The 57063-nt window shown below is 55.2% G+C and carries 53 protein-coding genes, 1 tRNA gene, 2 pseudogenes and 1 riboswitch (1 of these 57 only partly in view); of the genes and pseudogenes, 20 read left to right on the top strand and 36 right to left on the bottom strand.

The genetic code is table 11. The features are described 5' to 3' along the window. Together parC and ACCW71_RS14275 are read right to left on the bottom strand one after the other, a co-directional pair. Positions 1 to 2174: the 5' portion of a DNA topoisomerase IV subunit A gene (parC, locus tag ACCW71_RS14280; protein ID WP_436372384.1), read on the bottom strand. 100 nt of this gene lie to the left of the window's left edge; 2174 of the gene's 2274 nt are visible here — the first part of the coding sequence; it begins with the start codon at positions 2172 to 2174; its stop codon lies off the left edge, out of view. Between the two features lie 192 nt (positions 2175 to 2366). Then, on the bottom strand, positions 2367 to 3131 hold the full coding sequence (locus ACCW71_RS14275) for a transporter substrate-binding domain-containing protein (RefSeq protein ID WP_436372383.1): 765 nt from the start codon (positions 3129 to 3131) through the stop codon (positions 2367 to 2369). A gap of 154 nt (positions 3132 to 3285) precedes the next feature. Here ACCW71_RS14275 and ACCW71_RS14270 point away from each other — a divergent pair, with 154 nt between their 5' ends. Then, positions 3286 to 3867, top strand: a complete 582-nt coding sequence (locus tag ACCW71_RS14270; protein WP_436372381.1) for an NAD(P)H-dependent oxidoreductase — start codon at positions 3286 to 3288, stop codon at positions 3865 to 3867. Between the two features lie 46 nt (positions 3868 to 3913). After that, the gene (locus ACCW71_RS14265; protein WP_436372379.1) at positions 3914 to 4222 is read left to right on the top strand and encodes a putative quinol monooxygenase; all 309 of its coding nucleotides are present in this window, start codon (positions 3914 to 3916) and stop codon (positions 4220 to 4222) included. Positions 4223 to 4414: 192 nt separating this feature from the next. Here the strand turns inward: ACCW71_RS14265 and ACCW71_RS14260 are convergent, their stop codons facing one another. The 6 genes from ACCW71_RS14260 to nudF form a co-directional block, all read right to left on the bottom strand. After that, the gene (locus tag ACCW71_RS14260) at positions 4415 to 5314 is read right to left on the bottom strand and encodes a LysR substrate-binding domain-containing protein (protein WP_436372377.1); all 900 of its coding nucleotides are present in this window, start codon (positions 5312 to 5314) and stop codon (positions 4415 to 4417) included. Between the two features lie 95 nt (positions 5315 to 5409). Then, positions 5410 to 7305, bottom strand: a complete 1896-nt coding sequence (gene parE / locus ACCW71_RS14255) for a DNA topoisomerase IV subunit B (protein ID WP_436372376.1) — start codon at positions 7303 to 7305, stop codon at positions 5410 to 5412. Between the two features lie 49 nt (positions 7306 to 7354). Further along, the gene (gene yqiA / locus ACCW71_RS14250) at positions 7355 to 7936 is read right to left on the bottom strand and encodes an esterase YqiA (protein WP_436372374.1); all 582 of its coding nucleotides are present in this window, start codon (positions 7934 to 7936) and stop codon (positions 7355 to 7357) included. 3 nt (positions 7937 to 7939) lie between these two features. Further along, positions 7940 to 8764 carry a 3',5'-cyclic-AMP phosphodiesterase gene (gene cpdA / locus ACCW71_RS14245; RefSeq protein ID WP_436372372.1) on the bottom strand — a complete coding sequence of 275 codons (825 nt, stop codon included), beginning with the start codon at positions 8762 to 8764 and terminating at the stop codon, positions 7940 to 7942. Between the two features lie 42 nt (positions 8765 to 8806). Next, positions 8807 to 9232 carry a DUF1249 family protein gene (locus ACCW71_RS14240; RefSeq protein ID WP_436372370.1) on the bottom strand — a complete coding sequence of 142 codons (426 nt, stop codon included), beginning with the start codon at positions 9230 to 9232 and terminating at the stop codon, positions 8807 to 8809. Further along, entirely contained in the window at positions 9229 to 9864 is a 636-nt protein-coding gene (gene nudF / locus ACCW71_RS14235; protein ID WP_436372516.1) for an ADP-ribose diphosphatase, read from the bottom strand. The genes ACCW71_RS14240 and nudF overlap by 4 nt, the downstream gene beginning before the upstream one ends. 213 nt (positions 9865 to 10077) lie before the next feature. Here nudF and tolC point away from each other — a divergent pair, with 213 nt between their 5' ends. From tolC to ACCW71_RS14220, 3 genes are all read left to right on the top strand, one after another. Then, positions 10078 to 11544 carry an outer membrane channel protein TolC gene (gene tolC / locus ACCW71_RS14230; RefSeq protein WP_436372368.1) on the top strand — a complete coding sequence of 489 codons (1467 nt, stop codon included), beginning with the start codon at positions 10078 to 10080 and terminating at the stop codon, positions 11542 to 11544. Between the two features lie 143 nt (positions 11545 to 11687). After that, positions 11688 to 12359 (top strand): DUF1190 family protein, encoded by a 672-nt coding sequence (locus ACCW71_RS14225; RefSeq protein WP_436372366.1) that lies wholly within the window; start codon positions 11688 to 11690, stop codon positions 12357 to 12359. A 7-nt stretch (positions 12360 to 12366) separates the two neighbouring features. Continuing rightward, the gene (locus ACCW71_RS14220) at positions 12367 to 13527 is read left to right on the top strand and encodes a glutathionylspermidine synthase family protein (protein WP_436372364.1); all 1161 of its coding nucleotides are present in this window, start codon (positions 12367 to 12369) and stop codon (positions 13525 to 13527) included. 47 nt (positions 13528 to 13574) lie between these two features. Here ACCW71_RS14220 and ygiD read toward each other — a convergent pair whose 3' ends face one another. Together ygiD and ribB are read right to left on the bottom strand one after the other, a co-directional pair. After that, entirely contained in the window at positions 13575 to 14360 is a 786-nt protein-coding gene (ygiD, locus tag ACCW71_RS14215; protein WP_436372363.1) for a 4,5-DOPA dioxygenase extradiol, read from the bottom strand. Between the two features lie 232 nt (positions 14361 to 14592). After that, positions 14593 to 15249: a 3,4-dihydroxy-2-butanone-4-phosphate synthase gene (gene ribB / locus ACCW71_RS14210; protein WP_436372361.1), complete on the bottom strand. Its 657-nt coding sequence runs from the start codon at positions 15247 to 15249 to the stop codon at positions 14593 to 14595. A gap of 110 nt (positions 15250 to 15359) precedes the next feature. Continuing rightward, a riboswitch (FMN riboswitch) is annotated at positions 15360 to 15517 on the bottom strand. 168 nt (positions 15518 to 15685) lie between these two features. Here ribB and ubiK point away from each other — a divergent pair. Continuing rightward, positions 15686 to 16105 carry a ubiquinone biosynthesis accessory factor UbiK gene (gene ubiK / locus ACCW71_RS14205; RefSeq protein ID WP_436372359.1) on the top strand — a complete coding sequence of 140 codons (420 nt, stop codon included), beginning with the start codon at positions 15686 to 15688 and terminating at the stop codon, positions 16103 to 16105. A gap of 39 nt (positions 16106 to 16144) precedes the next feature. On the opposite strand, the gene hldE is transcribed toward ubiK, so the two are convergent. From hldE to ACCW71_RS14190, 3 genes are all read right to left on the bottom strand, one after another. After that, positions 16145 to 17572, bottom strand: a complete 1428-nt coding sequence (gene hldE, locus ACCW71_RS14200; protein WP_436372358.1) for a bifunctional D-glycero-beta-D-manno-heptose-7-phosphate kinase/D-glycero-beta-D-manno-heptose 1-phosphate adenylyltransferase HldE — start codon at positions 17570 to 17572, stop codon at positions 16145 to 16147. Between the two features lie 70 nt (positions 17573 to 17642). Beyond that, the gene (glnE, locus tag ACCW71_RS14195) at positions 17643 to 20495 is read right to left on the bottom strand and encodes a bifunctional [glutamate--ammonia ligase]-adenylyl-L-tyrosine phosphorylase/[glutamate--ammonia-ligase] adenylyltransferase (RefSeq protein WP_436372356.1); all 2853 of its coding nucleotides are present in this window, start codon (positions 20493 to 20495) and stop codon (positions 17643 to 17645) included. 33 nt (positions 20496 to 20528) lie between these two features. Next, positions 20529 to 21839: an inorganic triphosphatase gene (locus ACCW71_RS14190; RefSeq protein ID WP_436372354.1), complete on the bottom strand. Its 1311-nt coding sequence runs from the start codon at positions 21837 to 21839 to the stop codon at positions 20529 to 20531. A gap of 271 nt (positions 21840 to 22110) precedes the next feature. Here ACCW71_RS14190 and ACCW71_RS14185 point away from each other — a divergent pair, with 271 nt between their 5' ends. Further along, positions 22111 to 22731: a TIGR04211 family SH3 domain-containing protein gene (locus ACCW71_RS14185; RefSeq protein WP_436372353.1), complete on the top strand. Its 621-nt coding sequence runs from the start codon at positions 22111 to 22113 to the stop codon at positions 22729 to 22731. 147 nt (positions 22732 to 22878) lie between these two features. Next, complete coding sequence (locus ACCW71_RS14180) at positions 22879 to 24111, top strand: multifunctional CCA addition/repair protein (RefSeq protein ID WP_436372352.1); 1233 nt, start codon at positions 22879 to 22881, stop codon at positions 24109 to 24111. A gap of 15 nt (positions 24112 to 24126) precedes the next feature. Here the strand turns inward: ACCW71_RS14180 and bacA are convergent, their stop codons facing one another. Together bacA and folB are read right to left on the bottom strand one after the other, a co-directional pair. Beyond that, positions 24127 to 24945, bottom strand: coding sequence for an undecaprenyl-diphosphate phosphatase (gene bacA, locus ACCW71_RS14175; protein ID WP_436372350.1), 819 nt, complete (start codon positions 24943 to 24945; stop codon positions 24127 to 24129). A 191-nt stretch (positions 24946 to 25136) separates the two neighbouring features. Next, positions 25137 to 25496 carry a bifunctional dihydroneopterin aldolase/7,8-dihydroneopterin epimerase gene (folB, locus tag ACCW71_RS14170; protein ID WP_436372348.1) on the bottom strand — a complete coding sequence of 120 codons (360 nt, stop codon included), beginning with the start codon at positions 25494 to 25496 and terminating at the stop codon, positions 25137 to 25139. A gap of 108 nt (positions 25497 to 25604) precedes the next feature. On the opposite strand from folB, the gene plsY reads away from it, so the two are divergent. After that, positions 25605 to 26210: a glycerol-3-phosphate 1-O-acyltransferase PlsY gene (gene plsY / locus ACCW71_RS14165; protein WP_436372346.1), complete on the top strand. Its 606-nt coding sequence runs from the start codon at positions 25605 to 25607 to the stop codon at positions 26208 to 26210. A gap of 29 nt (positions 26211 to 26239) precedes the next feature. On the opposite strand, the gene tsaD is transcribed toward plsY, so the two are convergent. Then, a complete protein-coding gene (gene tsaD / locus ACCW71_RS14160) occupies positions 26240 to 27253 on the bottom strand; it encodes a tRNA (adenosine(37)-N6)-threonylcarbamoyltransferase complex transferase subunit TsaD (RefSeq protein ID WP_436372344.1) in 1014 nt (337 codons plus the stop codon). Positions 27254 to 27531: 278 nt separating this feature from the next. On the opposite strand from tsaD, the gene rpsU reads away from it, so the two are divergent. From rpsU to rpoD, 3 genes are all read left to right on the top strand, one after another. Beyond that, positions 27532 to 27747 carry a 30S ribosomal protein S21 gene (gene rpsU / locus ACCW71_RS14155; RefSeq protein WP_001144069.1) on the top strand — a complete coding sequence of 72 codons (216 nt, stop codon included), beginning with the start codon at positions 27532 to 27534 and terminating at the stop codon, positions 27745 to 27747. Between the two features lie 118 nt (positions 27748 to 27865). Further along, a complete protein-coding gene (dnaG, locus tag ACCW71_RS14150) occupies positions 27866 to 29611 on the top strand; it encodes a DNA primase (protein ID WP_436372343.1) in 1746 nt (581 codons plus the stop codon). A 402-nt stretch (positions 29612 to 30013) separates the two neighbouring features. After that, positions 30014 to 31858 carry an RNA polymerase sigma factor RpoD gene (gene rpoD / locus ACCW71_RS14145; RefSeq protein ID WP_436372341.1) on the top strand — a complete coding sequence of 615 codons (1845 nt, stop codon included), beginning with the start codon at positions 30014 to 30016 and terminating at the stop codon, positions 31856 to 31858. A gap of 52 nt (positions 31859 to 31910) precedes the next feature. Here rpoD and mug read toward each other — a convergent pair whose 3' ends face one another. Then, complete coding sequence (gene mug, locus ACCW71_RS14140) at positions 31911 to 32441, bottom strand: G/U mismatch-specific DNA glycosylase (RefSeq protein ID WP_436372339.1); 531 nt, start codon at positions 32439 to 32441, stop codon at positions 31911 to 31913. Further along, positions 32438 to 33022 carry a TetR/AcrR family transcriptional regulator gene (locus ACCW71_RS14135; RefSeq protein WP_436372337.1) on the bottom strand — a complete coding sequence of 195 codons (585 nt, stop codon included), beginning with the start codon at positions 33020 to 33022 and terminating at the stop codon, positions 32438 to 32440. Before ACCW71_RS14135 ends, mug begins: the two co-directional genes overlap by 4 nt. A gap of 138 nt (positions 33023 to 33160) precedes the next feature. On the opposite strand from ACCW71_RS14135, the gene ACCW71_RS14130 reads away from it, so the two are divergent. Together ACCW71_RS14130 and ACCW71_RS14125 are read left to right on the top strand one after the other, a co-directional pair. Then, positions 33161 to 33952 (top strand): SDR family NAD(P)-dependent oxidoreductase, encoded by a 792-nt coding sequence (locus ACCW71_RS14130; protein WP_436372336.1) that lies wholly within the window; start codon positions 33161 to 33163, stop codon positions 33950 to 33952. Positions 33953 to 34154: 202 nt separating this feature from the next. Continuing rightward, positions 34155 to 34230, top strand: a tRNA-Ile gene (locus ACCW71_RS14125). Between the two features lie 120 nt (positions 34231 to 34350). On the opposite strand, the pseudogene ACCW71_RS14120 reads toward ACCW71_RS14125, so the two are convergent. Continuing rightward, positions 34351 to 34515, bottom strand: a pseudogene (locus tag ACCW71_RS14120) (GTPase family protein); the annotation flags it as partial. 573 nt (positions 34516 to 35088) lie between these two features. Here ACCW71_RS14120 and ACCW71_RS14115 point away from each other — a divergent pair. The 4 genes from ACCW71_RS14115 (at position 35089) to ACCW71_RS14100 (ending at position 39268) form a co-directional block, all read left to right on the top strand. Continuing rightward, positions 35089 to 36318, top strand: coding sequence for a sensor histidine kinase (locus tag ACCW71_RS14115; RefSeq protein WP_436372335.1), 1230 nt, complete (start codon positions 35089 to 35091; stop codon positions 36316 to 36318). Positions 36319 to 36335: 17 nt separating this feature from the next. After that, the gene (locus ACCW71_RS14110) at positions 36336 to 37400 is read left to right on the top strand and encodes an AraC family transcriptional regulator (protein WP_436372334.1); all 1065 of its coding nucleotides are present in this window, start codon (positions 36336 to 36338) and stop codon (positions 37398 to 37400) included. 119 nt (positions 37401 to 37519) lie between these two features. After that, on the top strand, positions 37520 to 38671 hold the full coding sequence (gene metK / locus ACCW71_RS14105; RefSeq protein ID WP_436372332.1) for a methionine adenosyltransferase: 1152 nt from the start codon (positions 37520 to 37522) through the stop codon (positions 38669 to 38671). A 45-nt stretch (positions 38672 to 38716) separates the two neighbouring features. Next, positions 38717 to 39268 carry a BMC domain-containing protein gene (locus ACCW71_RS14100; protein WP_436372331.1) on the top strand — a complete coding sequence of 184 codons (552 nt, stop codon included), beginning with the start codon at positions 38717 to 38719 and terminating at the stop codon, positions 39266 to 39268. A 112-nt stretch (positions 39269 to 39380) separates the two neighbouring features. Here the strand turns inward: ACCW71_RS14100 and ACCW71_RS14095 are convergent, their stop codons facing one another. The 15 genes from ACCW71_RS14095 to ACCW71_RS14025 form a co-directional block, all read right to left on the bottom strand. Next, positions 39381 to 40286, bottom strand: coding sequence for a permease (locus ACCW71_RS14095; RefSeq protein WP_436372330.1), 906 nt, complete (start codon positions 40284 to 40286; stop codon positions 39381 to 39383). A 133-nt stretch (positions 40287 to 40419) separates the two neighbouring features. Next, positions 40420 to 41337, bottom strand: a complete 918-nt coding sequence (locus ACCW71_RS14090; protein WP_436372328.1) for a glycyl-radical enzyme activating protein — start codon at positions 41335 to 41337, stop codon at positions 40420 to 40422. 102 nt (positions 41338 to 41439) lie between these two features. Further along, on the bottom strand, positions 41440 to 43992 hold the full coding sequence (gene grpM, locus ACCW71_RS14085) for a glycyl radical diol dehydratase GrpM (RefSeq protein ID WP_436372327.1): 2553 nt from the start codon (positions 43990 to 43992) through the stop codon (positions 41440 to 41442). Positions 43993 to 44040: 48 nt separating this feature from the next. After that, positions 44041 to 44616 carry a DJ-1/PfpI family protein gene (locus ACCW71_RS14080; RefSeq protein WP_436372325.1) on the bottom strand — a complete coding sequence of 192 codons (576 nt, stop codon included), beginning with the start codon at positions 44614 to 44616 and terminating at the stop codon, positions 44041 to 44043. A 10-nt stretch (positions 44617 to 44626) separates the two neighbouring features. Beyond that, positions 44627 to 44926, bottom strand: a complete 300-nt coding sequence (grpK, locus tag ACCW71_RS14075) for a propanediol utilization system shell hexameric protein GrpK (RefSeq protein WP_436372323.1) — start codon at positions 44924 to 44926, stop codon at positions 44627 to 44629. Between the two features lie 23 nt (positions 44927 to 44949). Next, positions 44950 to 46470: an aldehyde dehydrogenase family protein gene (locus ACCW71_RS14070; protein ID WP_436372321.1), complete on the bottom strand. Its 1521-nt coding sequence runs from the start codon at positions 46468 to 46470 to the stop codon at positions 44950 to 44952. A 60-nt stretch (positions 46471 to 46530) separates the two neighbouring features. Then, positions 46531 to 47316, bottom strand: coding sequence for a propanediol utilization microcompartment protein GrpI (gene grpI / locus ACCW71_RS14065; RefSeq protein ID WP_436372319.1), 786 nt, complete (start codon positions 47314 to 47316; stop codon positions 46531 to 46533). A gap of 21 nt (positions 47317 to 47337) precedes the next feature. After that, on the bottom strand, positions 47338 to 47619 hold the full coding sequence (gene grpH, locus ACCW71_RS14060; protein ID WP_436372318.1) for a propanediol utilization system shell hexameric protein GrpH: 282 nt from the start codon (positions 47617 to 47619) through the stop codon (positions 47338 to 47340). A 286-nt stretch (positions 47620 to 47905) separates the two neighbouring features. Beyond that, a complete protein-coding gene (gene tdcD, locus ACCW71_RS14055) occupies positions 47906 to 49102 on the bottom strand; it encodes a propionate kinase (protein WP_436372316.1) in 1197 nt (398 codons plus the stop codon). A 31-nt stretch (positions 49103 to 49133) separates the two neighbouring features. After that, positions 49134 to 49631, bottom strand: coding sequence for a GlcG/HbpS family heme-binding protein (locus ACCW71_RS14050; RefSeq protein WP_436372314.1), 498 nt, complete (start codon positions 49629 to 49631; stop codon positions 49134 to 49136). Between the two features lie 24 nt (positions 49632 to 49655). Beyond that, entirely contained in the window at positions 49656 to 49928 is a 273-nt protein-coding gene (locus ACCW71_RS14045) for a EutN/CcmL family microcompartment protein (RefSeq protein ID WP_436372312.1), read from the bottom strand. Between the two features lie 11 nt (positions 49929 to 49939). After that, positions 49940 to 50656 carry a flavoprotein gene (locus tag ACCW71_RS14040; RefSeq protein ID WP_436372311.1) on the bottom strand — a complete coding sequence of 239 codons (717 nt, stop codon included), beginning with the start codon at positions 50654 to 50656 and terminating at the stop codon, positions 49940 to 49942. A 4-nt stretch (positions 50657 to 50660) separates the two neighbouring features. After that, positions 50661 to 51485 carry an ethanolamine utilization protein EutJ gene (eutJ, locus tag ACCW71_RS14035; protein ID WP_436372309.1) on the bottom strand — a complete coding sequence of 275 codons (825 nt, stop codon included), beginning with the start codon at positions 51483 to 51485 and terminating at the stop codon, positions 50661 to 50663. Continuing rightward, positions 51478 to 52158 carry a phosphate propanoyltransferase gene (locus tag ACCW71_RS14030; protein ID WP_436372307.1) on the bottom strand — a complete coding sequence of 227 codons (681 nt, stop codon included), beginning with the start codon at positions 52156 to 52158 and terminating at the stop codon, positions 51478 to 51480. The genes eutJ and ACCW71_RS14030 overlap by 8 nt, the downstream gene beginning before the upstream one ends. A gap of 139 nt (positions 52159 to 52297) precedes the next feature. Further along, entirely contained in the window at positions 52298 to 53416 is a 1119-nt protein-coding gene (locus ACCW71_RS14025) for a 1-propanol dehydrogenase PduQ (protein WP_436372305.1), read from the bottom strand. A 906-nt stretch (positions 53417 to 54322) separates the two neighbouring features. On the opposite strand from ACCW71_RS14025, the gene ACCW71_RS14020 reads away from it, so the two are divergent. Continuing rightward, on the top strand, positions 54323 to 54469 hold the full coding sequence (locus ACCW71_RS14020) for a hypothetical protein (protein WP_436372513.1): 147 nt from the start codon (positions 54323 to 54325) through the stop codon (positions 54467 to 54469). Between the two features lie 357 nt (positions 54470 to 54826). Here the strand turns inward: ACCW71_RS14020 and ACCW71_RS14015 are convergent. After that, positions 54827 to 55143, bottom strand: a pseudogene (locus ACCW71_RS14015) (IS3 family transposase); the annotation flags it as partial. A 264-nt stretch (positions 55144 to 55407) separates the two neighbouring features. On the opposite strand from ACCW71_RS14015, the gene ACCW71_RS14010 reads away from it, so the two are divergent. Further along, a complete protein-coding gene (locus ACCW71_RS14010; protein ID WP_436372304.1) occupies positions 55408 to 55980 on the top strand; it encodes a serine acetyltransferase in 573 nt (190 codons plus the stop codon). A gap of 257 nt (positions 55981 to 56237) precedes the next feature. Here ACCW71_RS14010 and ACCW71_RS14005 read toward each other — a convergent pair whose 3' ends face one another. Further along, on the bottom strand, positions 56238 to 56684 hold the full coding sequence (locus ACCW71_RS14005) for a DUF6392 family protein (RefSeq protein WP_436372302.1): 447 nt from the start codon (positions 56682 to 56684) through the stop codon (positions 56238 to 56240). Positions 56685 to 57063: the final 379 nt, after the last annotated feature.

The following is a 57063-nucleotide window of genomic DNA, read 5'->3' as shown; positions in this document are numbered from 1 at the left end:
CGATCGGCGCGGAATTTCTGCAACTCTTCGCTGCGTAACACCATTTTACGCTTGCCGACGTGCAGGGTGATGGCGCTGCCCGGTGGCAGGATCAGCAGCCAGGCCAGTTTATCCTGACCGGCGGCCGCTTCCGCTGACGGAATCGAGATGATCTTGTTGCCCTTGCCTTTCGACATCTGCGGCAGTTCGCCGACCGGGAACATCAGCATCCGTCCCGCCTGGGTGATCGCCAGCAGCATGTCATCTTCATGATGGACCGCCATCGGCGTCATCACGCGGGCGTTTTCCGGCAGCGTCAGCAGCGCTTTACCGGCGCGGTTGCGCGACACCAGATCGTTAAAGGTGCAGATAAAACCGTAACCGGCGTCGGAGGCCATCAGCAGACGCTGATCCTCCGGCTCCATCAGTACCTGCTCCACCACCGCACCCGGCGGCGGCGTCAGCTTACCGGTCAGCGGCTCGCCCTGACCGCGCGCCGAAGGCAGCGAGGTCGGGTCGAGCGTATAGCTGCGGCCGGTGGAGTCGATAAAGGCGACCGGCTGATTGCTCTTGCCGCGCGCCGCAGCCAGATAGCTGTCGCCCGCTTTGTAGCTCAGTCCGGCCGGATCAATATCGTGCCCCTTGGCGCTGCGCACCCAGCCCATCTGCGACAGAACGATGGTGACCGGCTCGGAAGGCACCAGCTCGGTTTCGCTCAGGGCTTTCGCTTCTTCACGCTCACGCAGCGGCGAACGACGATCGTCGCCGTAGCTGGCGCTGTCAGCCTGTAGCTCTTTTTTCAGCAGGGTGTTCATCTTGCGTTCAGAGGCCAGCGTCGCCTGAAGCTGATCGCGCTCTTTCTCCAGATCGGCCTGCTCGCCACGGATCTTCATCTCTTCCAGCTTTGCCAGATGGCGCAGCTTGAGTTCGAGAATCGATTCGGCCTGGGTTTCGCTGATGCCGAAGCGGGACATTAGCACCGGCTTTGGCTCATCCTCAGTGCGGATGATCTCGATCACTTCATCGATATTCAGGAACGCCACCAGCAAACCTTCCAGGATATGCAGGCGACGCAGCACGCGATCCAGTCGGTAGTTAAGACGACGTTTGACCGTATCGCGGCGGAACACCAGCCATTCGGTCAGGATCTCATGCAGGTTTTTCACCGCCGGACGGTTATCCAGCCCGATCATGTTGAGGTTAACGCGGTAGCTCTTCTCCAGATCGGTGGTGGCGAACAGGTGGTTCATCACCTGATCGAGATCGACGCGGTTGGATCGCGGCACGATCACCAGCCGGGTCGGGTTCTCGTGATCCGATTCATCACGCAGATCCTCCACCATCGGCAGCTTTTTATTGCGCATCTGGTTGGCGATCTGCTCCAGCACGCGCGCGCCCGAGACCTGATGTGGCAGCGCGGTGATCACCGCCTCGCCCTCTTCTTTCTTCCACACCGCGCGCTGACGGATGGAGCCGCGGCCGGTCTGATAGATTTTGCGGATCTCGTCACGCGGCGTAATGATCTCCGCCTCGGTCGGGTAATCCGGTCCCTGGACAATATCCAGCAGCTGTTCCAGCGTGGTTTTTGGCGCGTCGATCAGGGCGATGGCCGCCTGCGCCACTTCGCGCAGGTTGTGCGGCGGAATGTCGGTCGCCATGCCGACGGCAATCCCGGTGGTGCCATTCAGCAGAATATTGGGCAGCCGCGCCGGCAGCATCTTCGGCTCCTGCAAGGTGCCGTCAAAGTTCGGCTGAAACTCAACCGTTCCCTGACCCAGCTCGCCCAACAGCAGCTCGGCATATTTCGACAGGCGTGATTCGGTGTAGCGCATCGCCGCGAACGACTTGGGATCGTCCGGGGCACCCCAGTTACCCTGGCCATCGACCAGCGGATAACGGTAGGAGAACGGCTGCGCCATCAGCACCATCGCTTCATAGCAGGCGCTGTCGCCGTGCGGATGGTATTTACCCAGCACGTCACCCACGGTACGCGCCGATTTTTTAAATTTTGCGCTGGCGCTCAGCCCCAGTTCTGACATGGCGTAAACGATGCGCCGCTGAACCGGCTTGAGTCCGTCACCAATGTAAGGCAGGGCGCGATCCATGATGACGTACATGGAATAGTTTAAGTACGCATTTTCGGTAAATGTGTGCAGGGCAAGACGCTCTGCACCATCCTGCGTCAGTTCACTCATTAATTTCTCATCCTCACATCGTGGCCCACAACGGCGGGACACCCGGCGGTGGTTTGGCGAGGATAGTACCTTATTCGCCGGTGTTAGTCACAGGGGAAGCGCGGGCAACGGGCGCTCAGCCAGCGCGAATGAAACCGCCGGATGATCCGCTGCGCCGGGTCAGCGGAAAGTGCGCTCTGATGCGGGGTCAGGTCAGGACTTTGCGCCCATCCACTGGCGGGCAATCTCACGGTATTCGCCGGTGGCGGTGCTGAGATGCAGCCACTGGTCGACATAGAGTTTCCAGCTGATGTCATCACGCGGGATCATGTACGACTTCTCACCATATTGCAGCGGTTTGTCGGCATTGATCGCACAGAGCGAAGGAAAACGCTGCTGCTGGTAGCGCGCCTCAGAGGCGTCGGTAATCATCACGTCAGCGTGGTTGTCCACCAGCTGCTGGAAGATAGTGACGTTATCGTGGTAGAGCGTCAGCGACGCTTTGGGCAGATGGCTGTGGACAAAGGCTTCGTTAGTCCCGCCAGCCGGTTCAATCAGCCGGACCTCAGGCCGGTTGAGCTGTTCGATGGTCTGATAGCGCTCTTTATCGGCGCAGCGCACCAGCGGGATTTTGCCATCCACATCCAGCGGCCGGGCGAACCAGGCGGTCTGCTGACGTTTCAGGGTGACGGAGACGCCGCCGACGGCAATATCGCACTGTTTTGCCAGGAAGTCGGACATCAGCCCTTTCCAGCTGGTAGGCACCCATTGCACTTTCGCGCCGAGCGAGGCGGCCAGCGCGTTCGCCATGCTGATGTCCAGCCCCTCATACTGGCCATCGGGCCGCAGGTAGCTGTAAGGCTTGTAGTCGCCGGTGGTGCAGACTTTGAGGGTTTTGGTGCTGAGGACGCTGTCGAGATGCGACTGCGCCTGCACAGTCCCGGTCGCCAGCAGCAGGCAGAAGAGTGTTTTTTTCATTTTCTGTTTATCTGAGTGAGTTTGCGCCCCGATGGTGCCATAAACCGGCGCATTATTGCTGCTACAGCAAAAGTGTTGTGATCAGTCTCCCATTTTTCTGCGGCGCCGGCGCGCGTAAGCTAAGGCCATACTGAGAAAACGAGGCAACTTATTCATGAGTAAGATTTTAATTATTGATGGCGGCAAAACCTTTGCCCACTCCAAAGGCGAACTGAATCATACCCTGACCGAAGTGGCCGCCAGCCAGCTGCGCGATCTGGGGCATGAGGTTTCCGTCACCCTCGCCGACAGCGACTATGTGGTGGCCGATGAAGTTCAGAAGTATGTTGAAAGTGATGTGGTGATTTATCAGATGCCAGGCTGGTGGATGGGCGAGCCCTGGACGGTGAAGCGCTATATCGACGAGGTCTTTACCGAAGGTCATGGTCAGCTTTACGCCAGCGATGGCCGCACCCGTTCCGACGCGGCGAAGAAATATGGTTCCGGCGGCCTGTTGCAGGGCAAAAAATATATGCTGTCGCTGACCTGGAACGCGCCGTTGCAGGCTTTTACCGACCCGGAGCAGTTCTTTGAAGGCGTCGGCGTTGACGGGCTCTATCTGCACTTCCACAAGGCTAATCAGTTCCTGGGAATGGAAGCGCTACCGACCTTTATCTGTAACGACGTGATTAAGCAGCCGGATGTGCCACGCGATATTGCGGCTTATCGGACCCATCTTACGCGCGTTTTTGCCTGATTTATGCTGCAATTAAGATCCACTCCCGCAAAAAAGGAATCTGCGAATGTTAACAGTCGTTGCTGAAATTTGTGTTAAGCCCGGTCGCCGTCAGGCCGTTCTGGAAGCCGTTAAAAACCTCATCCCGACCGTGTTACAGGAAGAGGGATGCCATCAGTATGACGCGCTGCTGGATCATCAGGCTCAGGTGCCGTGGAAGCAGAACTCGCCGGACTCCATTTTTATGCTGGAACAGTGGGAAACGCTGCGTCACCTGGAGCAGCATCAGCAGATGCCGCACATGGATGCGCACCGCGCCATCATTAAGGATGATGTGGTGGATGTGAAGATTCTGGTGCTGGAACCCACGGCCTGATTGTCGGGTTGATTGCTGATACTCCTGTCCCAATGTTGTCACCGGGTCAGGAGTGGCGCGACCAGAGCGACCAGGGCGTGGCTTGAGCGTCTTTGCGATCGCTCCCTGCGCATTCTCACAGCGAATGCGGGTCTGTCACTCATCTGAACCTCTGTCCTGTGACAGAGGTTTTTTTGTTTCTGACAGACCGGTTCAGAGCAGCTGACGACGATCAATCTCGCTGCGCAGAAAGTCGAGAAAGCAGCCGATGCGCGACGAGAGCGTGGTGTTGCGATAGTAAACCGCGTGAACCGGCAACCGCAGCTCGCGGGTTTCGGCGGTTAATACCGGCACCAGCCGGCCCGCGGCGCAATCAGCCCGGCTGACAAAGTCGGAGAGACGGGCGATGCCGTGTCCCGCCAGCGCCAGTTGCCGGATGGTTTCGCCGCTGGAGGCGGAGATAGTCGGCTTGATGCGCATAAACTCCCCATCTGACTGCCAGACCGGCCAGACGTTGTGCGCTTCCAGATGACTGAAGCCGATAATCTGATGCTGCGCGAGATCGGCAACGGTTTCTGGCGTGCCCGCCTTCGCCAGATAGGCCGGGCTGGCCATCAGACGAATCGCGCTACTGCCGAGCAGCCGGGCGCGCAGCGTGGAGTCACGCAGCTCGCCAATGCGAATGGCGATGTCGGTCTGCTGCTCCAGCAGATCGATCAGAATGTCGTCGGTATTGAGTTCCAGCTGGATCAGCGGATAGGAAGCGCGGAACGCCTCCAGCAGCGGCACAATCACGTGCAGCATAAAGGGCGTGGCGGCGTTAACCCGCAACCGTCCCGACGGCACTTCGCGTCGCTGGGCAATCTGTTCTTCGGCCTGCTCAACCGAGGCCAGGATCTGGCGGGCATGTTCCAGAAACACCGCGCCCTCTTCGGTCAGCGCCAGCCGTCGGGTGGTGCGATGCAGCAGCGTAGTCTGTAGTTTACTCTCCAGGCGTGACACCGCCCGACTGATACCCGAACTGGTCTGGCCCAGCTGGTCTGCCGCCGCGGTGATCGAGCCGCTGTCCACCACCGCCACCCAGGCGCGTAACTCTTCCAGCGTAATTTTCACAATCGTTACTGTCTCTGCGGTTTAAAGCTGTCAGCCGCCATCCCCTGGCGCGGGCTGACGCAGAAAGAGAACAGGACGCTGTCGCGTCCTGTTTTTCACACTTCAATATCGGCCATGTCGCCTTTTTCCTGCAACCAGTTGCGCCGGTCTTCGGAACGCTTTTTCGCCAGCAGCATATCCATCATGCGCAGCGTCTGGTCGACATCCTCCTCGCTGATGGTCAGCTGCACCAGGCGGCGGGTGTTGGGATCAAGGGTGGTTTCGCGCAGTTGCAGCGGGTTCATCTCACCCAGCCCTTTAAAGCGCTGAACGTTAGGTTTACCCTTTTTACGCTTCAGCTGCTCCAGCACGCCCTCTTTCTCATCTTCATCCAGCGCGTAATAGACCTCTTTACCGAGGTCGATACGGTAGAGCGGCGGCATCGCCACGTAGACATGCCCGCCTTTGACCAGCGAGCGGAAATGCTTCACGAACAGCGCGCAGAGCAGCGTGGCGATGTGCAGACCGTCGGAGTCCGCATCCGCCAGGATGCAGATCTTACCGTAGCGCAGCTGCGAAAGATCTTCGCTATCGGGATCGATGCCGATCGCCACCGAAATATCGTGCACCTCCTGCGAGGCCAGCACCTCATCGGAAGAGACCTCCCAGGTGTTGAGGATCTTGCCTTTGAGCGGCATGATCGCCTGATATTCACGATCGCGCGCCTGCTTGGCCGAGCCGCCCGCCGAGTCCCCTTCCACCAGGAAAAGTTCGGTTTTATTCAGATCCTGCGCGGTGCAGTCGGCCAGCTTACCCGGCAGAGCCGGACCGCTGGTGAGCTTTTTGCGCACCACTTTTTTGGCCGCCCGCATCCGCCGCTGGGCGCTGGAGATCGCCAGCTCAGCCAGCATTTCCGCCGTCTGAATATTCTGGTTGAGCCACAGGCTGAAGGCATCTTTCACCACGCCAGAGACAAAAGCGGCGCACTGACGCGAAGAGAGACGCTCTTTGGTCTGTCCGGCGAACTGCGGATCCTGCATCTTCACCGACAGCACGTAGGCGCAGCGATCCCAGATGTCTTCCGCTGAGAGTTTTACGCCGCGCGGCAGGATGTTGCGGTATTCGCAGAACTCGCGCATCGCATCCAGCAGTCCCTGACGCAGACCGTTAACGTGCGTTCCGCCCTGCATGGTCGGGATCAGGTTAACGTAGCTTTCGGTTAACAGCTCGCCGCCTTCCGGCAGCCACAGCAGCGCCCAGTCCACCGCCTCCACATCACCGGCAAAACTGCCGACAAAGGGTTTTTCCGGCAGCGTTGGTAAGCCATTCACCGCTTCACACAGGTAGTCGGTCAGACCATCGTCATAGCACCAGCGCTGTTCGGTGTTGTTGAGCTTGTCTTTAAAGACAATTTCGACGCCGGGACAGAGTACCGCTTTGGCTTTCAGCAGGTGCGCCAGGCGCGACACCGAGAAGCGGGGGCTGTCGAAGAAACTTTCATCAGGCCAGAAGTGGACGCGGGTGCCGGTGTTGCGTTTGGCAACCGTGCCGGTCACGGTGAGATCCTGCACTTTTTCGCCATTTTCAAAAGCGATGTCATAGACTTCACCGTTACGGCGTACCGTAACTTCGACCCGTTTTGACAGGGCGTTAACCACCGAGATACCGACGCCGTGCAGGCCGCCCGAGAACTGATAGTTTTTGTTGGAGAACTTGCCGCCCGCGTGCAGCCGGCAGAGAATCAGCTCAACGGCGGTCACGCCCTCTTCGGGGTGAATATCCACCGGCATACCACGGCCATCATCAATGACCTCCAGCGACTGGTCAGCGTGCAGAATCACTTCAACCCGCTTCGCATGGCCACCCAGCGCCTCATCGACGCTGTTATCAATCACTTCCTGACCCAAATGGTTGGGTCGCGTCGTGTCGGTGTACATCCCCGGGCGACGGCGAACAGGCTCAAGGCCAGTCAGGACCTCAATGGCATCCGCGTTATAGTTTGATTGACTCATCGTAAATGTCTGATTAGAAGGGTGAAATGGGGTGCGATTTCCGCATTACTCAGGGGTGATTCAGACCGAGAAAGTCCAGAATCTGCGGGAAATGGCGTTCGAATCCAGTAAATGCATGATTTCCGCCCTCTTCTACCGTGTGGCGGCACGCGCTGTAGTAGTCGAGCGCCTGACGGTAATCAAGAACTTCATCGCCGGTCTGTTGCAGCAGCCAGAGTAGATCGGGCGCTTCCAGCGGTTCAATCTGCATGACTTTCAGATCGTAAATGTGGCGTGACTCTAACACATATTGCTGGCCGGTGTAGGGATTCTGATTGTCGCCGAGGAAATCCGCCAGCAGCTCAAACGGCCGTACCGCCGGATTGACCACCACCGCCGGCAGCATAAAGCATTGCGACAGCCAGGTGGCGTAGTAGCCGCCCAGTGAAGAGCCGACCAGACCCAGGGTTTCTCCGCTGCGGCTCAGTACCAGCTCCTCCAGCATCGCCGCGGCGTCCGCCGGAAAGGTCGGCAGCTGCGGCACCATCATCTCAATCTCAGGATGGTGCCTCTCCAGCCACTGCCGGAACTGCGTCGCCTTCGCCGACCGTGGCGAGCTGTTAAAACCGTGCAGATAAAGCAGTGCCGCCACGGATCAGTATCCTTCTGAGTCTAAATCGGGACGAAAAGCGTCGGTATCGAGCCGGTTCACTTCGGTCTCGACGCCACCATCAGGGTGCAGGGTAAACCAGCGCCAGCCGGGTGCCACGGTGTCAATCGCGAAACTGGTGCAGTGCGGTTTGAACTGTACGCAGGTGGAAGGTGTCGCCAGCACCCGACGGCCATGCCACGCCAGATCCAGCTCCTGATGAATATGACCACAGACCAGCGTGCGGGCTAACGGGTGGCGCTGCAACACCGCATCAAGCTGGTGCGAATTGCGCAGACTGTGCTGATCGAGCCAGGTACAGCCCGAGGCCAGCGGATGGTGGTGCAGCAGAACCAGCGTATGGCGCTGCGGATAACGCGCCAGCGCGTTGTCGAGCCACTCCAGCTGATAGTCACTCAGCATCCCGTGTGGCACACCCGACACCTGGCTGTCGAGCAGCACGATCTGCCACTGCTCGCCAATCAGCACCTGTTTGTGGGCATTGATGTTCGCCGCCGCTAAGGTATCGACCATCGCTGGCTGAAAGTCGTGATTACCGGGCAGCCAGACGCAGGGCCGCGGCAAACGTGAGATACCCTCAGCAAAATGCTGATAGGCCTCAACAGAGTGATCCTGGGCCAGATCGCCGGTGGCGATGATCAGGTCATAGTCGCGATGCTGCGCAATGATCGCATCCACTACCGCCTCATAGCTTGACCAGGTATTCACCCCCAGCAGCGATTCATGTTTTCCTGCGAACAGGTGGGTGTCCGTGATTTGCAGGATCCTGATTTCGGAACCGTTCGCAGGAAGAGTGAGCAGGCTATCCAAAGCGTTTCCTTCGTCTCCACGCCATTTACTGCATTATACGCATCAGCAGACCGGAACTGCCATCGCGCCATGTGCCAGGCAGTAGCGCAGCCAGTCTGCAAGGAACTGGTTTATCTGATGCTTTTCATCGCGCTGATGCAATTTTTTATTAGGATAATCATAGCGCGCTTTGAAACGATAGATCTGTTGCGTTGAACACACTTCGGCAACCATCGCATCGTGATAGAGCCGCACCGACATCGACGGCAGACTCCAGTAGCTCACCGCGGGGGCGATCTGACGAACCTCTACCAGCGTGGTGTAGCGTGTCGACTCCTGAATCGTCAGCTGATAACGGGCGCCACTCACCTGATAGATCACCGATGCGCCCGCCTCATCGTCGCGTGGCAGCAGGCGGCGTAATTGTGCGAAATTGGTTTCGCAGAGCCGCATCATCTCGGGAAAGTCAGGGGTATAGCGCTGTTTCATTTTTGTATCCACTCTTCGCGTAGTTTCTCATGGTGCAACGCCAGCCATTGCAGGGCGATGACAGACGCCGCATTGTCAATTATCCCCTCTTCCACCCAGCGGTAAGCCTGTTCGCGGCTCACCACATGGACAAGAATATCCTCATTCTCTTCCTCCAGACCATGGCATCCCTCTGCCTGGCTGGCATCCACTTCCCCGACCAGCACCGACAGACGTTCGCTGGTGCCGCCGGGGCTGGCCAGATAGTTAAGCAGCGGCTTAACCCGTCCGACCTGTAACCCCGCCTCTTCTACCGCCTCACGCCGCACCACCTGCTCGACGCTTTCGCCGGGCTCGATAATGCCAGCCACCATCTCCAGCAGCCAGGGCGAGGCGCTGCTGTCATAAGCCGGGATGCGGATCTGTTCAATCAGCACCACTTCATCACGTAAGGGATCATAAGGTAGCAGCACCGCGGCATGTCCGCGCTCAAAAACTTCGCGCGCGACCTCGGCACTCATTTCGCCATTAAACTGGCGGTGGCGGAAGCGGTAACGCACCACGGAAAAAAAACCATCGTAGACGGTTTCGCGTGCAATAATTTCTACATCGTTTTTTGTGAAAGTCACAGGGGATTTTTTTTCTTCCGGCATCATCAGGTTCCTTGTGCAGATTAGTGGGGAGCGAAAAAAGCCTGGCACTCTGCTCCGTGTAAGTGGTTCTTTCTGAATTATTTAAGTAAATTAGAGACAGAAGGCACGTTCAGCCAACTTATCTCACAGTTGCCCTCTGCTAGAATCGGCGATAATTTTTTGGCTTACCCGGCAGCGCACCCACTACGATTTGCTGCAATACAAGGAATGCAAATGAAAAAACTGCTCCCACTTTTTATTGGGCTGAGTCTGGGCGGTTTCAGCTTCGCCAGCCAGGCCGAAAATCTGCTTCAGGTTTACCAGCAGGCCCGTCTGAGCAACCCGGATTTGCGCAGCGCCGCTGCCGATCGCGATTCTGCTTTTGAGAAAATCAACGAAGCGCGTAGTCCACTATTACCGCAACTCGGGCTGGGTGCAGACTACACCTATAATAATGGCTATCGCGACAGTAGTGGTCTCCATTCCAACACGACCAGCGGCACGCTGCAATTAACCCAGACCATTTTCGATATGTCGAAATGGCGCGCCCTGACGCTTCAGGAAAAAACCGCCGGTATTCAGGACGTGACCTATCAGGTCGCACAGCAGGATCTGATTCTGAACACCGCGACCGCCTACTTCAACGTGCTGAAAGCGATCGATACCCTTTCTTACACCGAGGCGCAGAAACAGTCGATCTATCGCGAACTGGATCAAACCACCCAGCGCTTTAACGTCGGGCTGGTCGCCATTACTGACGTCCAGAACGCCCGTGCCCAGTATGACAGCGTGCTGGCCAACGAAGTGACCGCGCGCAACAACCTCGATAACACCGTGGAGTCGCTGCGTCAGATCACCGGCATGGATTACCTGTCGCTGGCCTCGCTGAATATCGATCGCTTTAAAACCGACAAACCTGAAGCGGTCAGCGCCCTGCTTAAGCAGGCGGAAAGTCGTAACCTGTCGCTGCTCTCTGCCCGTCTGAACCAGGATCTGGCGCGTGAGCAGATCCGTTCAGCTGAAACCGGCCATATGCCGACGCTGGATCTGACCGCCTCCACCGGCATGTCCAACAGCAAATATGGCGGCAGCCGCGCCAACCAGAGTAGCGGTTCCACCGACTCCATCACCGGTTCCAACCAGGTGGGCCTGAGCTTCTCACTGCCGCTCTACAGCGGTGGCAGCGTGACGTCGCAGGTGAAGCAGGCGCAATACAATTTTGTCAGCGCCAGCGAGCAGCTGGAAAGCGCGCACCGCTCTGCGGTTCAGACCGTCCGCTCCTCTTATAACAACGTGAATGCCTCGATCAGCAGCATCAACGCCTACAAACAGGCGGTGGTCTCGGCGCAGAGTTCACTGGATGCGTCTGAAGCGGGCTATCAGGTTGGTACCCGTACCATCGTCGATGTGCTGGACGCCACTACCGTGCTCTATAACGCCAAGCAGCAGCTCTCTGACGCGCGTTACAGCTACCTGATCAACCAGCTGAATATCAGCTACGCGCTGGGGACGCTCAACGAGCAGAGCCTGCAAGCGCTGAACAGCCAGCTGGGCAAAGAGATCCCGACCTCACCGGAAACCGTCGCACCGGAAAACGCGCAGCAGACCGCGCGTGTTGACAACGGCCCGGTCGCCAGCGGTTCAGCGGAGGCCGCGCGTCCTGCGGCTCGCCACAGCAGCGGTAATCCGTTCGGTAATTAAGTCACACTGACGGGTCGCTTTGCGGCCCGTCTCGCCACTGAACGTATAACTAAGTAAAGATCCCTGCCGTATCAGGCCCTCAGCTTCAATTCTGACCCCTCATCCCCTATTCTATGCCTACCTTTGGGCACAGGATAATCATAATGAAACGCACAAAATCTATTCGCTATGCCGCTTTTCGTAAGAGCTGGCAGGCACGCCATTTAACGCCCGTCGCTATCGCGGTTTCGGCCGTCTTTATGCTGGCAGGCTGTGAACAAAACGATGAAACGGTTTCGATGTACCAGAACGCGGATGACTGCTCGAAAGCCAATCCGGGCCAGAGCGCGCAGTGTACAACCGCCTTTAACGAAGCGAAAAAAGAGGCGGAACGCACCGCACCTAAATATGCCACCCGCGAAGATTGCGTGGCGGAATTTGGTGAAAATCAGTGCCAGCAGGCACCGGCTCAGGCGGGCGTCGGCACCACCAATGCGGAATCGCAGCAGGGCGGCGGCAGCTTCTGGATGCCGCTGATGGCGGGTTACATGATGGGCCGTATGATGGGCGGCGGTGCGGGCTTCGCGCAGCAGCCGCTGTTTTCCCCGAAAACCGCCCGCAGTCCGGCAAACGGTCAGTTTGTGGATGCCTCAGGCCGCAATTATGGTGCCGCCACCTCCGGCAAAACCATGAGCGTGCCGAAAACGGCGTTAGCGCCTAAGCCAGCCACCACCTCAACCATTACCCGTGGGGGCTTTGGTGAAACGGTGGCGAAGCAGAACAGCATGCAGCGCAGCAGCGCCAGCGGCACATCCAGCCGTTCAATGGGAGGCTAACGCCCCGATGCAACGCATTGCCATTTCAGAACGCCCAGGCTGGCGGGAAAAAGCCACCGAATTTGGGTTTCGTTTTCATACCATGCATGGCGAACCCTACTGGTGTGAAGACGCTTACTACCAGTTTACCCTGGCGCAGATTGAGCAGCTGGAGGATGTCACCGCTGAGCTGCATCAGATGTGCCTGCAAGTGGTCGACAAAGTGGTTAACAGTGAAGCGCTGCTGACGAAATTCCGCATCCCCAAACATACCTGGGATTTTGTGCGTGACTCCTGGCATCAGCGTCAGCCTTCGCTCTACTCCCGGCTCGATCTCGCCTGGGATGGCAAAGGCGATGCGAAGCTACTGGAAAACAACGCCGACACGCCAACCTCGCTGTATGAAGCGGCTTTCTTTCAGTGGCTATGGCTGGAAGATCAGCTCAACGCCGGTCAGTTACCCACCGGCAGCGACCAGTTTAATAGCCTCCAGGAGAAGTTGATCGAGCGCTTTGCCACGCTACATCAGCAGCATGGCTTTAACTGGCTGCATTTCGCCTGCTGTCGCGATACCGACGAAGATCGCGGCACGGTGCAGTATTTACAGGACTGCGCCACCGAAGCGGGCCTGCCGAGTGAATTTCTCTATATCGATGAGATTGGCCTGGGAGAAAAAGGGGAGTTCACCGACGTCCATGACCAGGTGATCAGCAACCTGTTTAAGCTCTACCCGTGGGAATTCATGCTGCGCGAAATGTTTTCCACCAAGCTGGGCGACGCAGGCGTGCGCTGGCTGGAACCAGCATGGAAAAGCATCATTTCTAACAAAGCGTTGCTGCCGATGCTCTGGCAGATGTTCCCCAATCACCCTAACCTGCTGCCCGCCTGGTTTGCGGAAGATGAGTTCCCGCCGATGGACAAATATGTGGTGAAGCCGCTGTTTTCCCGCGAAGGGGCCAATATCCGCATCGTGGAAAAGGGTCAGGAGATTGCCCGTGTCGATGGGCCATACGGCGAAGAGGGAATGATCGTCCAGCAGTTCCATCCGCTGCCGAAATTTGGCGACAGCTATACGCTGATCGGCAGCTGGCTGATCGACGATCAACCGGCCGGCATTGGCCTGCGCGAAGATCGCGATCTGATCACTCAGGATCTCTCCCGCTTCTATCCGCACGCTTTTATTGAGTAACCCAGCGCGCGACAAACAGGCCAGTCTCTGGCCTGTTTTCCTCAGCTTTACCCTACCTGAACCGACAACATGCTGATGGCTCCCATCTCCATACCGGCAACAGGAATAGTGATGGCGTCGCCCGGCTGTCGTGCGCCAAGCACATAGAGCAGCGGCAGGAAATGTTCGGGCGTCGGGTTCGACAACGCCGCATCGGGATGCTGCATAAAATTAACCAGCGGATGCGAAGCGGCCTCCTCCCCGGCGGCCAGGTTGTCACGTACAAACTGTTCAAAGCCGCTGGCCCACGGATAGACCTCATTACGGCCATCCCAGTGCACTTTGCGCAGGTTATGCACCACGTTGCCACTGGCGACAATCATCACGCCCTGATCGCGCAGCGCCGCCAGTTTCTGGCCCATCTCAAAATGCCACGCCGCAGGCTTCGTACTGTCAATACTGAGCTGTACCACCGGAATATCCGCCTGCGGATACATTTTGATCAGCACACCCCAGGAGCCATGATCCAATCCCCACTGGTGATCCAGCGTCACCGCAACGGGCGCTAACTGCTCCACCAGCTGCTGAGCCAGTTCAGGCGATCCCGGAGCCGGATAGCGAACATCAAACAGCGCCTGCGGAAAACCGCCAAAATCGTGAATCGTCCGGGGATCTGCCTGAGCCGTGACCGCCGTGCCGCGCGTAACCCAGTGGGCCGATATGGCAAGAATCGCACGCGGGCGTGGCAGGGTCTCACCTGCGTGACGCCACGCGGCGGTATAACGGTTCTCTTCAAGGGCGTTCATCGGGTTGCCATGACCCAAAAACAGCGCTGGCATTCTTAGCTGGCTCATTAGTGATCCTCGGGATCCTCGGTTAGATAGCCACTACGATACGCGCTTTCACCGCTACCGCACGCTGATAAGCGTGATGATGATCATCAGAAAATTTGAACCAGATCAGGCGGGCTGAGTTGAGCGAAGCAGAGCGCTGAAGTGCAGCAGAAAGGAGAGAGTCAGGCTGGAGGTTAGTGTGCGAAAAAACAAAACAGGCCGCAGTCGGGCCTGTTTTATTGCTGTCGCCGGATTAGCTGGCGTGTCGCGTTTCGTGGGTGCGACGCCATGCAATCAGATCTTCAATGGTCACCACCGGCATGTTGTGCTGGCGAGCGAAAGTAATCGCTTCTGGCGCATGGGCCATAGTGCCGTCGTCGTTGGTCAGTTCGCACAGTACACCCGCAGGCTTAAAGCCAGCCAGCGTCACTAAATCGATGGTGGCTTCCGTATGTCCGCCGCGGGTTAATACGCCGCCTTCGCTGGCACGCAGCGGGAAGACATGGCCCGGCCGATGCAGATCGGAAGGTTTGGCATTGTCAGCAATCGCGGTGCGGATGGTGGTGATACGATCCTGCGCGGAAACCCCGGTGGTAACGCCGGTGGCTGCCTCAATGGTCACGGTGAAGCCGGTGCCAAAGGAGCTGGTGTTGTTCTCCACCATCATCGGCAGATCGAGCTGCTGACGACGCTCTTCGGTCAGGCAGAGGCAGACAATGCCGCTGCCATGCCGGATGGTCAGCGCCATCTGTTCAACCGTCATGGTTTCGGCGGCGAAGATCATATCGCCTTCGTTTTCACGATTTTCATCGTCGAGCACCATCACACCGCGTCCTTCACGCAGGGCGGCGATAGCACGTTCTACACGCTGTTCCGGCGTGCCAAATTCAGAAAGTAGCGTCTGATTCATGGTAATAAAAACCTTTATATGTATGGGTTACCAGAATCAGGGCGAGCTTAGGAGTGACGTCAAAAAGACGTGGCAATAACGTGAAGCAGACATACTTGTCCCGCAGATGTCGTTACCCTCTCCCATCCGGACTGTAACCGTCGGCCCCGGAATTACACCGGATCTGCTGACCTTTAGCGCTGTTTTCACAGCATTAAAGCGCTCGCGGGCTTTCAGCCAAAGCTGATTTACCGCCGGTGGGGAATTGCGCCCCGCCCTGAGAATAAGCAGATTAACTATAACGCCGATCGTTTGAGGCGGCAATCATCAATAGCGCAATTGCTTTGGCATTTCCTGCGTTGCCGATTTGAGGTTTATCCTTTTCATTTCTGGCATTACACTTAATGTCTACTGCCCGTAAAAATGCTGTCACAGCGCCCGTAATCAGGAAATCATCATGATCGACACGAAAAAAATTGAACAACTTGCCCGTCAGGTTCACGAAGCGATGCCTAAAGGCGTACGTGAGTTTGGTGATGATGTCGAAAAGAAAATTCGTCAGGTTCTTCAGGCGCAGCTGACCCGAATGGATCTGGTCAACCGTGAAGAGTTTGATGTGCAGACGCAGGTCTTACTGCGTACGCGGGAGAAACTGGCGGCGCTGGAGCAGCGTCTGGCCCAGCTGGAAAGCAATAGCAACACGACGACGACTCCACCGACGGCCAGTGCGTCAACCACCACCCCGCCCGCAGCCAGTGCGCCAGTGGTCAACAGCGCATCAGCCGGTGCAGCGACTTCACCTGCGGCGTCACCCGCTCCATCAGTGATTACCACGCCGGATGTGGTCAAGCCTGAGAGTGACAACAACCCGCAATAAGCGGTCTGGCGGGAGCAAGGCTCCCGCTGACTTCGCGGGTTAGCTGTCGCCGCGAATGGTTTTGATGATATTGGTGGTTGAGATGCCATCTTCGAAATTCAGCACCTGCACCTCTCCGCCGTTGGCCCACACCTCTTTACTGCCCGCAATATCCTCCGGCTTGTAATCACCGCCCTTCACCAGCAGATCAGGCAGAATGCTGGCAATCAGCCGCTGTGGCGTATCCTCTTCAAACAGCACCACCCAGTCGACCGCCTCCAGCGCGCCAAGCACGATCATCCGGTTCTCCTGCGGATTCACCGGACGGCTTTCCCCTTTCAGGCGTTTGGTTGAAGCATCGCTGTTTACTGCGACAATCAGTCGATCGCCGAGCTTGCGGGCGTTTGCCAGGTAAGAGACGTGACCGGCATGCAGAATGTCGAACACGCCGTTAGTCATCACCACTTTTTCGCCACGGCGACGCGCCATCTCTACGGCGGCTTTTAGCTGCGCTTCGGTCATGATGCCAAAGCCCTGTTCCGGGCGGGCATGAATCGCGTTTTCCAGCTCAACCGTACTGACGGTCGAGGTGCCGAGTTTACCCACCACCACACCGGCGGCGGCATTCGCCAGGAAGCAGGCTTCTTCCAGTGAGTCGCCCGCCGCCAGAGCCGCGGCCAGCACACCGATCACCGTGTCGCCCGCGCCGGTCACGTCATAGACTTCCTGCGCCTGGGTCGGCAGATGCAACGGGGCTTTGCCCGGTTGCAGCAGCGTCATACCATTTTCGGAGCGCGTCACCAGCAGCGCCGAGAGGTCAAAATCGGCGATCAGCTGCATGCCGCGCGCCACGATCTCCTCTTCGTTGCTGCATTTGCCGACCACCGCTTCAAACTCGGAGAGGTTCGGCGTCAGCAGCGTCGCGCCGCGGTAGCGGGCAAAATCGGTGCCTTTCGGGTCGATTAATACCGGCACGCCCGCTTCCCGCGCCAGAGTAATCATGGTCTGCACGCTGGAGAGCGCGCCTTTGGCATAATCGGACAGCACCAGCGCACCCGCCGCCGCCAGAGAGTCGCGCATTTTCTGGTGAATCGGCTCTGGATCAACCCGCTCAAAACCCTCTTCAAAATCGAGGCGGATCAGCTGCTGATTGCGCGAAAGCACCCGCAGTTTGGTAATGGTCGGATGGCTTTTTACCGCCACGAAGTCGCAGTGAACATTGACGTCTTTCAGCGTGTTACTCAACACGCGCGCCGCATCATCTTCACCGGTCAGGCCAATCAGACGGGACGCGGCACCGAGTGCTGCAATGTTCATCGCCACGTTTGCCGCGCCGCCAGGGCGCTCTTCAACGGTATCCACTTTCACCACCGGAACCGGCGCTTCAGGGGAGATACGGCTGGTTGGGCCATACCAGTAACGATCCAACATTACATCGCCAACAACCAGCACTGAGGCTTGGCCGAACGCGGGCAGAGTCACTTTCATTCCAGACACTCCAGACTGCATTAAAAAAAGTGCGCGGATGATAACACAGTTGCGATTTGTGCTATCAGCATCACGCCAGGATAGAGGCGGGCATCACCAGCCAGCGCTGCCAGCTGCTCAGCACCACCTGCCGCTCCGTTGCATAGGCTTCCGGCTCGACATGGCCCGGCAGCTCCTGCAACGCCCGATGATGCAATGCGTCGCGCAAGGTGACATACGCCTGCGTCAGCGCCTGGGCTTCATCGGCGGGCATTTTATGATGCTTCGCCATCAGTTCGAAAATGCGCACATTGTCGGACCAACGCGTCAGTTCGGGCTGTTCAGCGGCGTAGCGTAAGACAAGATACTGAGCGATGAATTCAATATCCGTAATGCCGCCAGCGTCCGCTTTAATATCCCAGCGCCCTTTGTACTTGTTACTGAGGTGAGTGCGCATCTTTTCACGCATCTCCCGTACTTCAGTCTGAAGCCCTTCTGCGGCGCGAGGCAGCGAGAGGATCGCCTGCCGGATGGCGTTGAAGCGCTCACCCAGCACCGCCTCGCCAAATACCACCCGCGCCCGCACCAGCGCCTGATGCTCCCAGGTCCAGGCTTCGCTGCGCTGATACTCATCGAAGGCGTCAAAGGTGCTGACCAGCATGCCCGCCGCGCCGGAGGGACGCAGCCGCGCATCGACTTCATACAGAATGCCGGAGGAGGTGCGGGTACTGAACAGATGCATGATGCGCTGGGCCAGCCGCAGATAGAACTGACGTCCATCGATGCTGCGTTCGCCCTCGGTTACCGCTTCGGCGGGGCAGTCGTGCAGAAAGACTAAATCGAGATCGGAGCTGTAACCCAGCTCCCAGCCGCCCAGTTTGCCGTAGCCCAGCACCGCGAAGCCGCGCTCATGCTCACTGGTCAGGTGCGAAGGACGCCCGTAGCGCTGCACCATCATATTCCACGCCTGTCGCACCACAGACTCGATAATCGCTTCAGCCAGCCAGGTGAGATGGTCACTGACTTTCATCACCGGCAGCGTGCCGGCGATGTCGGCGGCGGCAATACGCAGATGCTGCGCCTGCTTAAACTGTCGCACCGCTTCCAGCTGCTGCTCTTCATCCTCGGCCGGGATACGCAGCAGATACTGCCGCAGCTCGTCGCGGTAGGCGTCGGTGGCGGTGGGCTGATAGAGCGTGGCCGGATCGAGCAGCTCATCCAGCAGCAGCGGATGGCGCGCCAGCTGGCTGGCCACCATCGGCGAGGCGGCGCAAAGACGAATTAAGTGGCGCAGCGCCCCGTGGTATTCGGTCAGCAGCTCCAGATAGGTACTGCGGGTCAGCACACCAAGCAGCAGCGGCGTCAGGCGGCTTAGCGTGACGGCGGCATCTTCACGCGGGCAGACTTCGCTCAGCAGCCGCGGCATCAGCTGATCCAGCGCCTGACGGCCACGCGGGCCGATGGTGCGCCGGTTAATATCCAGCCGGAACGCCTCCAGCGTCTGGTGTAGCGTCAGGCGCTGTTCATCGCTGAGCTGCGGCACCAGCGACGCCAGTTCACTCGCCTCCAGCGGGTCGTGCCACAGCATCTGAAACTCCGCCAGCTCGCGCTGGTCGTCAATCTCCGGGGTGTCTTCTCCAATCAGCTCATCGAAGATAGCGCGCACCGCCGCCATCTGGCTGTCGAGCTGGTTCATCAGCGCGGGCCAGTCGTCGCAGCCCATCGCCCAGGCCAGCCGGGCGCGATGCAGTTCATCTTCCGGCAGCGTCTGCGTCTGCTCATCGCCAAGGCTTTGCAGCAGGTTCTCCAGCCGCCGCAGGAACAGGTAGGCGTCACGCAGCGCATCCACCTGGTCCGCGGGCAGCAGCGCCAGGGTTTTGATCGCCGCCAGCGTGGGCAGCAATGCACGCAGCTGTAGTGAGCGCTCACGTCCACCACGAATCAGCTGGAACACCTGCACGATAAATTCGGTTTCGCGGATGCCGCCCGCGCCCAGCTTGATATTGTTTTTCAGGCCGCGTCGCCGCACTTCGCGGCTGATCATCCCTTTCATGTTGCGCAGCGACTGGATCACGCTGAAGTCGATATAGCGGCGGTAGACAAATGGCCGCAGCATCTGTTGCAGCTCAAGGCTCCAGCGATCGTGGTCATCCCCCATCAACCGCGCCTTCACCATGGCGTAGCGCTCCCAGTCGCGCCCCTGCTCCTGGTAATAATCCTCCAGCGCGGCAAAGCTCATCACCAGCGGTCCGCTGTCGCCAAACGGGCGCAGACGCATATCGACGCGATAAACAAAGCCATCCACGGTGGGCTGATCCAGCACCTTAATCAGGCGCTGTCCCATGCGGGTAAAGAACTGGGCGTTGTCGAGTTCCCGCCGTCCGCCGCGCGTGGTGCCGTTTTCCGGCCAGGCAAAAATCAGGTCAATATCGGAGGAGAAGTTGAGTTCACCGCCGCCCAGCTTGCCCATCCCGAGGATCAGCATCGGCTGCGCCTCACCTTCCGCGTTACAGGGCGTACCCAGGTCACGGCAGCAATCCTGATATACCCAGTCACGTGCCCGGCTGATTAACAGTTCAGCTAACACGCTGAGCTGCTGCAAACTCTGTTCGGTGCTGGCGTGATGCAGCGCCTGCATCCAGGCGATACGCACCAGCATATGGCGACGAAACAGCCGCAGTTCGCGCATCAGGCTCGCTTCGCTGTCAACCACGCTGAGCGCCTGGGTGAGCCACTCCGCATAGTGCTGCCATTCATCAGGCTGAGGCGGCTGTTGCGTTATTCTCTGCCACCAGTCGGGATGTTGTTGCAGGTTTTCCAGCACAAAATCGCTGAAAGCCAGCCCGGCAAGCTGTTCCGGGCTGAGTGAGGCAGGCGGCACCCCAAGCTGTCGGGCAGCCTGTGCGGCCTGATCGCGTAGCAACGCGGGAAGTGCTGACAACATAACTCCCTCCTTGATGGCATGATCTGAAGCGCGTTAGCGGGCACCGCCGCTGGTAAGCCAGAATGGTGACTGTTTCAGCGCCTGCGTCGCCAGCCAGGCTAATCCTGATGCCTGCTTTTCATGAATCGCCGACAGCAGCTGTTGCCACGGCTCCAGCCAGCTGGCCACGGTTTCAGGCGCATAAGAACCGGCCAGCAGATGTACCGTCAGCAGCTGGCGCGCCAGGCGCATGGCTTTATCCTGATACTCATTGGGCTGCTTCACCGTGCTGAAGGTCTCGCGCAGATCGGCATTAACCCGGCTCAGCATGATGTCGCTGAAGCGTTTAAACGAACCCTGTAGCTTGGCTTCGCCTTTGGCGTCGATCCACTGACGCCACTGCGATTCCGCCAGCCAGTGGGTCAGCGCCAGCTGCGTCTCCACTGAGAGGGAGGATAAACAGAAGGTGGCGGCGACCTGTTCTTCGTTCACCAGCGTCTCTTCCAGCGTGGTCAGCTGCTGACGCAGGGCGCTGCTGGCTTTGCGTGGTACCAGCGCACCAAACAGGCTGAACGCCTGACGCAACAGATCCAGCGCTTCACGCACCGCGTCCTGCGCCGCAGCGTTGCCGCGCAGCCAGACCTCTTCATGATATTGCCAGTGGCTCAGGCCGGCTGACATCGCAGCGACCATGCCCTGCTCCACCGTGGCTTTAGGACCCGCTTTCAGCAGCGGGAACGGGCGAATCTGACGCGGCGGATTCCCCTGCGCCAGCTGATAGCCGCGTGCCGCTTTGCTCAGGCTGCCCATACGCAGGCCGCCCAGCGCCACCAGCTGCTGTGCAAAGGCCAGCAGGTCATGACGTTCGCCACGTTTTAGCTCCAGTTCAATTTCGCACAGCGGTTCGCTGAACGCGCCCGCCGATACCTCACCCTGATCAAAGGCCACTTCAATCTCGCTGTTACCGGCGGTGATCAGCCAGATTTCGCGCCGGAAATGGGTGGTGAACAGCGGTTGCAGACGCTGTTGCAGCGCCGCAATATCGGTGCCCTGCGGCCAGATCTCAGCGGGCAGGCGCGCGATGTCGAGCGTGGGTTCGCTCAGCTCAACATTATATTCAGGGCGCTGATGCAGTCCGCCCAGGGTTTTGCCGGCCGCTTTCAGCGTCATTTCATAGCGTTGATCGACGCCACGGATGCGTAATCCCATATCCCAGCGTCGCAGCTGGTTGTCGTCGGTCTCAAAATAGATGTTGGTCAGCTCGCGGGCCGCCTGATGCTGATGGGGCAGCGTGGAGAAGAGTTCAGCCAGTTTCCCGGCCGCCTCTGGAGAAGCAATGAACTTTAGTTCGATTTCGATGGTCATAATTTTTTATTCACTACGCCGCTGGCACTTAAGAGAGATTTCCTGCATATTTCAGGCGATTATCAGCAGGTTACTCACGCTGTCGCCTGGAGGGCAAGGGGTTATCAGGCGAAGATTAATGCACAGAGGCCGCGCTGTCTCTGCTTTCTTTGCGCTTTCGCAGACCTTTTCGCACTCTCATGAGACCAGGATAGTTCTCATTCAGATTTATGCGAGGCCTCTCCAGACTGTGCCGGTAAATTTTTAGTCAGATTAAGCCAAACGAAATCGAATGAAAAAAATCACACTCGCTGGAATCACTTTGCTGGCCCTCAGCACCCTTGCACCTGCCCACGCCGACGAAAAACGCTACGTTTCTGATGAACTCTCAACCTGGGTACGCAGCGGACCCGGCGATCAGTTCCGGTTGCTCGGCAAGCTGAACGCCGGGGAAGAGGTGCAGCTGCTTCAGACCAACAATGAGACCCATTATGGCCAGATCCGTGATTCGGAAGGCCGCACCACCTGGATCCCACTGTCGCAGCTCAGCGCTGAGCCGAGCCTGCGCACCCGTGTGCCGCAGCTTGAGCAGCAGGTAAAAGATCTGACCGCCAAACTGGATAACATCGACAACAGCTGGAACCAGCGCACCGCAGAGATGCAGAACAAAGTCGCCAGCAGCGACAGCGTGATCAACGGACTGAAGGGCGAGAATCAGAAGCTGAAGAATGAGCTGATCGTCGCGCAGAAGAAAGTCAGTGCCGCCAATGTTCAGCTGGATGACAAGCAGCGCACCATCATCATGCAGTGGTTTATGTATGGCGGCGGCGTGCTGGGCGTTGGCCTGCTGCTGGGTCTGTTACTGCCGCATATGCTGCCGCGCCGCAAGAAAAGCGACCGCTGGATGAACTGACCCGCTTCTGCCGGCTTTCCAAAGGGAGGATCAGTCGATCCTCCCTTTGGCATGTCTGCAATCTGGTGAAACTGTGTAACAATAAAGTGAAATGTTCCGCTGAGGTCAGGCGCGGGACAGGCCATTTCTTTCTCTCTGGAGTTTTACGTGAAGACGTTTCTTGTTGGCGGTGCGGTGCGCGATGCGCTGCTGAACCTGCCGGTTACAGACAAAGACTGGGTGGTGGTCGGCACCACGCCCGAAGCGATGCTCGAACAGGGCTATCAACAGGTCGGTCGCGATTTTCCCGTTTTCCTGCATCCAGCCAGCCGCGAAGAGTATGCGCTGGCGCGGACCGAGCGGAAAAACGGGAAAGGCTATACCGGATTCATCACCTGGTCGGCACCGGATGTGACGCTGGAGCAGGACTTACAGCGTCGCGATCTGACCATCAATGCTATCGCTCAGGATCAGCATGGCGCGCTGGTTGATCCCTATCACGGCCAGCGTGATATTACTCATCGCCTGCTGCGCCACGTCTCTGACGCCTTTAATGAAGATCCGCTGCGGGTGTTACGGGTGGCGCGCTTTGCCGCGCGCTTCGCCCATCTCAACTTTCGTATCGCCCCTGAAACCCGGCAGCTGATGCAGCAGATGGCCGCCAGCGGCGAACTGGCGAATCTGACCGCCGAGCGGGTCTGGAAAGAGACGGAAAAAGCGCTGAGCACCCGTAATCCCCAGGTCTATTTTCAGACCCTGCGCGACTGCGGCGCGTTACAGGTGCTGTTCCCTGAGCTGGATAATCTGTTTGGCATTCCCGCGCCGATCAAATGGCACCCGGAGATCGATACCGGTGTGCATACGCTGATGACCCTGACCCTGGCCGCCGCCCTCTCGGAGTCGATCGACGTGCGCTTCGCCACGCTGTTTCATGACGTAGGCAAGGCACTGACGCCGCCAGCGCTGTGGCCCAGCCATCCGGGACATGGTCTGGCGGGTGTGCCGCTGGTGGAGGCGATTTGCCAGCGGCTGCGCGTCCCCAACGCGATTCGCGATCTGGCGCTGCTGGTGACCGAGTTTCACGATGTGGTGCATACTATTGAACGGCAATCACCGGCGGCGCTGGTCGCCCTGTTTGACCGGGTTGACGCCTGGCGTAAGCCACAGCGCATTGAACAGCTGGCGCTGACCAGTGAAGCTGACGCGCGCGGCCGTGGCGGGCTGGAAAGTATGGCCTATCCGCAGGGCGACTATCTGCGGCGTGCGTTTGCCCTGGCCCTGGCGGTGCCGACCAAAGCGGTGATCGAGGCGGGGTTCAAAGGTGCGGCGGTACGGGAAGAGTTAACGCGACGGCGCATAGCGGCCGTCGCGCAGGGTCTGGCGATCGGGCAACCTGACTAACAGGCTCCCTGAGGTTTACATGAAGAGGGCGTAAACCGCAGCCGCCACGATAAAGCGGTAGATGGCGAACGAGACAAAAGAGATGCGTTTGATCAGCTCAAGGAAGACTTTAATCGCAATCATCGCCACGATAAACGCGGTGATAAAGCCTACCGCGAACATCGGGAAGTCCGCCATCGTCAGGAAGCCGATGCTCTTGTACATATCCAGGACGGTCGCCCCCATCATCATCGGCACCGCGAGGATGAAAGAGAACTCAGACGCCGCGTAGCGGCTCACGCCCATCAGCATCCCGCCAGAGATGGTCGCACCAGAGCGCGAGAAGCCCGGCCACAGCGCTAAACACTGGAAGCAGCCAATCATAAACGCCTGACGATAGGTAATATCATCGACGCCCACCGCTTTCGGCTGCTTTGGCTTGAGATACTCCGCCGCCAGCAGCAGAACACCGCCGACCACCAGCGCATACATCACGTTGATGGGATTAAACAGCGTTTTGATCTGATCGTGCAGCACCAGACCCACCACCACCGCAGGCACCATACCCAGCAGGATATGGATCAGCGACAGACGCCCGCTACCTACACCTTCATGTTTAACTTCACCGAAGTGGATGCCGATCAGCCCAAACAGACGCCGCCAGAACATCACCACCACGGCCAGAATCGACCCTAACTGGATCACTACTTCAAAGGTCTCTGCTTTATCACCCTCAAAGCCCAGCAGGTGACCCACTATAATCATGTGCCCTGTGGATGAGACCGGTAAAAATTCGGTCAGCCCTTCCACAATGCCCAGGATTGCAGCTACCCAAAGCTGATGAATATCTGCCATCAAATGTTCCCTCTATCCGTTTTAAAACCATTAAAAAGGCGGTAGCCCGTCGCTATCGCCTCAAATCATGCCGCTATTAGCCTGAATTAAACCTTAAGGTTTAAACAATTTCGCCTGCTGTAACGAAACGGCATAGGCTATGACAGAGAGTAATTTGGTTTGGTTTCATTGTGATGGCAATCACATCCAGGTTATTTAGGAATAGTCCCGCGCTCAATTCGCACGCCAACCTGCGCCGCCTGGGCAACAGCGCCCGGTTTGCTTACCTTTATACGCACGCCAGGCGAATTGAAACGGTTCATCAACAGATCCGCGATTTCTTCAGCAACCCGCTCAACCAGGGCAAAACGCCCGCCATTCAGATGCGTCAGGATCGCCGAGGCGACATCGGCATAGCTCAGACAATCGTTCACGTCATCACTGCTGGCCGCCAGGCGGTTATCCCAGGCCATTTCGACATCGAGCACCAGCTTCTGCTGTATGCCCTGCTCCCAGTCGTAAACGCCAATGGTGGTGAACACGGTGAGTTGTTCTATAAATACAATATCCATGATGAGCTTCTCTGTTTTTGGCCGAGCCGGATACCACTTCCGGCGGATTATGCGTATTATCCATGGTTGATGAGATCAAAACGACCCTAAAGGGAACGGTACGGTGTTATGAGTGCTTTCGCGCTTGGTATGATTATTTTCGCGTATCTTTGCGGCTCGATTTCCAGTGCGATTCTGGTGTGCAAACTCGCTGGCCTGCCCGATCCCCGCACCCACGGCTCAGGTAATCCCGGCGCGACCAATGTGCTGCGTCTGGGCGGTAAAGCGGCCGCGGCCTGCGTGCTGGTGTTTGATGTGCTGAAAGGGATGGTGCCGGTCTGGCTCGCCTGGCTGATGCACGTCACGCCGTTCTATCTTGGCCTGACCGCCATCGCCGCCTGCCTCGGCCATATCTACCCGGTGTTCTTCCACTTCCGCGGCGGTAAAGGCGTGGCAACAGCGTTCGGAGCGATTGCGCCGATTGGCTGGGACTTAACCGGTCTGGTCACAGGCACCTGGCTGCTAACGGTTCTGCTCAGCGGCTACTCCTCGCTGGGAGCCATCGTCAGCGCGCTGATTGCGCCCTTCTATGTCTGGTGGTTCAAACCGCAGTTTACCTTTCCGGTTTCGATGCTCTCCTGCCTGATCCTGCTGCGCCATCACGATAATATTCAGCGGCTGTGGCGCGGTCAGGAAGGTAAGATCTGGAAGCGGAAAAAGAAATCTCAGCCATAAAAAAAGCCGGTAAGCCGGCTTTTTTCGCATCAGATGGCGGGCAGTTCCGCCAGCGGCCAGCGCGGCCGCACGCTGACGCTCAGCTCGCCCCGCGTACCACCTTTTAATCGCACCATCCCCGCATAGGCGATCATCGCGCCATTATCGGTACAGAACTCAGGGCGGGCGTAGAACACCTCACCGCCACGCTTCTGCATCATCACCGCCATCTGCTCGCGCAGGGTACGGTTGGCGCTGACGCCGCCCGCAATCACCAGTCGCTTAAAGCCGGTCTGATCCAGCGCGCGCTTGCATTTGATCGACAGCGTATCCACTACCGCATCTTCAAAGGCGCGGGCGATGTCGGCACGGGTCTGGGCATCGTCCTGATTCGCGCGAATCGTATTGGCGGCAAAGGTTTTCAGCCCGGAGAAGCTGAAATCCAGGCCGGGACGATCGGTCATCGGACGCGGGAAGGTGAAACGTCCGGCCGTGCCCTGCTGCGCCATTTTCGACAGCATCGGACCGCCGGGATAGTCGAGACCGAGCAGCTTCGCCGTTTTATCAAAGGCTTCACCTGCCGCGTCATCGATCGATTCACCCAGCAGTTCATATTCACCGACGCCGGTGACGCTAATCAGCTGGGTATGGCCGCCCGATACCAGCAGCGCGACGAACGGAAATTCCGGCGGATTCTCTTCCAGCATCGGTGCCAGCAGATGGCCTTCCATATGGTGCACCGGCACGGCGGGCACTTTCCAGGCAAACGCCAGGGCGCGGCCAATGGTGGCACCGACCAGCAGCGCACCGACCAGTCCAGGACCCGCCGTGTACGCTACCGCATCAATCTGCTGCGGCTTCAGTCCGGCCTCTTTCAGCGCCGCCTGGATCAGCGGCACGGTTTTCCGCACGTGATCACGTGAGGCCAGTTCCGGCACCACACCGCCATAATCGGCATGCAGTTTTACCTGGCTGTATAGCTGATTAGCCAATAATCCAGCCTCGTCATCATAAATTGCGATGCCGGTTTCATCGCATGACGTTTCAATACCCAGAATTCGCATTGCATCACCTCATTCTTGCGGCGCGCAGTTTACCACAGCAATCGGATGTGCAGCGCGGGCATCCGCCGTAAAAAGTCATTTTCTGTCGGCTAAAGAGTGCGCTATACTCCCGCCCCTGGAAAAACCGGCAGCCGCACAGGCAAACGCTCCTGTTGGTTTCAAATTATCCATGGTGCTTTACAAACCAACTTGAGTTGGAGTAAAATGCTGCACCATTTTGAAATGTGCTGGCGCCGCAGTCAGCAGCAAAAACCGAATTTTATCGAGGTGAGAGTTACATGCCGGTAATTAAAGTACGTGAAAACGAGCCATTTGACGTAGCACTGCGTCGCTTCAAGCGTTCATGCGAGAAAGCAGGCGTTCTGGCTGAAGTTCGTCGTCGTGAGTTCTATGAAAAACCGACTACCGAACGTAAGCGCGCTAAAGCGTCAGCAGTTAAGCGTCACGCCAAGAAACTGGCTCGCGAAAACGCACGCCGCACTCGTCTGTACTAAGTCGTTTCGGAGGTTCGCCTCCACCGCGTGATCCACGCAGACAGAGTCAAGTAAAAGGCCGTGCTTTCCGAAAGGAAGCGCGGCTTGTTGCCGTTTATGAGCTGAAAATCTGGGGCGTATGGCTGGACGAATTCCACGCGTATTTATCAATGATTTACTTGCCCGCACGGATATCGTGGATCTTATTGATGCCCGCGTTAAGCTGAAAAAGCAGGGTAAGAATTTCCATGCGTGCTGTCCTTTCCATAATGAAAAAACGCCCTCTTTCACCGTAAACGGCGAAAAACAGTTTTATCACTGTTTCGGCTGTGGCGCACACGGCAACGCTATCGACTTTTTAATGAACTTTGATCGTCTGGAGTTTGTTGAAAGTATTGAAGAGTTAGCCACCTCCCACGGTTTAGATGTGCCCTATGAAGCCGGTAGCGGTCCAAGCCAGATGGAACGCCATCAGCGCCAGAGCCTCTATCAGCTGATGGAAAACCTGAACGGTTTTTATCAGCAGGGTTTGCAGCAAGCCAGTGCGCAGCCCGCACGCGATTATCTTGATCGCCGTGGACTGAGCGCCGACATCATCAATCATTTCGCTATTGGTTATGCGCCTGCCGGCTGGGATAACGTTCTTAAACGTTTTGGTAAGCAGTCGGAAGACCGAGAATCGTTGATGGAAGCGGGTATGCTGGTCAGCAATGACAAAGGCCGCACCTATGATCGGTTCCGCGACCGCGTCATGTTTCCGATTCGTGATAAGCGTGGCCGGGTAATTGGTTTTGGTGGCCGCGTGCTGGGCAACGATACGCCGAAGTATCTGAACTCGCCAGAAACACCGATTTTCCATAAAGGCCGCCAGCTCTATGGCCTGTATGAAGCAGTAAAAAACCATCCTGAACCCGCCCGCCTGTTAGTGGTCGAGGGATACATGGACGTGGTTGCGCTGGCGCAGTACGGCATCGATTACGCCGTCGCGTCGCTGGGCACCTCAACCACCGCTGAGCATATTCAGCTGCTGTTTCGCAGTACCGACACGGTGATCTGCTGTTACGATGGCGACCGTGCGGGTCGTGAAGCGGCATGGCGTGCGCTTGAGACCGCATTACCTTACATGAATGATGGTCGTCAGCTACGCTTTATGTTTTTACCCGATGGTGAAGATCCCGACACGCTGGTGCGTAAAGAGGGTAAAGACGCCTTTGAAGCGAGGATGGAGCAGGCGATGCCGCTCTCTTCGTTTCTGTTTGATAGCCTGCTGCCGCAGGTGGATCTGAGTTCGCGCGACGGTAAAGCGCGTCTGAGTACGCTGGCTTTGCCACTGATTACGCAGATCCCCGGTGAGACCTTACGTATCTATCTGCGTCAGGAGCTGGGGAATAAGCTGGGCATTCTTGATGACAATCAGCTGGAGAAGCTGATGCCCAAAGCGGCGGCGAGCGGAACGGCGCCGGTTGCGCCACCGCTGAAACGCACCACTATGCGGGTGCTGATTGCGCTGCTGATCCAGAATCCGCAGCTGGCGACGCTGGTGCCCTCGCTGGATGGCTTGTCTGAGTCGAAAATGCCGGGTTTACCGCTATTTATTGAATTAGTGGGCCGTTGTAATGAGAATCCTGGATTGACGACAGGACAGCTACTAGAGTTATACCGCGGGACAAATTTTAGTCAGACGCTTGAAACACTGGCGATCTGGAACCACATGATAGTAGATGAAGAAGCCGAAGCGGTATTTCAGGATTCGCTGGCCAGAATCTACGATTCTGCTCTTGAAGAGCGTCTGGAATTTTTGATTGCGCGGGAACGCACCCAGGGACTGAGCGCTGATGAGCGCCGTGAACTCTGGACACTCAGTCAGGCTTTTGCCAGAAAATAACGATTTTTAGCACGCTGCCTGTTCTGACAGATGAAAGGGCAGCTTGCGCGTTTCAGTGCCACTGGTTGTTTCGCCTCCGTGAGTAATACCGGAATCCGAAATAGCCAGCAGCACAAAGATTTAAGGCCGTCGGCGTCGACGCCAGTCTGGTCACTGCCAGCGCACAGCTCCCGGAGCGTACTGAAGTACGTGAGGAGAGCGAGCACTGCCAGGGAGCAGAATGGCAAGTAAGCCAGGCCCATAGCACCAAAATTTATACAAGCGGCTTAAGTGCCGATTACTGTTGGGCAAAGCCCACGCCGCGACGAAGGCAGCGGCAAGAACTAAATGCCTTCACTGCTTATTGTTGGCTTGCTGCCGACCGACACCAATCTAATTTAACAGAAGTGTGGATACCGTCTTATGGAGCAAAACCCGCAGTCACAGCTCAAGCTTCTTGTCACCCGTGGTAAGGAGCAAGGCTATCTGACCTATGCTGAGGTCAATGACCATCTGCCGGAAGATATCGTCGACTCCGATCAGATCGAAGACATCATCCAGATGATTAACGACATGGGTATCCAGGTGGTGGAAGAAGCCCCGGATGCCGACGATCTGATGCTGAACGAAAACAGCTCCGATACCGATGAAGATGCCGCGGAAGCTGCCGCTCAGGTACTCTCCAGCGTGGAATCTGAAATCGGGCGTACCACTGACCCGGTCCGCATGTATATGCGTGAAATGGGTACCGTCGAACTGCTGACGCGCGAAGGCGAAATCGACATCGCGAAGCGTATTGAAGACGGTATCAATCAGGTTCAGTGTTCCGTTGCCGAATACCCTGAAGCCATTACTTACCTGCTGGATCAGTACGACAAAGTGGAAGCAGGCGAATCACGCCTCTCCGACCTGATCACCGGTTTCGTCGATCCTAACGCGGAAGAAGATCTGGCCCCAACGGCAACGCACGTGGGCTCTGAGCTTTCTGAAGCCGATCGTAATGACGATGAAGAAGAAGATGAAGAGAGCGATGACGACAGCGCCGACGACGATAACTCAATCGACCCGGAACTGGCGCGCGAGAAGTTTTCTGACCTGCGTAAGCAGTATGAAACCACCCGCTCAGTGATCAAAAGCAAAGGTCGCAGCCATGCTGCCGCCGTTGCGGAAATCCAGAACCTCTCTGACGTCTTCAAGCAGTTCCGCCTGGTACCGAAGCAGTTCGATTACCTGGTTGGCAGCATGCGCACCATGATGGAACGTGTCCGTACTCAGGAACGTCTGATCATGAAGCTCTGTATTGAAGTGTGCAAAATGCCGAAGAAAAACTTCATCACGCTGTTTACCGGCAATGAAACCAATGAAAGCTGGTTCAAAGCGGCGCTGGCGATGAACAAGCCGTGGTCTGAGAAGCTACTGGAAGTGCAGGATGACGTCATGCGCTCCCTGCAAAAACTGGCGCAGGTTGAAGAAGAGACCGGCCTGACCATTGAGCAGGTCAAAGATATTAACCGTCGCATGTCGATCGGTGAAGCCAAAGCGCGTCGCGCCAAGAAAGAGATGGTGGAGGCGAACCTGCGTCTGGTGATTTCGATTGCGAAGAAATACACCAACCGCGGTCTGCAATTCCTTGACCTGATTCAGGAAGGTAACATTGGCCTGATGAAAGCGGTAGATAAGTTTGAATATCGCCGTGGTTACAAATTCTCGACCTATGCGACCTGGTGGATCCGTCAGGCTATCACCCGCTCTATCGCCGACCAGGCACGTACCATCCGTATTCCGGTGCATATGATTGAGACCATCAACAAGCTCAACCGTATTTCACGCCAGATGCTTCAGGAGATGGGCCGTGAACCGACGCCGGAAGAGCTGGCTGAGCGCATGCTGATGCCAGAAGATAAAATCCGCAAGGTGCTGAAAATCGCCAAAGAGCCGATCTCCATGGAGACGCCGATTGGTGATGATGAAGATTCACATCTGGGCGATTTTATCGAAGACACCACGCTGGAGCTGCCGCTCGATTCTGCGACCTCAGAGAGCCTGCGTTCAGCGACCCATGACGTGCTGGCTGGCCTGACCGCGCGCGAAGCGAAAGTGCTGCGTATGCGTTTCGGTATCGATATGAACACTGACCATACGCTGGAAGAAGTGGGCAAACAGTTCGACGTTACCCGTGAGCGTATTCGTCAGATTGAAGCCAAAGCACTGCGTAAACTGCGCCATCCGAGCCGCTCGGAAGTGCTGCGCAGCTTCCTCGACGATTAAGTCAGACAAAAACCCCGGTTCGCCGGGGTTTTTTATGCCTGCTGATCAGCCGCTATTCTCCCCTGCCCTCTCTTCCCTGATGCAGTGCGGTGTAAAGCTGGCGATAAGACTCCACCATCTCCTCCAGTGACGCCCGGTTCAGACCGCTGGGATTCGGCAACACCCATACCTGCGTTTTTCCCATAAAGATCGGCTGTCTGCCCCACTCCACTTTGCTCTGCTGAAACGCGCGCCGGAACGCATCCTTACCGAGAATAGCCAGCGCGGCAGGCTGGTAATGCAGCACCTTTTCCATCAGACGCTTGCCACCTTCGCGCAGTTCATCCGGTGCCAGCTGGCTCGCCTGCACGGTGGGTCGCTCAACCAGCATAGTGATACCACAGCCGGTTTCCGTTAAGCGCTGCTCCTCTTCCGGCTTCAGCTGCTGCTGCGTAAAACCCGCCAGATGGATCACTTTCCAGAAGCGATTACCGGGATGCGCAAAGTGAAACCCGTGATGGGCGGTTGACTGGCCTGGATTGATACCGCAGAACAGCACTTCAAGATTCGAGGCGATAATGTCGCGGATAGTATGTTCACTCATGCCGCCACCTTCAGGGCGCGCTGCTTCAGGGCAGCACGGCTGCGTTGCAGCATCTGGCTGGCCTGTTGCGCGTCCGGGCAGGCTCGCGCCAGTGCCAGCGCGCCGACCATCTCCGCCAGCATGCTGGAAGCCAGCGCCTCAGCATCCGGTAGCGCCAGCTCACGCAGAACCTGGGCTAACGCGGCGTGCATCGTATCAAACCCCTCGGCGAAGATCTGGCGCGTTGGTTGCGGCAGGTGAGCCACCTCACTGACCAGAGCAGAGAGAGGACAGCCCTGTGCTGGCGCGTTGCGATGCGCCTCAGAGAGATAGCTATCAATAAAGTCATTCAACTGCTGAGCTGGCTGTGTAACCGGCCCGGCGGGGACAAAGTTGCCCGCTTCGACGAACATCTGTTTCAGCACCTCCTGAACCAGCTCTTCACGCGAGGCAAAGTGCGCATAAAAACCGCCGTGCGTCAGCCCTACCCGCTTCATCAGCGCCGCCACTCCGATCCCTTCGGTGCCGGTTTCGCGCATCACGCGCGCCGCTTCGCTAAGGATACGCTGTCGCGTATGCGCCTTACTGCTCTGCTTCTCCATATCCTCTCCTGCCGTTTCTGCTGCATCGCTTCTGGCTATTATAGTAATTATTACGCTCATCATATTCCAGCTTGACGGCAGATATGATGATCGTCATATTAACATCAATTATGATGACCATCATACGAGGAAGAGAAGATGACAACACCAGGCACAGCTTTAATCACCGGCGCATCCAGCGGTATCGGTGCGACTTATGCAAAACGACTGGCCGCCCGCGGCTATGATCTGATTCTGGTCGCACGGGATCAGGCGCGACTGACCCACTTAGCGGACAATCTGAAGCAGCAGCACAATATTCAGGTTGAGGTGATGACGGCTGACTTAACGCATGAGCCCGACCTGCTGCGGGTGGAGTCAGCGCTGACCAATAACGCGCAGATCACGCTGTTGCTGAACAACGCAGGCATGAGCGTCGAGGGGGAGTTTCTGGACGCAGACATCGCGCGCATTAACACGATGCTGGCGTTAAATATTGTGGCACCTACCCGTCTGGCTCAGGCTGCCGGGCGGGCGTTTAAAACACGCGGTCAGGGCATTATCATTAACATCGCCTCGGTACTGTCACTGATCCATGAGATGTTCAACGGTGCCTATAACGCCACCAAGTCATACGTGCTGACACTGACACGTGCGATGCAACGTGAGCTGGCGGAGAGCGGCGTACAGGTACAGGCGGTACTGCCTGGCGCGACTCGTACCGAAATTTTTGACCGCGCTGGTCAGTCGCTCAATGACATCCCTGCCGAAATGCTGATGGACGTTGATGAGATGGTAGACGCCGCCCTTGCCGGGCTCGACAGCAAAGAAGCGGTAACGATTCCGGCGCTGGAAGATGTGCAGATGTGGCACGACTACGATCAGGCGCGGGGGGCAATGGTGCCGCACCTTTCGCGGGACCGGTCCGCTACCCGCTATCGTCAGAACTGAGTCAGCGGTTAGCCACAGGGTCATAAGCCGGGTTTGATTAAAGGCGGAGAGAAAGATGATCCGAGCCGTTTTGCTATCAGGTTAATGCGGCTCGTCATATTTGTTAGAAAAATCAGCAGGTAAGTCCCTGCTGATTATTTCAGCAACCGATGGCTGAGCGCTGGATCGCCTGAAAGAGATACTTTATAATCCCCGCTCCGCTGGCCCCTTAGCTCAGTGGTTAGAGCAGGCGACTCATAATCGCTTGGTCGCTGGTTCAAACCCAGCAGGGGCCACCAAATAAAACAAGGAGTTAGATGAGAAATCGTCTGACTCCTTTTTCTTTGGGTGCGATTCGGGTCAGATAAAGAATTGTCTACCTGTCCACGTCATCTAGCTGCCAACCCCCGGATATGGACAGTATTCCACTGATGGCAAGGTTCTGTCTTGTCTGTCTGGCTGACCACAAGCGACACGCGGTGCTGGTACGCCAGCATGACATTACGATAAAAACGCTCGCCCACCGACAGAGCGCGATCATCGAGTTTAATAACCCACATGACTAAATCCAACTCGAGCAGGATGCGCCAGGAGTAATGGTTGGCGATCCGCTGCCGGAGCCAGGATTTTCCTTATGCTTATCTTATTACTGAGGGGCGAGAGGATGACAAATTACACCATATAAATTCTTCTGCACTTGTTCAGTGGTGATCACATGGCGTTATTTCCGGTTAGCGAAGTTGTAGGTTTTGTAAGAGCGCTATGGAACCGTTATGAAGCCTCTTATAATCCAGGCAGACAACTTAAGCTGATCCTTAACCATCCTGTTATAATATCGCTACCCGTCTCCTGCCCGACAATAGATTACTCATAATATCTACAGCACTATTAATGTTAACCAGGAAATGAAAAGCCTTTCATGTCGCATTAGTGGGAAATTTAAAATAACCATCAAGTTAAAACCGTTATTTTTTATTAAGATTAATCCAATCGACAAATAATCACCATCCTCCGTTACACGCAAGCAACATCAAACATAGCCCATTAACATTACTTTTAAATATTATTTAGCTGCCGTGATCCGTTTCAATATTTTTTTCCGCCAGATCGGTTATTTTTAAACATGCGATAATGCTTTAAAGATGCAGGCTGAAAGTATGATGTATAAATATAAATTACATGAGTTTTTGGATGTGAAACGCCTTCAGACCCTGCAAGACAACTTTTCAAAATCAATGATGATCGCGCTGGTGGTGGTGGATGAGAATGGCGTACCGGTCACTAAACCCAGCGGGTTTTCAGACTTTTGTGCGCGTTCGCGTCTCAACCCGACGCTGGCGCACCACTGTTATGAAAGCGATAACGCCGGTGGCCGCGCCGCGATGCATGCTCGTAAACCGGTGGTCTATCGCTGCTACTGCGGTTTTGTCGAATTCTCCGTTCCGATCATGATTAACGATCATTATCTCGGCGCGTTTATTTCCGGCCAGGTTAAAGTCGAAGAAGAGAAAGAACAGAGCATTCCTTATATTTTGAATAATAATGAAGTCTGGGAAGAAAACCCCTGGTTAATTCATCTGCACCAGAATACGAGTCGCATGCCGTATGAACGTTTTGAGTCCACTGCCTCGACGTTATTACACGTATCATCTTATCTGGTCGAACAGGCGCACACCAATAATATCCAACGCGAACTGCGTAAAAAAGATCTCGAGCTGACTAATGAATTAAGAAAGCGTGTAGAGATAGAACGTTCATTACATGAAGCAGAATTTAAAGCGCTCTCTTACCAGATAAACCCTCATTTTTTATTTAACGTGTTAAATACCATCGGGCGGTTGGCTTTTCTGGAAGATGCGCAGCGCACCGAAACCATGGTGCACGATTTCTCTGACATGATGCGTTATTTGTTACGTAAAAATAATCACGGACTGATTACGCTGCGCAATGAAATGAATTACGTCAACAGCTATATGTCGATTCAAAAAGTGCGCATGAGTGACCGCTTCGATTATCAGTGCGATATTCCGGAAAAATATCTGGATGTCGTCTGTCCGTTTTTGATCCTGCAACCGTTGGTGGAAAACTTCTTTAACTACGTCGTGGAGCCACGGGACAGCAGTAGTCATCTGCTGATCCGTGCCATGGGCGACGGCCAGGACGTGATCATCGAAGTCACCGACAACGGCGATGGCATCGCGCCAGATGCCATCAACCGCATTTTGTCAGGCGACCAAAATTTGCAAAAAGGCAGTATCGGCATTAACAACATAAAAAACAGATTGAAGCTGTTATTTGGCGAGAGCTATGGCCTGGAGATCATGAGCCCTAATAAACCCAGAATGGGTACAACCATTAAACTTCGGTTCCCGATGCTGGAAGCCTGATATCAGGGAGAGGACATATGTTTAACATTGTTATCGTTGAAGATGAGCCCATCGAATTAGAATCTCTGCGGCGGATTATTTCCCAGTGTGTAGAAAACGCCGTAATCCATGAAGCCTCAACCGGTAAAAAAGCGATTCAGCTGATCGACCAACTGAGCCAGATCGATATGATCCTGGTGGACATTAATATTCCATTGCCGAACGGCAGACAGGTGGTTGAATATCTGAAGAAAAAAAACAGCGATACTAAGGTCATCGTCACCACGGCTAATGACGACTTTGATATTGTGCGCAGTATGTACAACCTCAAAGTGGATGATTATCTGCTCAAGCCGGTGAAAAAAAACATCCTGACCGACACCATCAAAAGAACCCTGGCATTCGACGAAGGGGATAATGAAAAATCGCGCGCCCTGAAGCAGAAAGTGTTCGCTATGATAGACAATTGTGATTACGCCCAGTGGCACAGCTTTATTTTTGACACCATCAACAGTGCCTGTCCGATAGAGATGATGGATGAAGATAAGCGCAAAGACGTGATCGATCTTCTGGAAATCATTAGCCAGTATATGACCGCCAGAGGGGAAAAGTTAACATCGGCTAACCGTAAAGTCGCCGCGCTGATCACCGAAATCAACCAGTATGGCGTGATGGAAAGCCGTTATTTCCGCATCATGACCGGCCTGCTGACCATCAGCGAAGAGCTGTTTGATTATGCCTTCAAAAGCTATACAGGCAATATCGACTTTATCGAACGCGCGAAATTTCATATTGAGAAAAATATACTCAGAAACCTGACGCTCGATGACGTGGCGGCAAAATCGTTTGTCAGCTCCTGCTATTTGAGTCGCGCCTTTAAGAAAATGACCGGGATCGGATTTTCGAACTATATTGCCACGCGCAAAATTGCTATCGCCAAATCGTTGTTGCAGTTCAGCGATTTAAAAGTGAACACCATTGCGCTGGAACTGGCATACCAGGACTCAAACTATTTTTGCCGCATCTTCAAAAAAGAGACCGGCATGGCCCCCTCTGATTATCGAAAAGTCGTGACACCGGGGGATTACGCGGCGATGGCATGATTTTGCGCTGGCCCGATAATGCAAACAAAATAGTCCAATACGCCCGCAAGATAGTTTACGCCCACTTGTCTGGTTGCCCCCTAAGATAGGAATAACCCCTCCAGACATGTGGCCTCGCTTTGAACGATTACCGGTTTACCTCCGAATCCGTTGCCGAAGGGCATCCCGATAAAATGGCTGACCAGATTTCCGATGCCATTCTGGATGCCATACTCCTACAGGATCCGTGGGGTAAGGTTGCCTGCGAATGCCTTGTGAAAACCGGTCTCGCTATTGTCGCAGGAGAAATCTCTACCCATGCCACCGTAGATATAGAGCAGATAATCCGCAATACGATTAAAGAGATTGGCTACAACCATTCGCGATTGGGGTTTGATGGCAATACCTGCGGCGTAGTGAACATTCTCGGCAAACAGTCCGCCAATATTGCTGACGGTATTCGCGGCCATTCAAGGGAAGAACTGGGCGCGGGCGATCAGGGTATCACCTTCGGTTACGCCTGTGACGAAACGCCGGAACTGATGCCCGCCACGCTGATTTACGCCCATCGTGTGATGGCGCGCCAGGCGCAGTTGCGCAAATCCCAGCGGCTGCCGTTTCTCCTTCCCGATGCCAAAAGCCAGGTTACTTTGCGCTATCAGGATAGCCGCGTTCATTCGGTAGATACCATTGTGATTTCGACCCAACACAGCCCGGACGTTTCGCTGGACGCGCTACGTGAAGCGGTCATCGAAGAGATCGTCAAACCGGTGATACCTGCGCGCTGGCTTACGCCGCAAACCCGCTTTCTGGTGAATCCGGCTGGCCGTTTTGTGACTGGCGGGCCGGTGGGCGACTGCGGCCTGACGGGCCGTAAAATTATCGTCGATACCTATGGCGGTGCAGCCTGCCACGGCGGCGGCGCGTTTTCCGGTAAAGACCCGTCGAAGGTCGATCGTTCCGCCGCCTACGCTGCCCGCTATGTGGCGAAAAACATCGTCGCCGCCGGGCTTGCCTCACGCTGTGAAGTCCAGCTGGCATGGGCCATCGGCCTGCCCCGCCCCATTTCTGTCAGGATTAACACCTTCGGTACGCAAAACGTCTCCTCTGAGGCGTTGCAGCAAGCCGTTAACCGCCATTTTGACCTCAGCGTGTTCGGCATCATTACTATGCTCGACCTGCTGGTCCCCCGCTATCGTAAGACGGCCTGCTATGGCCACTTTGGTCGCGACAGCTTTCCGTGGGAAGTCACGGATAAAGCGGCGCTCTTATGCGAAGACGTCGGACGTTAAGACGACGACGCGCAGCACAGTTGAATTTATCTACAGGAGAAGTATATGTCCGGGCAAAGTTTAGGCTTAATCGAAACTGTCGGAATGGCAGCAGCGGTAGAAGCTGCCGATGCCGCCATGAAATCTGCTAACGTCAGCCTGGTAGGCTATGAGTTAACTAAAGGCGGCGGGATGGTCACCGTGAAGCTGGAAGGTGAAATAGGCGCGATTAACGCGGCGGTCGCGGCAGCTATCAGCGCGGCAGGCCGGGTTGGCGACGTGTATGCCCACAAGGTGATCGCCCGCACTGCGCAGCATATCGGCCATATTATTCACTCTAAAGAGACCGTCGGCGTCGTGCAGCCTGAACCTGAAACGCCTGCGCCTGCTACAGAGCCAGCGCCGCCGGCTGAAGAGGCGCCTTCACCGGCAACTCCGGTGGTCAACCCTGGTACGTCAACCCGCATATCCGGCATGGATGCCGTCGATGACGCGCCTCCGTCCACAGCGCAGGAACAACAACCCAGACTCAGTGCGGAAAATACTGAACCGACAAAATCAGACGCGCCGCCGGAAGTGGCAAAAAAAAGCCCTCGTCCCGGCGGCAAGAAAAGATAATTAAACCGCTATGATGCTGCCGCGATAAATCTTCTTTTATCGCGGCTTTTTTATGTCTGAGAGCTAACAAAAAGCCAGCAGGCATAACCTGCTGGCTTGTGACTGGGCGGAATTAAAACAGGGGAACCAGAGTAAATAAACCCAGGGTCGCCAGCAGGTTGATCACTGTGGTCATTATGGCAATGGCCATCGCCGGTGGATCAATGTGGGTGTCACCGTGGACCAGGAAAATACGCGACATCAGTTCACCCAACAATGCACAGATTATCCCGACGATTCCAGCCCAAATCAGGCTACCTGACAGTACCGCCACCAGCGCAGCAGGCAGCGCAATATGATGTGACACCGGTACCTGAGTGTTGAAGTGCAGGAAAATCAGCGAGAATGCGGAAATACCAAACGCCAGCAGCGCGCCATTGCCGCCAAACTTCAGACCTAAAAAGCCTGCCAGCAGCCCCATACCCAGTCCCAGTACGGAAAGCTGCGGAATGCGGCTATGGTAAGGCATCCAGCACTTATCCTGCGGCGGATAACAGTGACGAACGCCCTGCTCCGGTTTGCCAAACAGGCCCGTTTTGCCGAAAACCAGCCGCGAGACCATGCCAGAGATTACGACGGTCAACGCCACGGTATCGGTCCAGGCATGACCGGACGGAAAGGCCGGGATTTGGTTTAGCCCCCAGGCGATGATGTAACCACCTGCGCCGAAAACCCCACCGATCAGTAGCACATCGTAAGCCGCCAGACCGCTCAGCCCGGCAGTAATATCGCGCCCGGAACCCAGTTTGCCCTTCTTCGCCGCATACGCCGTGGCCGCAACCCCTGCGGCAAAGCCGCCGGTATGCGGGCCAAACAGCCCAAACGGGAAAGTAATAAAGTCCGAGGGTGCGAGGGTAATAATTTGCACTACCGCCATAGCGATAATCAGTAGCCCAACAAATTCAAACGCCGCCAACGCGCCAATAGCTGCGCCAAATATTCCGCCGCCGAAGGCGACTAAAATATCTAAGCTATTCATCCAGCTTACCTCTGTAATAGGATTAAATGACTAAACAAGAAATAGATATCAGCTCCAGGCTTTTATGATAAAAATAACATTCATCACAAATGAAAAGCGCAGCATTTTCCCCGCACGCTTATTACACAGCTGATTAACCGCCGATATGGCAGTTAAAGCCTAAGGATTCAACGGTTGCTTTTAGATCTGCCATTCTGGCTTCTTCAATACTTTTTGCATCGCCCATCGGATAGTTGCGGCCCAGTAAGTTATATTTATTTTCACCGAAGCTGTGATAAGGCAATAAATGAATGGTATCGACGTTCTGCATCAGACGGGCAAATTCCGCAATATCATGGATTTCCTGCGGATTGTCATTCACGCCGGGGATCACCGGAATACGCACCACCACTTTGGTTAAAAAGGATATGCGCAGCAGGTTCTCCAGAATCACCCTGTTATTCACGCCGGTGTTGCGCTCATGAATTTCCGGGTTGATAGCTTTAATGTCGGTTAGCGCCAGATCGACATAGGGAAATACCTCATTAATCACCTCTCTGGTGGTAAAACCGGTAGTTTCAATGGCGGTGTGCCAGCCTTTGGCTTTGCAGGCTTTAAGCAGCTCGCGGGCAAACTCTGGCTGCGCCAGCGGTTCACCGCCGGATAAAGTGATCCCGCCGCCTGAGCGACGGTATAAATTCTCTTCTTTTTCCAGCTCGCGCATGACTTCCGTTACCGACATGCGCTTACCCTTCATTTCCAGCGCGCGGGTCGGGCAAACTTCAGTACATTTACCACACTGAATGCAGCGGTCGCGATCGACAAACCAGGTATTATGGGTGGAAAGCGCCTGCTGCGGGCAAACCTCAATACATTTTCCACAGCGGATACAATCGTTCTTTTTAAATAATAACTCTGGCTGTGGACGTTGTGATTCAGGGTTACTACACCATTTGCAGGACAGCGGGCAGCCTTTAAAAAAAGGGATGGTGCGAATGCCTGGACCATCATGCAAAGAATAGCGTTGAATATTAAATATGGCGCCTTCGGTTTCGCACTCAACTTTATTCATAACATCACTCTGTATTTGCCAGATGAATTACCCTTTCAGGTAAAAATAAAAAGTCATGAGGAAAATAACGGGCTATATATTGCTGTATAGCCCGTCGGGTATTTACGACAGTTGTTGCTCAGTACGGCTGATGATGTCGTCCTGAACTTCTTTCGCCAGAACGACCCACTGAGCGCTATAGCCCGCTACACGTACCACCAGATCCTGATGTTGTTCAGGGTTTTTCTGGGCTTCGATCAGGGTGTTGCGGTCGATAACGTTGAACTGTACGTGCATCCCTTTCTTATCGAAGTAGTTACGCACCAGGCCGCTGAAATTACGCAGACCAGTCTCGCCCGCCAACGAAGACGGCAGAAACTTCTGGTTATAGAGCGTACCGTTGGAGGCGATAAAGTGGTCCAGTTTAGCAACCGAGTTGGCTGCGGCGGTTGGGCCAAGGGTGTCTTTACCCTGACGCGGAGACACGCCATCCGCCAGCGGTTCTTTCGCCAGACGACCATCCGGTAGTGCGGCAACATCTTTACCAAACAGAACGTTAGCAGAAACCGGGTAGATACCGGCCTGGAACTGGCCGCCGCGCGGGTTAGTGTATTTCTCAACTTCCTGGCAGTAGATCAACGCACATTTACGCGCCACTAAATCCACGTCGTCGATGTCGTTACCGAAGCAGGGGGTATTCTCCAGGATACGGCGGATCTCTTCGTGACGGGACAGCGTGCCGGATTGCACCGGTGCCGCATCGCCAGAAGTCAGCTGACGATACACTTCGTCTTTGATTGCCGCCGGGTCCAGTGCACCGTGCTGCTCGATAATACGTTTCACCACCGCGTAAATATCCTGCTCGTTGAGCGAAGATTTTGCCGCCGGGGTATGCGGGTTCGCGCCGACCGGATAACCAAAGTTGGCATCCAGCGCGTTTTTCAACTCACCCAGAGAGAGTTTGCGGTCTTCAAACACCTGTTTTTGAATGGCGTATACGGAGTCGCCGGTATCGGCCACGCCGAACGCCTGCGGACCGGTGAAGTTATAAATCGCGCCACCTTCCTGGAGGGATTTACCACGACCGATGCAATCGTCCACCAGTGCAGACAGGAAAGGCAGCGGGCAGCGTTCGCCGTGGGCAATATCCACGCTGTTACAGGCTTCAACCAGTTGATGAACAAAGTGCGCCATCTGTTTCTGGAACGCGGTGTAGAAGTCGTCCATGCTGGTGTATTGAGTCAGTTCGCCGGTTACCGGGCCCAGCTGTTTGCTGCCGACGCGACCATTGTTCAGGGTAATTTCCAGCACTTTAGCGACATTAAAGAACGCGGCGTCATGCCAGCCTTCGGTACGATGCGGCGCCTGCGGCTCTACGCAGCCGATAATGCAGTAATCACGCGCGTCACGCAGCGAAACGCCACGGTTTTGCAGTGCCGGGATGATCACTTCATCGTTGTACATGGCCGGAACGCCCAGCCCCATACGCACCAGTTCGCAAGCGCGATACAGGAACGCATCAGGCGTACCCTGCCAGACGCGGATAGAGAAAGATGGCTGCGGCAGACGCACATGCGCGGTCGCTTCCATACACATGTAGCTCAGGTCGTTGGTGGCGTCGCGGCCATCTTCAGTCTGGCCGCCACAGCACAGGTTCTGGAACACCGCATAACCGGCGAACGCCTGGGCCGAGACTTCGTCACGGGTTTTGTTGATGTCGTTAAGCTTGATCCAGCAGCAATCCACCAGCTCCTGCGCGAATTCACGCGAGATAGATTTGTCCGCCGCCAGGTACGGATACATATACTGATCGAAACGCCCCGGGGAGATAGAGTGGCCGCTGGACTCAATCTGTAGCATGCTCTGGATAAACCAGAAGGTCTGGCATGCTTCCCAGAATGTGGTCGCGCCATATTCCGGTACGCGGGTACAGTTTTGAGCGATTTGCTCCAGTTCGCGTTTGCGGGTCGGGTTGCTCTCCTGCTGCGCCAGGCGAGACGCTTCTTCGGCGTAACGATGGGCAAAACGGATCGCCGCGTTGTAACTGATCAGCACCGCGTTATAGAACTGTTCTTTCCTGATATAGCCCGGTTCGGTGCGATCTAATGCTTCCAGCGCGTGGCTGACTTCATTGATGATGCCGCGGAAACCGATTTTCAGCACCTTACCGTAGTCAACGCTGACGTGGCCGACGCCGCCGAAGAAGTAGTTGCCGACGGTGAATACGCCGCTCGCCATACTCTCTTTGGTGCCTTCTGACATGTAAGATGCCGCCAGAGAGCTGGTGGTTTTGCCCGGCCAGTATTTAAACGCTTCATGCAGATCCTGAGCGGTCTTTTTCGGGATAATGAACGGGTCGGCGATACGGTGTTCCATAGTCCCGAACTCTTTTTCCACCCAGTCATAGGAGAACTCAGGGCAGATTTCAGTTGATCGAGGATTAATGGTTACCGCGCCAACGATTAATTCGTCCGGGCGAATCGTCACCGGTAATTGATTAAAGATTTTTTCAACGACTTTCGCACGGCGCATAATCGCCGGCAGCTGTTCTGTTTCTTTATATGCTTCGGTTGCCAGCACTGCGCGCTCTGATTCCACATACGGCTTCGCCGTCAGGATCATATTTTTCAGTCTTACAACACGGTCTGTTGGATTAGAAAAGCCTTTCTCTAACATATAAAACTCCCGAGTATATTTTGTTAACCTTGCGGTGATTCCGGGGTATTAATAAATAATGCTGATACCCATTTGAGTAATAAAGTGACGTAATATTGCCGGATGCCCCATCCAGGTGGTCGCAGTGATTAAATTGCCATCCACAACGGCCTCATCATCTGCGGCAGTAACCCACATGCCGCCCACCATTTCCACTTCCGGTTTTACCGTAAAATATCCCGTCAGTTTCCTGCCTTTTAATACCCCGGCAGCGGCCAGGATTTGTGGACCATGACAAATTGCAGCAACAGGTAATGTTACATTCATCGCGTAATGCACGATCTTCAGCACCGACTTATTCAGTCGCAGATATTCCGATGAACGTCCGCCTGAAATATAAATGCCGCAATATTCCTGTACTCTTATGTCATCAAATGATGCGGTTAATCTAAAAAGGTGTCCGGGTTTCTCGGTATAGGTCTGATCACCTTCAAAATCATGAATCGCGGTTTTAATAAACTCGCCGGTTCGTTTGCCCGGACACACTACATCCACTCTGAAACCTAACATGCTTAATGCCTGCCATGGCACCATGACCTCATAGTCTTCAGAGAAATCGCCTGCGATAAGTAATATCTTCTTCATAAGCGAGCTCTCAAAACGGGTTGTCGTCTTCCTCAATGATTCGCATGGCTTCATGCACCGCCGCAAATTCGCCAAAAATGGCCAGGGTGGTGATGTGCTGAGGGCAACTGCCAAAGATTTCCGATACCACCACATTGGCGCTTTTGCTGGCTATGTCGGCATAAAAATAGAGATCCGGAACCGGCAGCATTAATAAACCAATGGCATCGATGCGAATCAAATCCAGACGTGAACGAAACTCCCCTGGCATACGCCGTTTCAACATGGCCAGAATATCTGCGGTCGGCGCGTTTATGATCCGTTTTTTCATCTTTGAGTTACCCTTCACGATGGTTAGCGAATATTCAGCGCTTCAACCATTACGCAGCGACGATGACGTGCAAACGCCCGCGCTGACGTAAGCCCTTCACCGGTCGGTCCGGCAATCGTAAAGGTGGCATGCCCTTCGCCACCCACCCCCAGTCCCGCATAAGAGGGACCATTTTTAACAAAGATGGTGGTCTGGATCAGGCGCGCCATTTTGGTCAGCTTTTCGACGTTAGTGGAGTGCATAATCGCGGTATGGCGATTGCCGTGCTCCACTTTCACTGCCAGATCAATCGCTTCATCAACATTATCGACGCGCACCAGCGGCAGGACCGGCATCATCAGCTCGTGCACTACGAACGGATGGGTTTTCTCCGTTTCGATTAAGATGACTTTGATGTCGTCGCCAACCGTAATCCCCAGCTGTTGCAGGATGTAGCGCGCATCTTTGCCAACAAAGGCGGTATTCGGCCCGGTGCCTTTTTCGTTAAGCACCAGCGATTGCAGTTGTTGAATCAGCTTTCTATCGCACAGCAGATAGGCACCACTTTTCTTCATGCAGTGGATCAGATAGTCCGCTACCTGGTTCACCACAATCACCTCTTTTTCCGCCACGCACGGCAGGTTGTTGTCGAAGCTACAGCCTTTAATAATGTCACGGGCGGCTTTTTCGATGTCCGCCGTTTCGTCCACCACCGCTGGCGGGTTGCCTGCGCCTGCACCAATCGCTTTCTTACCGGATGACATTACGGTTTTCACGATGGCTGGACCGCCGGTCGCTACCAGCATATTGATACGTGGGTCGTTGATCAGGGCGTTGGTGTTGTCGATGGACGGTTTGGTCACCGTTACCACCATGTTCGCCGGTGCGCCCAACCGGGCAAGCTTGTTGTTGATCAGCTCAACCGCGTACAGCGACACGTTGCGCGAGCGTGGATGCGGACTGAACACCACGGTATTGCCCGCCGCCAGCATACCGATACTGTTGTTGATGATGGTTTCGGTCGGGTTAGTCGTTGGCGTAATCGAACCAATCACCCCGAACGCGGAGTACTCGAGCAGCGTTAAGCCCCCGTCTCCGCTAATCGCGCGGGTGGCCAGATCTTCAAGACCTGGCGTTTTCAGCGCTGCGACGCGGTTTTTGATCAGTTTGTCCTCGTAATTCCCCATGCCGGTCTCTTCCACCGCCATGCGGGAGAGGGAGGACAGCACATCTTCCTGCAGGAAAATGTCCCGAATGCCATTGATAAATGAGGCGCGGTCTTGCATAGAACAGTGGCGATACTGCACCTGCGCCAGAACCGCGGCGGAAATCGCCTCATCCATGGTATCAAATGCGCCGCTGCCAGCGTTCTCTTCCTGAGAGATCGCACAGGCGGCGCGCCCGGAGGACTGCTGCGCCAGCGCCTTAGCGACGATGTCATCCAGCCCGTCAACCCGCGCCGCTTCTGACGTGGCAGGAGTCACAGCCGGAGCCGCATCCGGTGTTGCCTGGGTGAATTTGCTCAGAATGTTCGAGACAGCCTGAGCGATTTCAATATCATTCATCTTTAAATTCCTTACAGCTCTAGCTCTGCCGACTGCGTCGCGCGCGTCGTCACCCGATGCTTAGATATACGGCGTCGTGGTGGATTTAATTTCCGCCGGATCTAACGTGGAGAGCAGTTGCAGACCGACTTCACGCGCGGCAATCACCGCCTGGCGTACCGCACCAGAATCACCGGAGAAGGTGAAGATGACTTCATTACTGAAGCTGGTGCCTTTCGACGGGCTGGCATAACCCACCGGGTCAATCACGGCCGATTTCGCCGCAGCGTCGGCAATCACCAGGCCAATCGCCGCAGGCGAGGCGCAGGTCATGCCGAAGGATTTGCCAATCGGCGCACCCAGCGCTTTATTCAGCGCGTTGCTGGCACGTGCGGTGTACTGAAATTCAAGATGCCCGGCTGGCGAGCCATAAACGTCACCCATGGTGCGTTCAATTTCAGACAGCGCCACTTCAACCGCACGCCTGACGTCGGAAACATCAGACGCACCGAAAATAATTAAGCAACCGTGCCCGCCACCGCCTTCGGTATCGCGGGCCAGCTCAATAGAAATAATTTCGCTGTTGGTTGCTTTAATCGCTTCATCAGCCGCAAAAATTTGCGGACCTGCGCCAGTGCGCGCTCCCAGAATACCGATAGAGCGATATTTCTTGTCGATATTCATGACTTCATGCAATTGATTATCGACATTGGCAATCACCAGGCCGATAGTGTGACCCAACGCCGTACCGACAAATTCCGTAATACCACAACCCGCGAAATTTGCTGCGGTTTTGGCTTTCGGCTGGGCGTCGGTTTGTTTATTCATTACGTCAGATATAATCTGCTCAACAAGATTATCTCTCATGATCAGTATCCTTTATTGTTATTAACCGACGGCTTTAGGAAGAATTTTTTCCACCTCAATGTGTGGGCGCGGAATAACGTGTACGGAAACCAGTTCACCGACTTTACCCACAGCGGCGGAGCCCGCGTCTGTCGCGGCTTTCACTGCGCCTACGTCGCCGCGAACCATCACGGTTACCAGACCAGAACCGATTTTTTCATAACCGACCAGGGTCACGTTGGCGGATTTCACCATGGTATCTGCGGCTTCAATTGCAGAAACCAGGCCTTTCGTTTCAACCATGCCTAATGCTTCTTGTTGCATAATAACCTCGATATTTCTGATAGTAGGAAAACGTGCACAGAGCAATAGCAATCCACGGATTTACTCCTGTGCGTAAATTATTGATTCATCATGATGCTAAGGTTATTCAGACAAAATGTTTTGCGCGTCAGCGGGACTATCTTGTTTTTTCACGCCGGCAATTGACAATAAAATCCACCCAGAGCCGGCAATCAAAGAGCTGCGTTTATATTGCGTTGCGCAAAATAATTTCGGGCTGAACAGCAATAATAATTACTGTTAAAGCGGTCGCATTTTTGCCAATTTGTTATGCCGTACGGGCAATCTTCGCGGCATCTATAGCAATCATTTTTTCTTCATTGGTCGGGATGACCGCAATCTTCGTGGTGCCGCTTTTTGAAATCAGTCCGCTACGCCCGCCGAACAGCTGCTGGTTACGATCTGCGTCCAGTTCCAGTCCCAGCGCCTGAAGGCGTTGCACGGTAAGTTCGCGAATCAACGCCGAGTTTTCGCCAATGCCCCCGGTGAAAATCAACGCATCGAAGCGTTTAAGCGAGGTCACATGGCCGCCGATATGCCGTGCAAGACGATGTACCATCACGTCGATGGCTAAGGTTGCCCGTTCGTGGCCCTCATCCCGCGCCTGCTGAAGGGTGCGGCAATCGCTGGATAAGCCGGAAATTCCCAGCAGGCCGGACTGGTTATTAACCATTTTGTACAGCCCGTCGAACGTTTGACCGGTGCATTTTGCCAGGTATGCGACGGCACCGAAATCAAGATCCCCGCAGCGCGTGCCCATCACTAGCCCTTCCAGCGGGGTCATACCCATTGAGGTGTCGACGCTCACGCCGTTTTGCACCGCGCACAGCGAAGAACCGTTGCCCAGGTGGGCAATCACGATGCCGTGATCCGCCGGGTCGAGATCCAGTGATGTCAGCGCCTCGGCGGCGATATAGCGGTGAGACGTTCCGTGAAAGCCGTAACGCCGCACCTGATAATCCTGCTGGTACTCCAGCGGGATCGCATAGGTGTAAGCCGCCGGAGACAGGGTCTGGTGGAACGCGGTATCGAACACCGCAATCTGCGGCAACGAGGGCAGCAGGGCCCGGGCCGCTTCAATACCGATCAGGTTGGCAGGGTTATGCAGCGGGGCCAGCGCCGACAGCGCGCGGACTTTTTCGATCACGTCGTCGGTAACCCGTACTGAACTTTTGAAGTCGCTGCCGCCGTGCGCCACGCGGTGCCCGATAGCGCTGATGGCTTCCAGCAGTTGCTGTTCATCGAGCTTCGCGAAGAGCACTTTGAGCGCATGCTGATGGCTGGCGTCATCCAGCGCGACGGTGGATTTATGGCCGTCCCGGTCTTTAAACGTTATGACGGCATCATCAATGCCCAGCCGCTCCGCCTGGCCCGACAGCAACGGCTGGTCGGCATCCTGAGGAATGACGGAGAATTTCATTGATGAGGAACCACAGTTAATCACTAATACACAAGCTAAGGACATGATGACCCCTGAAATGGACTGAAATAAAAAATTAACGGCTTGTTGCGAGGGGATAACGCAGCGCGCTAAACCGCGCCAGCGCCTGGCGGGCGATGAGCATATCCTCCTCAACGCTGCCGCCGCTGATGCCGATGCCGCAGAGCAAACGCCCGCCCGACCAGCAGGGAAAACCGCCGCCGAAGCAGCAGATATCTTTTTCTTTCTCAAGACCGTACAAATCACCGCCCGGCTGTACCAGCGTGGCCAGTTCATGGGTTGGCATTTTGAGCGCTACCGCGGTCCAGGCCTTTTGCGGTGCCAGGGTATGGCTGATCAGCAGGGCGTTATCCATGCTGAAGAAGAATCGCTGCTGGCCGCAGGCATCCACCAGGCTAAAAACGATGGGCACATTGCAGGTCTGGGCCACTTCCCGGGCCAGCTTTGCCAGCAGTTCGCTCTCCTCCAGACTCAGCGACATCCGGCGTTCCGGTAACTGCGTGGCGATAGCCTCGTTAATCCAGGTGTCGAGTGAAGCCTCATTCACAGACATAACTATTCCTCAGGGTGCGTGCCGCTATTTACCGTTAAGTTCGAGCGAGTCGACGATCCCCACCACGGCAGCGTCGACCACCGAGTGATCTTTGCTGTTGCTCATACGCGCCGAACTGCCGGTGGTGACGATCACAATCTCGCCATTGCCCGCGCCGACAGTATCCACGGCCACCTGGGCATAGCCGGTCGGCTGATAGTTTTCATCGAGCCGCGCCACCATCAGCAGCTTCGAGCCATTCAGCGAGGCGTGTTTGGTGGTGGAAACCAGTGCGCCAGTGACTTTTGCGAGGTACATATTTCCTCCGGCTATCCGTGGATAACGGTGAGATTGCGCCGCTGGATTTCATCTCTGGCGGCAGGGGTAATCAGCGTATTGTTATCAACGCGCAGCGCTGTGCCGGTGGCCAGCAGGCGGATGTCGCGCAGGGTGATTAAACGTTTTTTACCGGCTACTGGCGGAGCGGTGGCGGGTATGGTCTGGCTTCCCGATACCAGGCGGGCATGGGCCGCGCGTTTGCCGGAGAGCGCAATGCCATAGCTCTTCAGGACCTGCGCGTAACCTTCCAGACGAGACAGCAGCGGCAGCGGCAATGCGCTATCGACGCAGTGCGGATGCAGCGTAGCGATAATCGGTTTACGCTGCTGTAGCGCCTGAAATACCGCTTCACTGGCCAGATTATCGCGAATGCCCAGCGCAATTTTGCTCATGCTGTTAACAGAGAGCGCAGGCAGATAGAGCGCTTCATAGTAAGGCGGCGATCGGTCAAATCCGGCGCGAGAGCCGCGCTGGCTTAGCGCATCCGTGCAGGCCGATTTCAGCGCCGACCGGCTGGCGCTGTGAGAAAAACTGGCCCACAGCTGATACCCTGCCTGCTCAAGCGCCACGAGGCAGCTCAATGTTTGCGGCAACGAGGCAATATCCTCACCGGTCACCACCACACGGACATTTTTCTGCACCACGGATTGTGCCAATACTTCAGCGATGATCCGGTCCAGCCGTTGCGATAAAGTCTGGTTGTCCATTGCGTTACCCCTGGCCCGCATTCATGGCGATGCCTAACGGCGTGACTAACAGCGGCTCTACCGAAGGGATCACATTTTTACCGATTTGTTTGCTGAACACGGCGGCAAACTGGCTGAAGCTGCTCGCGCCACCTACCAGATAAATATTTTTTACCCGCTGGCTGGCGAGCCATCCCGACACCAGGCTGGCCATTTTCTGGGCCACCGGCAGCACCAGGGTAAAGACCTGCGCTTCCTGCGCCGGATCTTTTTTCATCTCTTCCGCCTCGGCATAAGGCAAACCCAGTGCGCCAGCGAGCACCAGCGTCATATGGCTGCCGCCGGTGGGTTCGTCGGCGCTGAACGTCACTTTGCCGCTTTTCAAAATGCTCATGCCGGTGGTGCCTCCCCCGACGTCCACCACCGCGCCGTTTTTGACATTCAGCGCGCTGGCGGCGGCGACCGGTTCATCGAGTACCCGGGTCACAATAAAGCCCGCCGATTCCACCACATTAACGATGACTTTGGTGTTGCCTTCAGAGATCCCCGGTGGGATTGCGGTCGCCGCGTGATCCAGGGTGCGGCCCAGTTTCTGTTCAAGAATCTGTTTAAGACGCATGACTACCCGGCTGGCGGTCAGGTAATCCACCACCACCCCATCTTTCACTACGGCAGAGGGGTACGTTACCCCTGCCACCGGCTCGTTATCTTCATCCACCACCACGATGGCAATATTGGCGGTGCCGAGATCCACCCCCACCTTCAACGCGCCGGTGCAGGGCCGGCATTCGCCACTGTCAATCAGCGCGGCCAGTTCGTGCAAACGACGGTTTTCGGGGCTGTCAGCCATGACGCATATCCTGTTTAATGCCGCGAACGGTATCGCCGTTGCGCAGGCCGAAACCGTTGGCCTCTTCCACATCGATATGCAGTTCCAGCACCGCATCCGCTGTGACACGCACGACCACGTGGCTGAGCACGCCGCCGCGCGGGCCATTGGCTTGCACGTCGATTTCCATCCCGTCGCGCAGGCCGTGCAGCTCAGCCTCTTCGGGCGAAATATGGATATGACGCCAGGCGACAATCATGCCGTTCTGTTTCACCACCCGCCCTTTCGGGCCGATGATTTCAATGCCCGGTGAATCCAGCAGATCCCCCGACATACGCACCGGCGCTCTAGCGCCCAGCGTAAAACCGTCGGCCACGGAAATTTCCACCTGTGTGGTATTACGCAGCGGCCCTAACACACGCACTTTATGGAGTTCGCCTTTCGGCCCGCGCAGCGTCACCATCTCTTCGGCGGCATACTGGCCGGGCTGCTTGACCGCTTTAAAGCGGGTCAGCGTGGAACCGTAGCCGAACAGGATGTCCATATCTTCACGGCACAGATGCACATGGCGATTGGACACGCCCACCGGAATATCCAGCGCGACAGGCGCAGGGGCTGCCGGGCTTTTCCTGGCGGCGAGATCTTTCAGGATTTGTCGGGTAATCCATTCAGCTTGTTGCTCGGTGTAATTCATAACGGAAACGACCTGATTAGTGGGTTATCTCATGGGTACTGGGTATCTGTTGATCAGCATAGGGAGTCACGACGCCCGGTTTTTGTTTATCAGCAGGACTTTTTTGACCGCTTCGCGCAGGCTGGACAACGTTGTCCAGCTAGCCGGTAATCTGGTCAATTAGCCCCTCAACATCCTGCGCCGTTGCCCGGCGCGGATTCGACGCGGTACAGCCGTCGGCCAGCGCCGAGTTCACCAGCGCGCTGCGCAAAGCGGCGACTTTCGCCCGATCGGTGCCCAGTTCGCTGAGCGTGGCAGGGATGCCGAAATAACGGTTGTTCTGACGAATGGCTTGCGTCATCAGCGCGATGGCCTGCTCCGGCACCGCATGGTCAATGCCCATCATCTGCGCGCAGCGGTGATAGCGATCGCGGGTCTCAGCGCTCGCCTGTTGACTGTTGAAATCAATCACGATCGGTAGCAGCATGGCGTTGATTTTGCCGTGCGGAATATGCAGCATCCCGCCGATGGCGTGAGCCATGCCGTGCACCAACCCCAGTCCGGCGGAGTTAAACGCCATGCCCGCCATACAGGAGGCGTTGTGCATATGGGTGCGCGCCGCAATGTCTTTTTCGTCGCTGAAAACCTGCGGAAGATGGCGCCAGGTCAACGCGATGGCTTTTTCCGCCAGCGCGTCGCTGAAGTCGTTAGCACCGGTGGAGACAAAGGCCTCGATAGCATGGGTCAATACGTCCATCCCGGTATCTAGCGCCACCGGGCGCGGCACGGTTAGCACCAGATTAGGGTCAAGAATGGCCATATCCGGTACCAGATGTTCCGAGATCAGCGGGTATTTGCGGCCATTTTGCGGATCGGAAATGATCGCATAAGAGGTCACTTCAGAGCCGGATCCGCTGGTGGTGGGAATGGCGATCAGATCAATGTGATGATCGGCAAAATACTCTTCCAGCGTGACTTTGATCCCCTTTGCCGCATCCAGTGACGAGCCGCCGCCAAGGGCGATAATCACATCGGGTTTAAACGCTTTAAAGCACGCCGCGCCCGCGGTCAGAATATCGATGTCTGGATCGGGTTTAACCTCGCCAAAAATACAGACCGCTGCCTGCGGCATGTGGTTGATCAAATAACGAGTTTTACCCGATGACACCATAAAATCATCGGTTACGATGCCAACTCGTTTATCATTAAACTGGCTCAGGGCAGTCATTGCCTCTTCGCCAAAATAAACTTCAGGGCAGGAAAAATAATAGCGGGCCATGTGCAACTACCTTAATGACAGGAATAAACGACCAGATACGATGCCGTTAACCTAACATGGCGTGGTTTTGAAGAGGCTGAGGATGTTTGTGCAGCAGGAGGATTATTTTGCGGTATTATTTTTTCCTGGGCAAAAAAGTCCTTTTATAAACACCTCCTGAAATCTGATACGATAAAACACGATATTTATTATCAGAGAGTGAATAAAACCAGCGTGTTATTTATGCGCGTCTGCTCTACGGTGAAGTCGGGGAACTGACCCAGCGTTACCCGGCAAAATTTGTTGTTACGTTTCCTGATAACACAAAAGCTCTTCGTCCCTATGAACGTCACTCTTAAAAGAGGGGCCGGATAAAACTGTCATACAGTCCCTCATCCGCGTTATCAAGACATACTGGCTCAGAGATGTTTACGCCCGTCGCGCGCAATGCTCTCCTCGCCACGCCTGTCCACTTTATGGGCAGGTTTAATGCAATTGCATGACCACTTTAGATCCGCGTCAGCTCTGACGGCACGCGGTGAAAACTGGCAAGCCTGACCCCAGGCAAAGCCCTGCACCTTTGGCATACGCTTCAAAAATTAAGTATCAGAAGGAAATCAGTATATTTATAAACCAAATTTCATTGGTAATATGCTTAAGCATTTCAAAAGGGAAGGAGTGTTCAGATGGCGACAGTACCCATGGGACCCGGCGCACAGGTAATCAGAAGCAATATGCGCGAGGCGCGTCGAAACGGTATGCCAGCAAATATGGCAACGGCATCGACTTACTACTGGTTTTATCAAATGGTCAGAAATCGCGGACGATGGGATTACAAGCAGTTTAACCCCTACTTTGCCAACTCTGGAAATTTTCAATTTTGGAGCAACAGGCATTGCTGCTGGAATACCTGAAAACATTTTGCTAATGGGTGCGGGATGGGCTCAAAGTCATGCAGGTACATCTCAACCTGAATGGGGGCACTGGTATCAAAAGCCACCTTATGGTGATGACCCGACCGACCAGCGCTATATCAGAGAAGGGATTGCGTATGCACGTCAGAACGGTTATTAAACGGACGCATATTTTTTTGACCATTCTCCTGCTACTTCTGGTCAGTAGTTTCATATACCTGAATCACACAGGCGATACACGCGCAGGAGACGAGCTACAACACAGCTATAAAATCAATGAGCACCTGTGGCTCTACACCACCATAAACAGAGAGGGTAATGCGACCGTACCCATCATCTATCGATTTTATCTGGCGGGAGAAATCATCGGAAATGATGAAGTCATTATCCGTAAGCTGAGTGATGAAATCCCCTTTCTGGTAGGAAATGGCACTATCAGCAGCATAAATAGTACTGATAATGAACACATCAATGTTGCGTATAGTGGGAAAGTATATTCCCTCAATAATACCATCAGCTATTCGGTAGATAACCGACAGGTTAACGCACATATCTCTTTTTGTATTAACTGATGCCTCGCGGCTCGTTGTTCAACGCCGCCGGTACTGAAAGCGAGTGTCAGTACCGGTGGCATTTTATTGCCCGAACGATGCCGAAACCTGCGGTTATAGAACATTTCGATGTAATCAAAAATATCGCTGCGGGCTTCCTCCCGCGCTCCGTAGAGCTTTTTCTTTATACGTTCACGTTTCAGTAGCTGGAAAAGATTTCTGCAACCGCGTTGTCGTGGCAATTACCACGACGACTCATGCTGCTTTCCAGACCCTGGTTCTTATAATCGCTGCTTTAAATTCAGTAGGGTCACCAAATTTTAACCTTAAAATCATATAATTAACCCATTTTCCAGCAAAGTAGATTTTTTATTTCCATATGCAGCACTCCCCTTTTGTGCCTCCTCATATTCCCTGTTGCTTCATGAACCCGGCATCGTTCACACAGGATCGAGGTTAATGCTCCATCTGATAAAGGCTGAGGCAAAGTTGCATTTCGAACTGATTACCTTTAAATTTCCCCGCAAATGCTAAGGGATAAGGCGTTATGGATAAAAAATTACGATCGGAACATTTGCATGAATGCTTGCGCCGTGAAGTACTCATGAGCGCTAAGAAGTTTTCGTGGTTCAGGGCGCTGCATAAAGCTATCAAATGCCCCAATCGCCGTTTCTACTTCTGGTGGCGTATCGCCTCGTACTGGCATCACTCAGACAGCAGATTTCTGAAAAAACGCGCAGCAAAAATAAACAGAAAACTGGTTTTCAAATATGGGACTGAGATTCAGCTGGGTGCCCACATCGGACCTGGAATGGTGATTTCGCATCATCACGGAATCGTCATAAATGGTTCAGCAGTCATCGGTCACTCCTTTCGGATAAGACAAAACGCCACGATCGGCATTACCGGTGCAGATGTTAATAAAGAGCCAGCATCTATTATTATTGGCAATAATGTCAGCATTGGCGCGTGCTCCTGCATCATCGCCGATAAGATTCGCATCGGTGACGACGTTGTGATCGGCGCTATGTCATTTGTTAACAAAGATATTCCCGCTAATAGTACGGTTTATAGCGAAAAGAGGTTGCATGTGATCCCGAATAAATTGCACGCTGAATGACAAACACACGGCTACACATTTCATGTTTTCAAAAGTGCTTTCCTGCCACCAAGCCCGCGCCAGCGCTCGCCTTGCGGGTTTTGCTGATTGTCTAACCCCATGAGATTCGATCCTCTCTTCTCACGTTCAATCTAAAATTTTATTAAATTTCTGATTGTTAATTTTTAATCAGCTCCTCCGCGGATCAATGAAAGGGGAAAATATTGAAATTTTCTCCCATCTTTTTAGCGCTGTTTTACCGCAAGGCCGTCGGCACCTTACCTGCGCAATTCTGAGATAGGCATAAATGTGACGGGTCTTACACTATCCGTCACGTCGTAGTTAATTTGCATACTGGTGGAAACTGACCAGTCTTTTGCCTCGTATAAATTCGTGCAGCCAAAATTCCTCTTCATAATTACTTTCGAAGGTATGCTTGTTAATGGTTCACCAGGGTGGTCATGAACCCACGGACGAGTCATTTGTTTCTCTAAGTGTGCGGGAAGGTCATCTGGAAACATCCAGTCAGTGGAGTTATCTTCCTGAATTGTCAGCGTAATAGCCTTTATAATCCTTCCAGCACGCCAGAACGATAGAAAAATGCCTTCCCTGCCCATGTCCAAACTAAGCACTGGAGAACCTGACGCTCCTTTAGGTGGGGATTTGTACACAACCAAACCTGAATCAACAAGCTTGGCGTAACTCTTTACTAAGCTGTTAATCAATTATGCCTTCGGACGGTCCTTGACCGCCATATCCGCGAATGCCTAAGCATATGCATAAGAAAGATTATGTGTTCTCAGGAAGTGAACTGGATACTGGCTTTTTCCGTGTACAACCGGCGTATGGGGATGTTGCTGAAAACCCATAACGGGTCTGATTTTGCTGGATGGTTGGATAAATGGAAAAATTTGAAGGCAAACAAACTGACATGACTCACTGATAGTTCCATCTGATACTGCGCGGAGGTCAGTGGCAAGATAACAGGCAAAGCTTAGGTTGGCATACTGCCATCAGCAGGCGGCTAAAATAGTGGTTCATATTTATTAATTAAATAACAAGCTAATCATTATTAAAACAATTAATTTTTCACTATCTTTTATG

Origin of the sequence: Pantoea sp. C2G6 (assembly GCF_051336815.1) — a bacterium.
Lineage (GTDB): Bacteria > Pseudomonadota > Gammaproteobacteria > Enterobacterales > Enterobacteriaceae > Pantoea.
The sequence above is the reverse complement of the archived record's forward strand: the minus strand, read 5'-3'. Positions and strand labels throughout refer to the sequence as shown.

Coding starts and splice junctions, on each gene's coding strand:
- folB (WP_436372348.1), bottom strand. CDS start 25,496: ATGGATATTGTATTTATAGAACAACTCACCGTGTTCACCACCATTGGC.
- ACCW71_RS14240 (WP_436372370.1), bottom strand. CDS start 9,232: ATGAAACAGCGCTATACCCCTGACTTTCCCGAGATGATGCGGCTCTGC.
- grpM (WP_436372327.1), bottom strand. CDS start 43,992: ATGTTAGAGAAAGGCTTTTCTAATCCAACAGACCGTGTTGTAAGACTG.
- glnE (WP_436372356.1), bottom strand. CDS start 20,495: ATGTTGTCAGCACTTCCCGCGTTGCTACGCGATCAGGCCGCACAGGCT.
- ACCW71_RS14275 (WP_436372383.1), bottom strand. CDS start 3,131: ATGAAAAAAACACTCTTCTGCCTGCTGCTGGCGACCGGGACTGTGCAG.
- ACCW71_RS14045 (WP_436372312.1), bottom strand. CDS start 49,928: ATGTACCTCGCAAAAGTCACTGGCGCACTGGTTTCCACCACCAAACAC.
- ACCW71_RS14100 (WP_436372331.1), top strand. CDS start 38,717: ATGTCCGGGCAAAGTTTAGGCTTAATCGAAACTGTCGGAATGGCAGCA.
- ACCW71_RS14095 (WP_436372330.1), bottom strand. CDS start 40,286: ATGAATAGCTTAGATATTTTAGTCGCCTTCGGCGGCGGAATATTTGGC.
- ACCW71_RS14110 (WP_436372334.1), top strand. CDS start 36,336: ATGTTTAACATTGTTATCGTTGAAGATGAGCCCATCGAATTAGAATCT.
- ACCW71_RS14225 (WP_436372366.1), top strand. CDS start 11,688: ATGAAACGCACAAAATCTATTCGCTATGCCGCTTTTCGTAAGAGCTGG.
- ACCW71_RS14185 (WP_436372353.1), top strand. CDS start 22,111: ATGAAAAAAATCACACTCGCTGGAATCACTTTGCTGGCCCTCAGCACC.
- tsaD (WP_436372344.1), bottom strand. CDS start 27,253: ATGCGAATTCTGGGTATTGAAACGTCATGCGATGAAACCGGCATCGCA.
- ACCW71_RS14135 (WP_436372337.1), bottom strand. CDS start 33,022: ATGGAGAAGCAGAGCAGTAAGGCGCATACGCGACAGCGTATCCTTAGC.
- ACCW71_RS14190 (WP_436372354.1), bottom strand. CDS start 21,839: ATGACCATCGAAATCGAACTAAAGTTCATTGCTTCTCCAGAGGCGGCC.
- ACCW71_RS14090 (WP_436372328.1), bottom strand. CDS start 41,337: ATGAATAAAGTTGAGTGCGAAACCGAAGGCGCCATATTTAATATTCAA.
- ACCW71_RS14080 (WP_436372325.1), bottom strand. CDS start 44,616: ATGAAGAAGATATTACTTATCGCAGGCGATTTCTCTGAAGACTATGAG.
- ACCW71_RS14030 (WP_436372307.1), bottom strand. CDS start 52,158: ATGAATTACACCGAGCAACAAGCTGAATGGATTACCCGACAAATCCTG.
- ACCW71_RS14010 (WP_436372304.1), top strand. CDS start 55,408: ATGGATAAAAAATTACGATCGGAACATTTGCATGAATGCTTGCGCCGT.
- ACCW71_RS14130 (WP_436372336.1), top strand. CDS start 33,161: ATGACAACACCAGGCACAGCTTTAATCACCGGCGCATCCAGCGGTATC.
- mug (WP_436372339.1), bottom strand. CDS start 32,441: ATGAGTGAACATACTATCCGCGACATTATCGCCTCGAATCTTGAAGTG.
- ACCW71_RS14220 (WP_436372364.1), top strand. CDS start 12,367: ATGCAACGCATTGCCATTTCAGAACGCCCAGGCTGGCGGGAAAAAGCC.
- rpsU (WP_001144069.1), top strand. CDS start 27,532: ATGCCGGTAATTAAAGTACGTGAAAACGAGCCATTTGACGTAGCACTG.
- ACCW71_RS14115 (WP_436372335.1), top strand. CDS start 35,089: ATGATGTATAAATATAAATTACATGAGTTTTTGGATGTGAAACGCCTT.
- nudF (WP_436372516.1), bottom strand. CDS start 9,864: ATGCCGGAAGAAAAAAAATCCCCTGTGACTTTCACAAAAAACGATGTA.
- ribB (WP_436372361.1), bottom strand. CDS start 15,249: ATGAATCAGACGCTACTTTCTGAATTTGGCACGCCGGAACAGCGTGTA.
- grpH (WP_436372318.1), bottom strand. CDS start 47,619: ATGCAACAAGAAGCATTAGGCATGGTTGAAACGAAAGGCCTGGTTTCT.
- tdcD (WP_436372316.1), bottom strand. CDS start 49,102: ATGTCCTTAGCTTGTGTATTAGTGATTAACTGTGGTTCCTCATCAATG.
- ACCW71_RS14070 (WP_436372321.1), bottom strand. CDS start 46,470: ATGAATGATATTGAAATCGCTCAGGCTGTCTCGAACATTCTGAGCAAA.
- ACCW71_RS14270 (WP_436372381.1), top strand. CDS start 3,286: ATGAGTAAGATTTTAATTATTGATGGCGGCAAAACCTTTGCCCACTCC.
- grpI (WP_436372319.1), bottom strand. CDS start 47,316: ATGAGAGATAATCTTGTTGAGCAGATTATATCTGACGTAATGAATAAA.
- ACCW71_RS14040 (WP_436372311.1), bottom strand. CDS start 50,656: ATGGACAACCAGACTTTATCGCAACGGCTGGACCGGATCATCGCTGAA.
- eutJ (WP_436372309.1), bottom strand. CDS start 51,485: ATGGCTGACAGCCCCGAAAACCGTCGTTTGCACGAACTGGCCGCGCTG.
- ACCW71_RS14020 (WP_436372513.1), top strand. CDS start 54,323: ATGGGTGCGGGATGGGCTCAAAGTCATGCAGGTACATCTCAACCTGAA.
- bacA (WP_436372350.1), bottom strand. CDS start 24,945: ATGGCAGATATTCATCAGCTTTGGGTAGCTGCAATCCTGGGCATTGTG.
- dnaG (WP_436372343.1), top strand. CDS start 27,866: ATGGCTGGACGAATTCCACGCGTATTTATCAATGATTTACTTGCCCGC.
- ACCW71_RS14050 (WP_436372314.1), bottom strand. CDS start 49,631: ATGTCTGTGAATGAGGCTTCACTCGACACCTGGATTAACGAGGCTATC.
- tolC (WP_436372368.1), top strand. CDS start 10,078: ATGAAAAAACTGCTCCCACTTTTTATTGGGCTGAGTCTGGGCGGTTTC.
- parE (WP_436372376.1), bottom strand. CDS start 7,305: ATGAGTCAATCAAACTATAACGCGGATGCCATTGAGGTCCTGACTGGC.
- grpK (WP_436372323.1), bottom strand. CDS start 44,926: ATGAAAAAACGGATCATAAACGCGCCGACCGCAGATATTCTGGCCATG.
- plsY (WP_436372346.1), top strand. CDS start 25,605: ATGAGTGCTTTCGCGCTTGGTATGATTATTTTCGCGTATCTTTGCGGC.
- ACCW71_RS14025 (WP_436372305.1), bottom strand. CDS start 53,416: ATGGCCCGCTATTATTTTTCCTGCCCTGAAGTTTATTTTGGCGAAGAG.
- rpoD (WP_436372341.1), top strand. CDS start 30,014: ATGGAGCAAAACCCGCAGTCACAGCTCAAGCTTCTTGTCACCCGTGGT.
- hldE (WP_436372358.1), bottom strand. CDS start 17,572: ATGAAAGTGACTCTGCCCGCGTTCGGCCAAGCCTCAGTGCTGGTTGTT.
- ygiD (WP_436372363.1), bottom strand. CDS start 14,360: ATGAGCCAGCTAAGAATGCCAGCGCTGTTTTTGGGTCATGGCAACCCG.
- ACCW71_RS14265 (WP_436372379.1), top strand. CDS start 3,914: ATGTTAACAGTCGTTGCTGAAATTTGTGTTAAGCCCGGTCGCCGTCAG.
- ubiK (WP_436372359.1), top strand. CDS start 15,686: ATGATCGACACGAAAAAAATTGAACAACTTGCCCGTCAGGTTCACGAA.